General features: G+C 68.4%; 48 protein-coding genes and 1 pseudogene (2 of these 49 cut by a window edge). 31 read left to right on the top strand and 18 right to left on the bottom strand.

From position 1 onward, the window contains the following. The 3 genes from GEM_RS02545 to GEM_RS02535 form a co-directional block, all read left to right on the top strand. Window positions 1-5, top strand: the 3' end of a protein-coding gene (locus GEM_RS02545; RefSeq protein WP_014895891.1) for an SDR family oxidoreductase. It extends 769 nt beyond the left edge of the window; 5 of the gene's 774 nt are visible here — the last part of the coding sequence; its start codon lies beyond the left edge, outside the window; its stop codon occupies window positions 3-5. A gap of 428 nt (window positions 6-433) precedes the next feature. Next, window positions 434-2,029, top strand: a complete 1,596-nt coding sequence (locus GEM_RS02540) for an ABC transporter substrate-binding protein (protein ID WP_014895890.1) — start codon at window positions 434-436, stop codon at window positions 2,027-2,029. A gap of 190 nt (window positions 2,030-2,219) precedes the next feature. Next, on the top strand, window positions 2,220-3,860 hold the full coding sequence (locus GEM_RS02535; RefSeq protein ID WP_014895889.1) for an ABC-F family ATP-binding cassette domain-containing protein: 1,641 nt from the start codon (window positions 2,220-2,222) through the stop codon (window positions 3,858-3,860). Between the two features lie 16 nt (window positions 3,861-3,876). Here the strand turns inward: GEM_RS02535 and GEM_RS02530 are convergent, their stop codons facing one another. Continuing rightward, a complete protein-coding gene (locus tag GEM_RS02530) occupies window positions 3,877-4,956 on the bottom strand; it encodes an MBL fold metallo-hydrolase (RefSeq protein WP_014895888.1) in 1,080 nt (359 codons plus the stop codon). A 329-nt stretch (window positions 4,957-5,285) separates the two neighbouring features. Between GEM_RS02530 and aceK the strand changes: the two genes are divergently transcribed. From aceK to bioB, 9 genes are all read left to right on the top strand, one after another. Further along, complete coding sequence (gene aceK, locus GEM_RS02525; RefSeq protein WP_014895887.1) at window positions 5,286-7,103, top strand: bifunctional isocitrate dehydrogenase kinase/phosphatase; 1,818 nt, start codon at window positions 5,286-5,288, stop codon at window positions 7,101-7,103. 55 nt (window positions 7,104-7,158) lie between these two features. Beyond that, a complete protein-coding gene (gene can / locus GEM_RS02520) occupies window positions 7,159-7,926 on the top strand; it encodes a carbonate dehydratase (protein ID WP_014895886.1) in 768 nt (255 codons plus the stop codon). Window positions 7,927-8,015: 89 nt separating this feature from the next. Beyond that, window positions 8,016-8,693: an SDR family oxidoreductase gene (locus GEM_RS02515; RefSeq protein WP_014895885.1), complete on the top strand. Its 678-nt coding sequence runs from the start codon at window positions 8,016-8,018 to the stop codon at window positions 8,691-8,693. Window positions 8,694-8,732: 39 nt separating this feature from the next. After that, a complete protein-coding gene (locus GEM_RS02510) occupies window positions 8,733-9,170 on the top strand; it encodes a YchJ family protein (RefSeq protein WP_014895884.1) in 438 nt (145 codons plus the stop codon). Between the two features lie 107 nt (window positions 9,171-9,277). Further along, the gene (locus GEM_RS02505; RefSeq protein ID WP_014895883.1) at window positions 9,278-10,555 is read left to right on the top strand and encodes a dienelactone hydrolase family protein; all 1,278 of its coding nucleotides are present in this window, start codon (window positions 9,278-9,280) and stop codon (window positions 10,553-10,555) included. A gap of 625 nt (window positions 10,556-11,180) precedes the next feature. Next, the gene (gene bioA, locus GEM_RS02500) at window positions 11,181-12,524 is read left to right on the top strand and encodes an adenosylmethionine--8-amino-7-oxononanoate transaminase (RefSeq protein ID WP_014895882.1); all 1,344 of its coding nucleotides are present in this window, start codon (window positions 11,181-11,183) and stop codon (window positions 12,522-12,524) included. Continuing rightward, window positions 12,524-13,735, top strand: coding sequence for an 8-amino-7-oxononanoate synthase (gene bioF / locus GEM_RS02495; RefSeq protein WP_014895881.1), 1,212 nt, complete (start codon window positions 12,524-12,526; stop codon window positions 13,733-13,735). Before bioA ends, bioF begins: the two co-directional genes overlap by 1 nt. A 133-nt stretch (window positions 13,736-13,868) precedes the next feature. Continuing rightward, a complete protein-coding gene (gene bioD / locus GEM_RS02490) occupies window positions 13,869-14,588 on the top strand; it encodes a dethiobiotin synthase (RefSeq protein ID WP_014895880.1) in 720 nt (239 codons plus the stop codon). Between the two features lie 36 nt (window positions 14,589-14,624). Beyond that, complete coding sequence (gene bioB / locus GEM_RS02485) at window positions 14,625-15,644, top strand: biotin synthase BioB (RefSeq protein WP_014895879.1); 1,020 nt, start codon at window positions 14,625-14,627, stop codon at window positions 15,642-15,644. 51 nt (window positions 15,645-15,695) lie between these two features. Here the strand turns inward: bioB and GEM_RS32105 are convergent, their stop codons facing one another. The 3 genes from GEM_RS32105 to GEM_RS02475 all read right to left on the bottom strand — a co-directional run bounded on the left by GEM_RS32105 (window position 15,696) and on the right by GEM_RS02475 (window position 17,906). Then, on the bottom strand, window positions 15,696-15,821 hold the full coding sequence (locus GEM_RS32105; protein ID WP_272148363.1) for a hypothetical protein: 126 nt from the start codon (window positions 15,819-15,821) through the stop codon (window positions 15,696-15,698). Continuing rightward, window positions 15,818-16,543: a copper homeostasis protein CutC gene (locus tag GEM_RS02480; protein WP_014895878.1), complete on the bottom strand. Its 726-nt coding sequence runs from the start codon at window positions 16,541-16,543 to the stop codon at window positions 15,818-15,820. Before GEM_RS02480 ends, GEM_RS32105 begins: the two co-directional genes overlap by 4 nt. Before the next feature lie 76 nt (window positions 16,544-16,619). Further along, window positions 16,620-17,906: an EAL domain-containing protein gene (locus tag GEM_RS02475; RefSeq protein WP_014895877.1), complete on the bottom strand. Its 1,287-nt coding sequence runs from the start codon at window positions 17,904-17,906 to the stop codon at window positions 16,620-16,622. A 291-nt stretch (window positions 17,907-18,197) separates the two neighbouring features. Here GEM_RS02475 and GEM_RS02470 point away from each other — a divergent pair, with 291 nt between their 5' ends. Next, on the top strand, window positions 18,198-19,865 hold the full coding sequence (locus tag GEM_RS02470; protein WP_014895876.1) for a Na+/H+ antiporter: 1,668 nt from the start codon (window positions 18,198-18,200) through the stop codon (window positions 19,863-19,865). A gap of 97 nt (window positions 19,866-19,962) precedes the next feature. Here GEM_RS02470 and GEM_RS02465 read toward each other — a convergent pair whose 3' ends face one another. Next, window positions 19,963-23,535 carry an indolepyruvate ferredoxin oxidoreductase family protein gene (locus tag GEM_RS02465; protein ID WP_014895875.1) on the bottom strand — a complete coding sequence of 1,191 codons (3,573 nt, stop codon included), beginning with the start codon at window positions 23,533-23,535 and terminating at the stop codon, window positions 19,963-19,965. A gap of 2,270 nt (window positions 23,536-25,805) precedes the next feature. After that, window positions 25,806-26,363 (bottom strand): sugar O-acetyltransferase, encoded by a 558-nt coding sequence (locus GEM_RS02460; protein ID WP_014895873.1) that lies wholly within the window; start codon window positions 26,361-26,363, stop codon window positions 25,806-25,808. A gap of 473 nt (window positions 26,364-26,836) precedes the next feature. Here GEM_RS02460 and GEM_RS02455 point away from each other — a divergent pair, with 473 nt between their 5' ends. Then, window positions 26,837-27,451 carry a glutathione S-transferase family protein gene (locus GEM_RS02455; protein ID WP_014895872.1) on the top strand — a complete coding sequence of 205 codons (615 nt, stop codon included), beginning with the start codon at window positions 26,837-26,839 and terminating at the stop codon, window positions 27,449-27,451. Window positions 27,452-27,525: 74 nt separating this feature from the next. Here the strand turns inward: GEM_RS02455 and GEM_RS02450 are convergent, their stop codons facing one another. Beyond that, on the bottom strand, window positions 27,526-28,494 hold the full coding sequence (locus tag GEM_RS02450; protein WP_014895871.1) for an ion channel: 969 nt from the start codon (window positions 28,492-28,494) through the stop codon (window positions 27,526-27,528). Between the two features lie 178 nt (window positions 28,495-28,672). Beyond that, window positions 28,673-29,692, bottom strand: coding sequence for a sulfate ABC transporter substrate-binding protein (locus tag GEM_RS02445; RefSeq protein WP_014895870.1), 1,020 nt, complete (start codon window positions 29,690-29,692; stop codon window positions 28,673-28,675). 452 nt (window positions 29,693-30,144) lie between these two features. Between GEM_RS02445 and dapA the strand changes: the two genes are divergently transcribed. Further along, a complete protein-coding gene (dapA, locus tag GEM_RS02440; protein ID WP_014895869.1) occupies window positions 30,145-31,038 on the top strand; it encodes a 4-hydroxy-tetrahydrodipicolinate synthase in 894 nt (297 codons plus the stop codon). Between the two features lie 21 nt (window positions 31,039-31,059). On the opposite strand, the gene GEM_RS02435 is transcribed toward dapA, so the two are convergent. The 3 genes from GEM_RS02435 to GEM_RS02425 all read right to left on the bottom strand — a co-directional run bounded on the left by GEM_RS02435 (window position 31,060) and on the right by GEM_RS02425 (window position 32,810). Beyond that, complete coding sequence (locus tag GEM_RS02435; RefSeq protein WP_014895868.1) at window positions 31,060-31,440, bottom strand: type II toxin-antitoxin system VapC family toxin; 381 nt, start codon at window positions 31,438-31,440, stop codon at window positions 31,060-31,062. Continuing rightward, window positions 31,440-31,667, bottom strand: coding sequence for a type II toxin-antitoxin system Phd/YefM family antitoxin (locus GEM_RS02430; protein ID WP_014895867.1), 228 nt, complete (start codon window positions 31,665-31,667; stop codon window positions 31,440-31,442). Before GEM_RS02430 ends, GEM_RS02435 begins: the two co-directional genes overlap by 1 nt. Window positions 31,668-31,763: 96 nt before the next feature. Further along, complete coding sequence (locus GEM_RS02425; RefSeq protein ID WP_014895866.1) at window positions 31,764-32,810, bottom strand: LysR substrate-binding domain-containing protein; 1,047 nt, start codon at window positions 32,808-32,810, stop codon at window positions 31,764-31,766. 107 nt (window positions 32,811-32,917) lie between these two features. Here GEM_RS02425 and GEM_RS02420 point away from each other — a divergent pair, with 107 nt between their 5' ends. Next, window positions 32,918-34,186, top strand: a complete 1,269-nt coding sequence (locus tag GEM_RS02420) for an MFS transporter (RefSeq protein WP_014895865.1) — start codon at window positions 32,918-32,920, stop codon at window positions 34,184-34,186. Between the two features lie 56 nt (window positions 34,187-34,242). On the opposite strand, the gene GEM_RS02415 is transcribed toward GEM_RS02420, so the two are convergent. Continuing rightward, entirely contained in the window at window positions 34,243-36,444 is a 2,202-nt protein-coding gene (locus tag GEM_RS02415; RefSeq protein ID WP_014895864.1) for a TonB-dependent receptor, read from the bottom strand. Window positions 36,445-36,584: 140 nt separating this feature from the next. Here GEM_RS02415 and GEM_RS02410 point away from each other — a divergent pair. The 3 genes and pseudogenes from GEM_RS02410 to GEM_RS02400 all read left to right on the top strand — a co-directional run. Continuing rightward, window positions 36,585-37,094 (top strand): annotated as a pseudogene (locus GEM_RS02410) (LysR substrate-binding domain-containing protein); the annotation flags it as partial. A gap of 160 nt (window positions 37,095-37,254) precedes the next feature. Next, window positions 37,255-37,539: a hypothetical protein gene (locus GEM_RS02405; protein WP_014895862.1), complete on the top strand. Its 285-nt coding sequence runs from the start codon at window positions 37,255-37,257 to the stop codon at window positions 37,537-37,539. Window positions 37,540-37,596: 57 nt separating this feature from the next. After that, window positions 37,597-39,717 carry a phosphocholine-specific phospholipase C gene (locus tag GEM_RS02400; RefSeq protein WP_014895861.1) on the top strand — a complete coding sequence of 707 codons (2,121 nt, stop codon included), beginning with the start codon at window positions 37,597-37,599 and terminating at the stop codon, window positions 39,715-39,717. 40 nt (window positions 39,718-39,757) lie between these two features. Here the strand turns inward: GEM_RS02400 and GEM_RS02395 are convergent, their stop codons facing one another. Beyond that, entirely contained in the window at window positions 39,758-40,381 is a 624-nt protein-coding gene (locus GEM_RS02395) for an RBBP9/YdeN family alpha/beta hydrolase (protein ID WP_014895860.1), read from the bottom strand. Between the two features lie 254 nt (window positions 40,382-40,635). Here GEM_RS02395 and GEM_RS02390 point away from each other — a divergent pair, with 254 nt between their 5' ends. Genes GEM_RS02390 through GEM_RS02370 form a run of 5 tightly spaced genes read left to right on the top strand, consistent with a single transcriptional unit; the run spans window position 40,636 to window position 43,714 of the window. Further along, complete coding sequence (locus GEM_RS02390) at window positions 40,636-41,073, top strand: VOC family protein (RefSeq protein WP_014895859.1); 438 nt, start codon at window positions 40,636-40,638, stop codon at window positions 41,071-41,073. 4 nt (window positions 41,074-41,077) lie between these two features. Then, the gene (locus GEM_RS02385; RefSeq protein WP_014895858.1) at window positions 41,078-42,019 is read left to right on the top strand and encodes a 2-hydroxyacid dehydrogenase; all 942 of its coding nucleotides are present in this window, start codon (window positions 41,078-41,080) and stop codon (window positions 42,017-42,019) included. Window positions 42,020-42,049: 30 nt separating this feature from the next. Further along, window positions 42,050-42,982, top strand: a complete 933-nt coding sequence (locus tag GEM_RS02380; protein ID WP_014895857.1) for a hydroxymethylglutaryl-CoA lyase — start codon at window positions 42,050-42,052, stop codon at window positions 42,980-42,982. A 22-nt stretch (window positions 42,983-43,004) separates the two neighbouring features. Continuing rightward, window positions 43,005-43,511 (top strand): YbaK/EbsC family protein, encoded by a 507-nt coding sequence (locus tag GEM_RS02375; protein ID WP_014895856.1) that lies wholly within the window; start codon window positions 43,005-43,007, stop codon window positions 43,509-43,511. After that, the gene (locus GEM_RS02370) at window positions 43,508-43,714 is read left to right on the top strand and encodes a DUF1289 domain-containing protein (RefSeq protein ID WP_014895855.1); all 207 of its coding nucleotides are present in this window, start codon (window positions 43,508-43,510) and stop codon (window positions 43,712-43,714) included. The genes GEM_RS02375 and GEM_RS02370 overlap by 4 nt, the downstream gene beginning before the upstream one ends. Window positions 43,715-43,934: 220 nt before the next feature. Here the strand turns inward: GEM_RS02370 and GEM_RS02365 are convergent, their stop codons facing one another. After that, on the bottom strand, window positions 43,935-44,837 hold the full coding sequence (locus GEM_RS02365; protein WP_014895854.1) for a DMT family transporter: 903 nt from the start codon (window positions 44,835-44,837) through the stop codon (window positions 43,935-43,937). 113 nt (window positions 44,838-44,950) lie between these two features. On the opposite strand from GEM_RS02365, the gene GEM_RS02360 reads away from it, so the two are divergent. Continuing rightward, the gene (locus tag GEM_RS02360; RefSeq protein ID WP_014895853.1) at window positions 44,951-45,442 is read left to right on the top strand and encodes an Lrp/AsnC family transcriptional regulator; all 492 of its coding nucleotides are present in this window, start codon (window positions 44,951-44,953) and stop codon (window positions 45,440-45,442) included. 69 nt (window positions 45,443-45,511) lie between these two features. Here the strand turns inward: GEM_RS02360 and GEM_RS02355 are convergent, their stop codons facing one another. Next, window positions 45,512-46,408 carry an alpha/beta fold hydrolase gene (locus tag GEM_RS02355; RefSeq protein ID WP_014895852.1) on the bottom strand — a complete coding sequence of 299 codons (897 nt, stop codon included), beginning with the start codon at window positions 46,406-46,408 and terminating at the stop codon, window positions 45,512-45,514. 278 nt (window positions 46,409-46,686) lie between these two features. Between GEM_RS02355 and GEM_RS02350 the strand changes: the two genes are divergently transcribed. Next, window positions 46,687-47,646: an NAD(P)H-dependent flavin oxidoreductase gene (locus GEM_RS02350; RefSeq protein ID WP_014895851.1), complete on the top strand. Its 960-nt coding sequence runs from the start codon at window positions 46,687-46,689 to the stop codon at window positions 47,644-47,646. A 115-nt stretch (window positions 47,647-47,761) separates the two neighbouring features. Here GEM_RS02350 and GEM_RS02345 read toward each other — a convergent pair whose 3' ends face one another. The 3 genes from GEM_RS02345 to GEM_RS02335 form a co-directional block, all read right to left on the bottom strand. Next, window positions 47,762-48,724, bottom strand: a complete 963-nt coding sequence (locus GEM_RS02345; protein ID WP_014895850.1) for a LysR family transcriptional regulator — start codon at window positions 48,722-48,724, stop codon at window positions 47,762-47,764. Between the two features lie 172 nt (window positions 48,725-48,896). Continuing rightward, entirely contained in the window at window positions 48,897-49,973 is a 1,077-nt protein-coding gene (locus GEM_RS02340) for a porin (protein ID WP_014895849.1), read from the bottom strand. A gap of 344 nt (window positions 49,974-50,317) precedes the next feature. Further along, complete coding sequence (locus GEM_RS02335; protein WP_014895848.1) at window positions 50,318-50,800, bottom strand: hypothetical protein; 483 nt, start codon at window positions 50,798-50,800, stop codon at window positions 50,318-50,320. Window positions 50,801-51,169: 369 nt separating this feature from the next. Here GEM_RS02335 and GEM_RS02330 point away from each other — a divergent pair, with 369 nt between their 5' ends. From GEM_RS02330 to GEM_RS02310, 5 genes are all read left to right on the top strand, one after another. Continuing rightward, entirely contained in the window at window positions 51,170-52,213 is a 1,044-nt protein-coding gene (locus GEM_RS02330) for a bile acid:sodium symporter family protein (RefSeq protein ID WP_039317735.1), read from the top strand. Window positions 52,214-52,534: 321 nt separating this feature from the next. Then, window positions 52,535-54,373, top strand: a complete 1,839-nt coding sequence (locus GEM_RS02325; protein WP_014895846.1) for an EAL domain-containing protein — start codon at window positions 52,535-52,537, stop codon at window positions 54,371-54,373. Between the two features lie 348 nt (window positions 54,374-54,721). Further along, a complete protein-coding gene (locus GEM_RS02320) occupies window positions 54,722-55,741 on the top strand; it encodes a LacI family DNA-binding transcriptional regulator (protein ID WP_014895845.1) in 1,020 nt (339 codons plus the stop codon). Beyond that, window positions 55,738-57,018, top strand: coding sequence for an AGE family epimerase/isomerase (locus tag GEM_RS02315; protein WP_014895844.1), 1,281 nt, complete (start codon window positions 55,738-55,740; stop codon window positions 57,016-57,018). The genes GEM_RS02320 and GEM_RS02315 overlap by 4 nt, the downstream gene beginning before the upstream one ends. Further along, window positions 57,015-57,149, top strand: the 5' end (the start) of a protein-coding gene (locus GEM_RS02310) for a carbohydrate kinase family protein (RefSeq protein ID WP_014895843.1). It continues 774 nt past the right edge of the window; 135 of the gene's 909 nt are visible here — the first part of the coding sequence; the start codon lies at window positions 57,015-57,017; its stop codon lies off the right edge, out of view. The genes GEM_RS02315 and GEM_RS02310 overlap by 4 nt, the downstream gene beginning before the upstream one ends.

Below are 57,149 nucleotides of genomic sequence, written 5' to 3'. Positions count from 1 at the left end.
ACTGAGCGCATCGGACATCCGGCGCGCTCAGTACGCGCCGGACCGGTGCTGCATCGGCATCGCAGTCCCGCGCCAACGCGGCGCGCGCCGCCGCCTCCTTACGGCCGTCCCACTCGTCCCACTCGTCGCCCGATGATGCCGCGATCCTGCAGATTCCGTCGATCCCGCTGATTCAAGCCGTCCCCACCGCCTACTCGGCCGCCCGTCGTTCACCGTCGCACCCGCTTCCGCTCCCGCGCCGCACCGCCGCCCGAACACGCATTCCGTCGTGAACGCAGCCGTTTTTCGGTCAATCCACCGCGATCCGACGCCTTTTTTCACGCCCTGCGCGCTTTGACGGTATGCTATCCGCCAGCCGCGCCGGCCCGCCTGTTCCCGGGCCGCGCCCGCATCCCGTCACCCAGCAAAAAACACAAGTCACGTGGGAGAACCTATGCAGGTCAAGCTGTTCGCCGCGGCCGCACTCGCCGCCGCCCTCGCCGCCCCCGGCCTCGTCGCCGCCAAGCCGCTCACCGTCTGCACGGAATCGAGCCCGGACGGTTTCGACGTCGTGCAGTACAACTCGCTCGTCACGACCAACGCGTCAGCCGACGTGATCTTCAACACGCTGGTGTCGTACGACGAAGCCGCGAAGAAGGTCGTGCCCGCGCTCGCCGACAAATGGGAGGCAAGCGCCGACGGCCTCACGTACACGTTCCACCTGCGCCCGAACGTCGCGTTCCAGACCACCGACTACTTCAAGCCGGGCCGCCCGCTGAACGCGGACGACGTCGTGTTCTCGTTCTCACGGATGCTCGACGATGCAAACCCGTGGCACAAGGTCGCCGGCGCGAGCGGCTTCCCGCACGCGCAGTCGATGGGCCTCGTGAAGCTCGTGAAGTCGGTCACGAAGGTCGACGACACCACGGTGAAGTTCGTGCTGAACGAGCCGAACGCGACGTTCGTGCCGATCCTGACGATGGGCTTCGCATCGATCTACTCGGCCGAATACGCGGACCAGCTGCTGAAGGCCGGCAAGCAGGCCGACCTGAACGCGAAGCCGGTCGGCACCGGCCCGTTCACGCTGAAGAGCTACACGAAGGACGCGCTGATCCGCTACGACGTGAACCCGACCTACTGGGGCGCGAAGCCGAAGGTCGACCGGCTGATCTACGCGATCACGCCCGACCCGTCGGTGCGCATGCAGAAGGTGAAGGCCGGTGAATGCCAGATCGCGCTGTCGCCGAAGCCGCAGGACGTGCTCGCCGCGAAGGGCGAAAGCGCACTGAAGGTCGTGCAGACGCCCGCGTTCATGACCGCGTTCGTCGCGCTGAACACGCAGAAGAAGCCGCTCGACAACGACAAGGTGCGCGAGGCGCTGAACCTCGCGTTCGATCGTGCGACCTACCTGAAGGTCGTGTTCGACAACACGGCGACCGCCGCGAACAACCCGTATCCGCCGAACACGTGGAGCTATGCGAAGGACATCGCGCCGTATGCGTACGATCCCGCGAAAGCAAAGCAGCTGCTCGCATCGGCCGGGTACCCGAACGGCTTCTCGACGACGATCTGGACGCGCCCGACCGGCAGCGTGCTGAACCCGAACCCGAAAGCTGGCGCCGAGCTGCTGCAGGCCGACCTCGCGAAGATCGGCGTGAAAGCCGAGGTGAAGGTGATCGAATGGGGCGAGCTGATCAAGCAGGCAAAGCTCGGCCAGCACGACATGCTGTTCATGGGCTGGGCCGGCGACAACGGTGATCCGGACAACTACCTGTCGCCGCTGTTCAGCTGCAACGCGGTGAAGTCGGGCATCAACTTCGCGCGCTTCTGCGACGCGCAGCTCGACAAGCTGATCGCCGACGGCAAGTCGACTGCCGACCAGGGCAAGCGCGCGAAGCTGTATGAATCCGCGCAGAAGATCATCCACGACCAGGCGCTGTGGATTCCGCTCGGCTACCCGACCGCGGCGGCGCTCACGCGCACGAACGTGAGCGGCTATCACGTCAGCCCGTTCGGCCGCCAGAACTTCACGGCGGTCGCCGTGCAGTAACCGCGCGTGGCGCGCAAGCGACGGCGTGCTCGCCGGTCGCTTGCGGCCCGTGCGCTGCGCTTGCTACACTGCGCGCCTATTCCTCATACCGGACGCCAGCCAAAGTGAACAACTAAGCCTTCCCAAAAATGTTTTCGCCGCCGTGCCACGCACGCCGCGCGAAAGGTTTCACGCATTTTCGGAGGTGCTTATGGCTGCTGCCACGCCGACCGGCGCGCTCGTCGCGCTTCATCACGTTTCTTTCCGCTTCGACGACGGCGTCACGCTGTTCGATTCGCTCGACCTTTCCATCGACCGTACGCCGACCGGCATCGTCGGCCGCAACGGTGTCGGCAAGAGCCTGCTCGCGCAACTGATCGCGGGCCGGCGCACGCCGAACGCGGGCACGATCGACCGGCACACGCCGGTCGTCTACGTCGCGCAACAGCACGACGACGCGCCGGCCGGCACGCGAACCGTCGCGGCGATCGCCGCGCTCGAGGCACCGCTCGCGGCCCTCGCGCGCCTCGCGGACGGCCGCGCGCACGCACACGACTTCGACCTGATCGGCGATCGCTGGGACCTGGCCGAGCGGCTGCGCAGCGCGCTCGACGCAGCGGGCCTGCACGACGTTCGCGCCGATACGCCGGCGCACGCGCTGAGCGGCGGCCAGCTCGCGCGCGTCGCGCTGATCGGTGCACTGTTGTCGGACGCCGGGCTGCTGGTGCTCGACGAACCGACCAACCATCTCGATGCGCCGGGCCGTGCCTGGCTGCGCGCGGCGCTCGACGGCTGGCGCAGCGGCGTCGTCATCGTCAGCCACGACCGCGCATTGCTCGCGCAGGTGCAGCGCATCGTCGAACTGACGCCGCACGGCGTACGCGCGTACGGCGGCAACTACGCGCGCTATCGTGCGCAGCGCGACGCGGAACAGGATGCCGCGCAGGCCGCGCTCGAGCATGCGCGCACCGAGCGCGGGCGCGTGAGACGACGGCTCGAACAGGAACACGACGCGATCCAGCGCCACGCGGCCGGCTCGCTGCGCGACGCGAAGACGGCAAACCTGTCGTCGATGGCGCGTCAGAGCCGCAAGGGCGCGGCGCGCAGCATCATGGGGACGGTCCGGCGCCAGCAGAGCGAATTCAAGGCGACGCTCGACGAACGCGTGCAGGACGCGGCCGCGCGCGTCGAAGCCGACGCGCCGGTGCTCGTGTCGTTGCCGGGTACCGAGGTCAGCGCGCGCCGCCAGCTGTTCACGCTCGAGCACGCGCAATTGCCGTGGCGCGTCGCCGGCCGCGCGGACGCGATCACGTGGTCGGCCAGCGGCCCGGTGCGCATCGCGCTGACGGGCCCGAACGGCTGCGGAAAATCGACGCTGCTGCGCATGCTCGCCGGCGAACTCGCGCCTCGCTCGGGCGCGTGCACGACGCATGTGAGCGCCGCCTACCTCGACCAGCGGCTCGCGCTGCTCGATCCCGATCGTTCGATCGTCGAGCAGTTGGGACTCCTCGATACGCCGCTTGCCGAAGGCGACCTGCGCAGCCGGCTCGCGCTGCTGCAGCTCGATGCGGCACGCGCGACGCAGCCGGTGCACCGCTTGAGCGGCGGCGAACGGCTGAAGGCCGCGCTCGCGTGCGCACTGTGGCGCGGCACGCCCGCCCAGCTGCTGCTGCTCGACGAGCCGACCAATCACCTGGATCTCGAATCGGTGCGCGCGATCGAAGCCGCGCTGGCCGGCTTCCCCGGCGCGCTCGTGGTCGCGTCGCACGACGCCGCGTTTCTCGCGGCGCTCGAACCGACGCACACGATGCAATGGCAGCGCGACGGCTGGCGTTACGAACCCGTCGCGTAAGGGTGATGACGCGCGTTCAGCGTGCGGTACGGAAACGCAGCACGCCGTCGTCGCCCTGCTCACGCACGAGTTCGCCGGCGAGCCACAGCAGGTTCAGGTGGGCGATCGCCTCGCCGAGCGCGAACGTCATCTGGTGGATGTCGAGCTCGCGGCGGCGGAACATGATCGGCACGATGTCGGCCGCGCTGGCCGGCTGCTCCGCGCACGCGACGCGCACTTCGTCGAGCCGCGCGTCGTGGTGCGCGCGCAGTTGCGCGATACGGGTGCGCACGCCGCGGAACGGCTTGCCGTGCGACGGCAGCACGAGCGTGTCGGGCGCCATCGTCTCGTAGCGGCCGAGCGATTCCAGATACAGCGCAAGCGGGTTCGCTTCCGGCTCGAGATCGAACACGGATACGTTCGTCGAGATGCGCGGCAGCACCATGTCGCCGGAGATCAGCACACCGTCCGCGTCGCTGTGCAGCGCGCAATGTTCAGGCGAATGACCGTAGCCGGTGACGACGCGCCACGTGCGCGCGCCGATCTTCACCGCGTCGCCTTCGCGCAGGCGCCGGTAGCGCGGCGGCACGGCCGGCACGAGATCCGAGTAGTAGCTGCGGCGGTTGCGCAGCTTCTCGAGCGCGGCCGGATCGGTCAGCCCGTGGCGCGCGAAGTGATCGGCCGCAGCCGCGCCGCCGGCGTTCGAGCCGTTGCCGGCCGCCATCAGGCAGCCGAACATGTATTCGCCGAGCGTCATCCACAGCCGCACCTTCCAGCGGCCCTGGTCGCCGCCTTCGCACAGCCAGTTCGCGAGGCCGAAGTGATCGGGGTGACAGTGCGTGACGATCACGCGCAGCACCGGCAGCCCGTCGAGATGCCGAGCGAAAATCTGTTCCCAGTGCGTACGGATCGCGTCCGACGAGATCCCGCAGTCGACGATCGTCCAGCCGGCCTGCCCGTCGATCTCGTCGCGCAGCAGCCACAGGTTGATGTGATCGAGCGAGAACGGCAGCGGCATGCGCAGCCAGCGCACGCCGGGCGCGACCTCGAACGTGTCGCCCGCGGCGGGCAGCGTGTCGGCGAAGGGATACTCGAGTTGGTGTTCCAGTGCGTTCATCAGTGGGGTGTCTCGTCGTTATCGGTACAAATGCGGGGGCCAATGCAGGTGCCGGCGCGCGCGGCCGGCAGGCCACGGCGGGCATCGCGTCGATTCTATCGCCGTCGCGCGCAACGCGTGCCCGGCGGGCGTCGGCCGGTCAAAAAAAGTTCGTGTCAGAATCGGTTCCGTACCCGTATCTTTACGCGAAGATGCACCGAACGGCCTTCAACGGCGAATAACCTGCCCATTGACGGCGCTTGGCGCCGGACCCCGAAAGTCAATGAAACGCCGACTTGGGCGCTAAAATGGCGAGTGCTTACAGCCCCTCTCGAACGAGCCTGCACGCGATGAATCACTTCCCCAAACTGCTGTCGTCGCAGATCGGTTTCGACGTCGCGCAGACGATGCTCGAATACTTCGACCGCCACTACCGGATCTTCCGGGAAGCCGCCGTCGAGGCGAAGACGCTATACGAGCGCACCGACTGGCACGGGCTGCAGCGGCTGGCGCGCGAGCGCATCACGTCGTACGACGATCGCGTGCAGGAATGCGTCGAGGTGCTGGAGGACGAATACGACGCGGAGAACATCGACGACGAGGTGTGGCAGCAGATCAAGCTGCACTACATCGGCCTGCTCACGTCGCACCGCCAGCCCGAGTGCGCGGAAACGTTCTTCAATTCGGTGTGCTGCAAGATCCTGCACCGCTCGTATTTCAGCAATGATTTCATCTTCGTGCGGCCCGCGATCTCGACCGAATACCTCGAGAACGACGAGCCGGCCGCGAAGCCGACCTATCGCGCGTACTACCCCGGCACCGACGGGCTCGCGGCCACGCTCGAGCGCATCGTCACGAACTTCCAGCTCGAACCGCCGTTCGAGGATCTCACGCGCGACATCGGCTGCGTGATGCAGGCGATCAGCGACGAATTCGGCCAGTTCGACGAAGCGCCGAATTTCCAGATCCACGTGCTGTCGTCGCTGTTCTTCCGCAACAAGAGCGCGTACATCGTCGGCCGCATCATCAACGCCGATCGCGTGCTGCCGTTCGCGGTGCCGATCCGCCACGTGCGGCCGGGCCTGCTCGCGCTCGACACCGTGCTGCTGCGCCGCGACCTGCTGCAGATCATCTTCAGCTTCTCGCACTCGTATTTCCTGGTCGACATGGGCGTGCCGTCCGCGTACGTGGACTTCCTGTGCACGATCATGCCGGGCAAGCCGAAGGCCGAGATCTACACGTCGGTCGGACTGCAGAAGCAGGGCAAGAACCTGTTCTACCGCGACCTGCTGCACCATCTGTCGCATTCGAGCGACCGCTTCATCATCGCGCCCGGGATCAAGGGCCTCGTGATGCTCGTGTTCACGCTGCCGTCGTTCCCGTACGTGTTCAAGATCATCAAGGATCAGTTCCCGCCGCCGAAGGAAACGACACGCGCGCAGATCATGGAGAAGTACCAGCTGGTGAAGCGCCACGACCGTCTCGGGCGGATGGCCGACACGCTCGAGTATTCGAGTGTCGCGCTGCCGATCTCGCGGCTCGACCATGCGCTCGTGCGCGAACTGGAGAAGGAAGTGCCGTCGCTGCTCGAATACGAGGACGGCAACCTCGTGATCAAGCACCTGTACATCGAGCGCCGCATGACGCCGCTCAACCTGTACCTGCAGAACGGCACCGACGCGGACGTCGAGCACGGCGTGAAGGAGTACGGCAACGCGGTGAAGGAGTTGATGAAGGCCAACATCTTCCCGGGCGACATGCTGTACAAGAACTTCGGCGTCACGCGCCACGGCCGCGTCGTGTTCTACGACTACGACGAGATCGAGTACCTGACCGACTGCAACGTGCGGCGCGTGCCGCCGCCGCGCAACGAGGAAGACGAACTGTCCGGCGAACCGTGGTATACCGTCGGCCCGCACGACATCTTTCCGGAAACCTACGGACCGTTCCTGCTCGGCGACCCGCGCGTGCGGACGGTCTTCATGAAGCATCACGCGGACTTTTTCGAACCCGCGTTGTGGCAGGCCAGCAAGGACAAGCTGCTGCAGGGCGAGCTGCCCGATTTTTACCCGTACGACGTGTCGCTGCGCTTCACCGTGCGCTACCCCGCGCGCTTCGCTGCGACGGACGCGAGCGACAGCGCAGGCGACGCGCAGCGCGCCGCCTGACGCGCACGTGCACCGAACCCGATCGACCCGATTTCCGCAAACGGAATCCTCACCGATGAATACCCAAGACAACCCGCTTTCACACCTGTTCGACAACAACGACGCCTGGGTCAAGCGCCAGCTCGCCGACGATCCCGACTTCTTCGCGCGACTCGCCGACCAGCAGGCACCGGAATATCTGTGGATCGGCTGCTCGGATTCGCGCGTGCCTGCGAACCAGATCATCGGCCTGCCGCCGGGCGAAGTGTTCGTGCACCGCAACATCGCGAACGTCGTCGTGCACAGCGACCTGAACTGCCTGTCGGTGATCCAGTTCGCGGTCGACATCCTGCGCGTGAAGCACATCATGGTCGTCGGCCACTACGGCTGCTCGGGCGTGAACGCGGCGCTGCACAACCGGCGCGTGGGCCTCGCGGACAACTGGCTGCATCACGTGCAGGACGTGCGCGAACGTCACGCGGCGCTGCTCGACGAATGGCCGGTCGGCGAAGCGCGCTATCGCCGCCTGATCGAACTGAATTCGATCGAGCAGGTCGTCAACGTGTGCCGCACGACGATCGTCAACGACGCGTGGGCGCGCGGCCAGTCGCTCACCGTGCACGGGCTCGTGTACGGCGTGCACGACGGGCGGATGCGCAACCTCGGGATGGCCGTGTCGAGCTTCGACGCGCTCGACGAAACCTATAAGCGTTGCGTCGCGGCGCTCACCGCGCGCGGCCAGCATGCGCCCGACAACGACATGGTCGCGGCGGACGCCGCGCGGCTTGAAGGCGTCGCGCAGGCAGTCGCCGACACGCTGAAGCCGTGCGGCGACGCGAAGTAACCGACGCCGGCGTGGCGAGCGCGACGGACCCCGAACTGATCTGACACCGGCACCGCCGCGACGGCGGTGCCACGAAAGGAGCGGCGAACATGAAAACCGTACTGATCGTCGGCGCATCGCGCGGCCTCGGCCGCGAATTCGTCCGGCAATACCGGCGCGACGGCTGGAACGTGATCGCCACCGCGCGCGACGACGCATCGCTCGCCGCGCTGCGCGAACTCGGCGCGCATGCGCATGCGCTCGACATCGCGCAGCCGGAACAGATCGCGGCGCTCGGCTGGAAGCTCGACGGCGAACGGCTCGACGCGGCCGTGCTGGTGTCGGGCGTCTACGGGCCGCGCACCGAAGGGGTCGAGACGATCGGCGCCGAGGATTTCGACGCGGTGATGCATACGAACGTGCGCGGGCCGATGCAGCTGCTGCCGATCCTGCTCCCGCTCGTCGAGGACGCGCGCGGCGTGCTGGCGGTCGTATCGAGCCGGATGGGCAGCATCGCCGAGGCGACCGGCACGACCGGCTGGCTGTATCGTGCGAGCAAGGCCGCGCTGAACGACGTGCTGCGCATCGCGTCGCTGCAGACGCGCCACGCCGCGTGCATCTCGCTTCACCCCGGCTGGGTGCGCACCGACATGGGCGGCGCGCAGGCCGCGATCGATCCGGAAACCAGCGTGACCGGCATGCGCCGCGTGATCGCCGAAGCCGGGGCGGACATGTCGCAGGCCAACGGCCGTTTCTTCCAGTACGACGGTGTCGAGCTCAGCTGGTAAGCCGGCATCACAACCTGGCGTCGTTAATTCACGATTCGCATGATTTTGAACCGACCTGACGCGTGCCCGTGCGGCGGCGCGTCCCCCACCCCTGCCGGCAAAGCGCCGGCCCCGCGCTACGCGGCCTGCTGCGGCCGCTTCATCGACGGCGGCGAAGCCGCACCGACCGCGCTCGAATTGATGCGCTCGCGGTATAGCGCGTACGTGCTCGGCGCGACCGACTACCTGCGCGCGACCTGGGATCCGCGCACCTGCCCGGCCGATCTCGATGCGGACCCGAATGCACCCGACGCACCTCGTTGGCTCGGTCTCGCGGTCAAACGCCATGCGCCGCGCGACGAACGGCACGCCGAGGTCGAATTCGTGGCCCGCTACAAGGTCGGCGGGCGCGCGTACCGGCTCCACGAGACGAGCCGCTTCGTGCGCGACGAGCACGGTTTCTGGCGCTATGTCGACGGCGAAGTAAGTGAACGCTGACAAATAGTTGCTGTGTCAGACGCCGGGTAATTCCCGCATTGCACAACCTGAATTTGTCGGGCTACGATGGCCCTCAGATTGGTCAAGTTGCATGGCAGGGCTTACGAATGGCGTTCAGCAAGGTATTGGTGGGATGGATGGCGGCGTGTGCGCTGTCGGCCGCTCAGGCCGGTACGCAGCCGAATGCACACGCCGGCGCGGCCACAGCGGCAAGCGGCTCGCTCGCCCATGCCGAGCACTTCGATTACGGCGATTCGGGCCTCCCGCAGGTCGCCGCCAACCTCAACGAACAAATCGTCAGCATCCCGGCCGATGCTTCGGGCACCGTGATGCTCGAGGCGACGCTGTTCAAGCCGAACGGCCCCGGGCCGTTCCCGCTCGTCGTCTTCAACCACGGCAAGAACACCGGCGATCTCCATCTGCAGCCGCGCAGCCGGCCGCTCGCGTTCGCGCGTGAATTCGTGCGTCGCGGCTATGCGGTGATCGCGCCGAACCGCCAGGGCTTCTCCGGGTCGGGCGGCACGTACCAGCAGGAAGGCTGCAACGTCGGGAAGAACGGCCTCGCGCAGGCCGCCGACGTCGACGCGACGGTCCGCTACATGTCGCGTCAGTCGTACATCGATGCGTCGCGCATCGTCGTCGCCGGCACGTCGCACGGCGGCCTCGCCTCGGTCGCGTACGGCACCGAAGCCGCGCCCGGCGTGCGCGGCATCATCAACTTCTCCGGCGGGCTGCGCCAGGATCTCTGCGACGGCTGGCAGCGCAACCTGGTCGACGCGTTCGACCAGTACGGCGCGCATACGGCCGTGCGCTCGCTGTGGCTGTACGGCGACAACGATTCGGTGTGGACGCCCGCGCTCGTCGCGCAGATGCACGACGCGTACGTGTCGCACGGCACGCAGGCACATTTCATCGACTTCGGCCGCTACAAGGACGACGCGCACCGGCTGATCGTCGATCGCGACGGCGTGCCCGTGTGGTGGCCGGCCGTGCATGCGTTCCTCGCGGAACTGAACCTGCCGACCTCGGTGCGCTATGCGGTCGCCAACCCGCACGAACCGAATGCGACCGGCTATGCGTCGATCGACGCGGTCGATGCGGTGCCGTTCGTCGACGCGGCCGGCCGCGAAGGCTATCGCCGCTTCCTGAACCAGCATCCGAGCCGCGCGTTCGCGGTGTCTTCCGAAGGCGCATGGTCGTGGGCCGAAGGCGGCGACGACCCGATGGCGCTCGCGCTCGACAACTGCGCGAAGCAGGGTGCGGGCGCGTGCCGGCTGTATGCGGTCAACGACCGCGTCGTGTGGAACGCGAACGCGACGCAGACGGCCGACAACGGCGACGGCAACACGCACGACGCCGATACGCGCGCGCTGGCTTCGCGCTGACGCGGGACTCGCGACGCCCGGCGTCGCCCCGCGGTCTCCCCCCTCTCTTTCTCCTTCTCGGCTTTTGCGAACGCCTGGTGCGTGCAGCGGCGTTCGCGCGCTCGTGCAGTGCGTCTCATGCCGGGCCGACCGGCAGTTCCACCCGTCACTCGCGCCGGCTGCCCTTGCTGGTCCTTGCTGGTCCTTGCTGGTCCTTGCTGGTCCTTGCTGGTCCTTGCTGGTCCTTGCTGGTCCTTGCTGGTCCTTGCTGGCCTTTCCTGCCTCCTCTCGCGCCTGATTCGGCCCCCCAATTCACCGGCCGCCGCGCGCGCCTTGCGTCACGCTTCGCTCCCTCTTTTCTCTTCCAGCCCCGATTCCTCACCGTCGGTCGTGCGCCTTCCCCACGATTTTTTTCTGTCGGGGGGTGTCACTCGAACGTCGTCATCTGCGGTCATTTCTGGACATCTGGCGCGTACCGTTCCGAGCCCCCGCGATCTGCGTCGAACTCCCGTCCGGCAAGGCTTTGCGGCGTTTGTAACCGGTAGTGCAACGTGCGCCGGAACACGCTAATCTCAGCGCGTTTTCCGTCAGTCGCCGCGCGGCATCCCGTTCGATGCCCGCCGCCGTTTTACCCCCCGGAGCCGCCTTGAGTACGCCAGCCACCGACGACTGGGTCGCGCGCAGCCTGCGCGCGGTCTGGCATCCCTGCACCCAGATGAAGCACCACGAGCGCCTGCCGCTCATTCCCGTCGCGCGCGGCGCAGGCGTATGGCTGTACGACCGCGACGGCCGCCGCTACTTCGACGCAATCAGCTCGTGGTGGGTGAACCTGTTCGGCCATGCGAACCCGGACATCAACGCGGCGCTGAAGGACCAGCTCGACACGCTCGAGCACGCGATGCTCGCCGGCTGCACGCACGAGCCGGCGATCGAGCTCGCCGAGCGGCTGCATGTGCTCACCGATCGCACGCTCGGCCATGCGTTCTTCGCGTCGGACGGCGCGTCCGCGGTCGAGATCGCGCTGAAGATGAGCTTCCACGCGTGGCGCAACCGCGGCCGCGCGGACAAGCACGAATTCGTGTGCGTCGCGAACAGCTATCACGGCGAGACCATCGGCGCGCTCGGCGTGACCGACGTCGCGCTGTTCAAGGATGCCTATGACCCGCTGATCCGCCACGCGCACGTGGTCGCGTCGCCCGACGCGCGCGGTGCGCTGCCGGGCGAGACGGCCGCCGACGTCGCGGGCCGCGCGCTCGACGACGTGCGGCGCCTGTTCGCCGAACGTGCCGACCGGATCGCCGCGCTGATCGTCGAGCCGCTGGTGCAATGCGCAGCCGGGATGGCGATGCACGATCCGTCGTACGTGCGCGGGCTGCGCGCGCTGTGCGACGAATTCGGCGTGCACCTGATCGCCGACGAGATCGCGGTCGGCTGCGGCCGCACCGGCACCTTCTTCGCATGCGAGCAGGCCGGCGTCTGGCCCGATTTCCTGTGCCTGTCGAAGGGCATCAGCGGCGGCTACCTGCCGCTGTCGCTCGTGCTCACGCGCGACGACGTGTTCGCGGCGTTCTACGACGACGATACGACGCGCGGCTTCCTGCATTCGCATTCGTACACCGGCAACCCGCTCGCATGCCGCGCGGCGGTCGCGACGCTCGACCTGTTCGCGCGCGACGACGTGCTCGCCGGCAACGCGCGCAAATCGGCGGCGATGCGCGCCGCACTCGCGCCGCTCGACGCGCACCCGCAGGTGCGTCACCTGCGCGAACGCGGCACGCTGTTCGCCTTCGACGTCGCGCTCGACGGCGACGCGGCGCGCGGCTTCTCGCGGCGCTTCTTCGAGCGCGCGCTCGAACGCGAACTGCTGCTGCGCCCGATCGGCACGACCGTGTACCTGATGCCGCCGTACGTGATGAGCGACGACGACATCGCGTGGCTCGCGCAACGCACGCGCGACACGCTCGACGCGACGCTCGCGGAGGTGGCGTAATGAAACAATCCTCACAGGAAACGACCGCGCCCCTGCTCGACACGCTGCAGCGCGGCCTCGCCGAGCTCGATGCGCAGGGCCTGCGCCGCGTGCGCCGCACCGCCGACACCGCATGCGACGCGCACATGCGTGTCGACGGCCGCGACATCATCGGCTTCGCGAGCAACGACTACCTCGGCCTCGCCGCGCATCCGGCACTCGTCGCCGCGTTCGCCGAAGGCGCGCAGCGCTACGGCTCCGGCAGCGGCGGCTCGCATCTGCTCGGCGGCCATTCGCGTGCACACGCGACGCTCGAGGACGAGCTCGCCGGCTTCGCGGGCGGCTTCTCCGACGCGCCGCGCGCGCTGTACTTCAGCACCGGCTACATGGCGAACCTCGCCGCGATGACGGCGCTCACCGGCAAGCACGCGACGATCTTCTCCGACGCGCTGAACCACGCATCGCTGATCGACGGCATCCGGCTGTCGCGCGCGAACGTGCAGGTCTACCCGCATGCGGACACGGCCGCGCTCGCCGCGCTGCTCGACGCGTCGGATGCCGAAACGAAGCTGATCGTCAGCGATACCGTGTTCAGCATGGACGGCGACATCGCGCCGCTCGCCGAACTCGTCGCGCTGGCGGAGCGCCACGGCGCGTGGCTCGTCGTCGACGACGCGCACGGCTTCGGCGTGCTCGGCCCGCAGGGCCGCGGCGCGCTCGCGGCCGCCGCGCTGCGCTCGCCGAACCTCCTGTACGTCGGCACGCTCGGCAAGGCCGCCGGTGTGGCGGGCGCGTTCGTCATCGCGCACGAGACCGTGATCGAATGGATGATCCAGCGCGCGCGCAGCTACATCTTCACGACGGCCGCGCCGCCGGCCGTCGCACACGCGGTATCGGCGAGCCTGAAGGTGATCGGTGGCGAAGAAGGCGACGCGCGACGCGCGCACCTCGCCGCGCTGATCGAGCGCACGCGCGCGCTGCTGCGCATGACGCGCTGGCAGCCGGTCGATTCGCACACCGCCGTCCAGCCGCTCGTGATCGGCAGCAACGACGCGACGCTCGCGGCGATGCGTTCGCTCGACGCGCACGGCCTGTGGGTGCCCGCGATCCGGCCGCCGACGGTGCCGGCCGGCACGTCGCGGCTGCGCATCTCGCTGTCGGCCGCCCATTCGTTCGACGATCTCGCGCGGCTCGAAACCGCGCTACTCGAAGCCAGCAAGGAAGCAAGATGAACCGCCCCCACGCTCACATTCGTTCGCTGCCCCCCGAGGGGGCGGCCGGTGCCCACGGCCGGCTATGCGGGCACGGAGCGATGCTCCGCGAATGCCCCGCTACGCCCGGTGGGGCGGCCCGGCGGGAAGCAGCATGACGGTCCCCCTTTCCCTCTTCGTCACCGGTACCGACACCGAGATCGGCAAGACCTTCGTGTCGGCCGCGATGCTGCACGGCTTCGCGCGGCACGGCCTGCGCGCGGCCGCGCTGAAGCCCGTCGCCGCCGGCGCGTATGAACGCGACGGCGTCTGGCGCAACGAGGACGCGGACCAGCTCGACGCAGCCGCAAACGTCGTGCTGCCGCCCGAGCTGCGCACGCCGTTCCTGCTGAAGGCGCCCGCGGCACCGCACATCGTCGCCGCGCAGGAAGGCGTGACGCTCGACCTCGACACGATCGTCGCGAGCCACCGCGAAGCGCTGACGCGCGCGGACGTCGTCGTCGTCGAAGGCGTCGGCGGCTTCCGCGTACCGCTGAACGATACGCAGGACACGGCCGATCTCGCGGTCGCGCTCGGCCTGCCCGTCGTGCTCGTCGTCGGCGTGCGGCTCGGCTGCATCAGCCACGCGCTGCTGACGGCCGACGCGATTCGCCAGCGCGGCCTCACGCTCGCCGGCTGGGTCGCGAACCACGTCGACCCGGCCATGTCGTACGCCGACGAGAACGTCGCGACGATCCGCGACTGGCTCGCGCGGGAACATCGCGCACCGCTGCTGGGCCGCATCGCGCACATGAGCCCGGCTGCCCCCGAATCCGCCGCGGCGATGCTCGACATCGCCGCGCTCGTCGACACGCTGCGCGCCGCGCAGCATTGACGCCCCGATCCCCGCATTCACGACAGGAAAACCACCATGACCCAAGCCCAGACCGCCGCCGTGCAACCCGACGCGATCCCCGTGGCCGCCCCGACGTCGCAGCGCTGGCGCGTCGCCGATGTCGTCGCGCTGTTCGAGCTGCCGTTCAACGACCTGATGTTCCGCGCGCAGCAGGTGCATCGCGAGCACTTCGACGCGAACGCGGTGCAGCTGTCGACGCTGCTGTCGATCAAGACGGGCGGCTGCGAGGAAGATTGCGGCTACTGTTCGCAATCGTCGCACCACGACACGGGCCTGAAGGCCGAGAAGCTGATGGACGTCGACACGGTGCTCGACGCCGCCCGCGCGGCGAAGGCGAACGGCGCGAGCCGCTTCTGCATGGGCGCCGCCTGGCGCAACCCGAAGGAGCGCCACATGCCGGCGCTGACCGAGATGGTGCGCGGCGTGAAGGAACTGGGCCTCGAGACCTGCATGACGCTCGGCATGCTCGAGGACGAGCAGGCGCACGCGCTCGCCGACGCGGGCCTCGACTACTACAACCACAACCTCGACACGTCGCCGGAGTTCTACGGCCAGGTGATCTCGACGCGCACGTACCAGGACCGTCTGGACACGCTCGACCGCGTGCGCGATGCGGGCATCAACGTGTGCTGCGGCGGCATCATCGGGATGGGCGAATCGCGCCGTGAACGCGCGGGCCTGATCTCGCAGCTCGCGAACCTGAACCCGTATCCGGATTCGGTGCCGATCAACAACCTCGTCGCGATCGAAGGCACGCCGCTCGAAGGCACCGCGCCGCTCGATCCGTTCGAGTTCGTGCGCACGATCGCGGTCGCGCGCATCACGATGCCAAAGGCCGTCGTGCGCCTGTCGGCCGGCCGCGAGCAGCTCGACGACGCGATGCAGGCGATGTGCTTCCTCGCGGGCGCGAACTCGATGTTCTACGGCGACCAGCTGCTGACGACGAGCAACCCGCAGACGCAGCGCGACCGCGCGCTGTTCGAGCGCCTCGGCATCCGTGCGAGCCAGGCCGACGCGCTGGCGGAAAACGCGTAAGCGCCTGCATCGCGTGCAAACGAACAAGCCGGGGCATGCCCCGGCTTTTTTTCATCCGATCGGCTGCGCCGGATCGTCCTGCGCGTCGCGCATCGCGGCCCTCTCGACGCACCAGCACACGCCGTCGGGCCCGTCGATCGCCTGCTTGCCGGCGCGCGGCTTCAGCAGGCGCGTCACACGTGCGCCGCCGCGCCGTCGAGCGCCGCGCGCACGCGCTCGACCTGCTGTTCGTCGACGGGGGCCAGCACCGCGCCGCGCGGCCGCACGCCCGAGCCGAAATGCACCGCGCGCACGCCGGTGGCGCGGACGAAATCACCGACCGCATCGACCGTGAGCCCCGAGCCGGCCAGCACCGTGCAGGTCGAGCCGGCCGCCTGCCGCACCATCCGCGTGATCGTCGCGACTGCGTCGAGTACCGACGGATGGCCGCCCGACGTCAGCACGGACGTGACGGCCGGCACGCGCAGCAGTGCGTCGAACGCGGCGTTGAGATCGCGCGCGACGTCGAACGCGCGGTGGAACGTGAGCGCACGGCCGTCCGCGGCGGCCGCGATGCGGGCGAGCGCGTCGAGATCGAGATCGCCGCGCGCATCGAGCGCGCCGAACACGACGCCGTTCGCGCCGGCCGCGACGGCCGCGCGCACGTCGCGTTCGATCACGCGCAGGTCGTCGGCGTCGTAGACGAACGAGCGGCTGTGCGGGCGCACGATCACGTTCACCGGAATCGGCACGGCAGCCACGACGGCCTCGATCAGGCCGACACTCGGCGTGAGCCCGCCTTCGGTGATCGCGGTCACGAGTTCGAGGCGATTGGCACCCGCGCGGGCGGCGGCCTTCGCATCGCCGACGGTCGTGGCGATCACTTCGAGGAGGACGGAGGAAGCGGCGGGTCGGTTCATCGGCGGCTCGCGAATCGTCAGGATAATTCGCGCATCCTAGCCGAGCGGCGTGAACCGCACCAGCGCGACGCCGGCGCTATGCGCCGTCGGCCGCTTCGTCGCGCCAGTCGATATCGCCGCACAGCACGTGCTGCGCATCGCCGATGCGCACCGCCATCGACAGCGTCACGCACGGCTGCGCCTCGTTGATCGACAGGTACGGGCGCGTCACCTGCACGCGTCCGGGCTCGGCGATCGCCGTACGGAAATACGGCCGGCGCAGCCAGTTCGCCCCCTGCGCATCCGCCAGCGGCGAGAAGCGCGCCTCGGCCAGCGCGCGGTCCGCGCGCAGCACGACGTTGCGGCCCGCCTGGCGGCCCCGTGCGTCGAGCAGGAAGCAGCGCGCCGCATCGTCGAGCGCGAGGAAGTTCCAGCACACCTCGTCGAGCGGCTCGCCGGCCGCCACCCGCTCGGCCGCGCGCTCGAACGCGCGCAGGTACGGCGCGAGCCGCTGCGCGTCGCGCCGCTCGCGCGCTTCGGTCTGCTGACGAAAGCGCTCGGTCAGCTCGCCGATGCAGCCGGTCGCCGCTGCGCTGTCGGGCAAGCCGGGCGCCGGGCGGCCGAAGTAATAGCCCTGCACGAAATCGGCCTCGCACGAGAGCGCGATCTGCGCGTCGTGTTCGGTCTCGATCCCTTCGACGAGCACGAGCTTGCCGGCCTCGTGCAGCAGCGTGACGAGCCCGTGCAGGATCGCGGTGAGCCCGGTACGGTGCGCCGCGTGGGACAGCATGATCCGGTCGAGCTTCACGATGTCGGGGTTCAGCTGCCAGATCCGCTCGAGGTTCGAATGACCGGCGCCGAAATCGTCGAGTGCGATCAGGAAGCCCTGCGCACGGAATTCGCGCACGGCGTCGGCGAGCCGCTCGACGTCTTCCGCGCGCTGTTCGAGCACTTCGAGCACGACGCGGCGCGGCGGCATGCCGAGCCGCTTCAGGTTCGCGAGCAGCGCGGCGGCCTGGAACGGATCGGTAAGCACGCCCGGATGCACGTTGAGGAACAGCCACTCGCGCTCGGCGCCGAGCAACGCGAAGTTCTCGAGATGCAGCGCCTGCGCGAGCCGGTCGAGCTGCAGCAGCTCGCCCTGGCGCGCGGCCTCGCCGAACACGTCGAGCGGCGACACGGCGCGGTCGAGCGCGTCATGCGCGCGCAACAGCGCCTCGTAGCCCACCGCGCGCTGGTGCGACAGGCTGAATATCGGCTGGAACACGGTCGTGAGCGTCAGGTCGCGATGCTGGGTCGCCAGGCGTTCGAGGCCGGAACTCATCTCCCGCTGGAAACGATACGGCGATGCGGTAGCCGGACGCTCCTGTTGCACGATCGTCATGGCTTCCTCCTGATGATGCGGTCGAACGCGGCTGGCGAACGGGACGGCGCGCGCAATGTCATGGTCGAATCCTCGGTTGTCCGGCCGGTGCCGGACGGTACGCAAGCATCAAGCAAGCTCCGTGCAAGGGCTTAACACGGCCGCCGCGCCTGCGTTCGGGGGCGTCGCACCACCGTGGCGCAGGCCGGCTGCACCGTTTGCGTGCATGCGCACCGGGGCACGCGAGCGCACCCGTCACGCCGTCACGCTAAACTCCGTACGGTCGTTTCATTCTCCACAATTGCCGTATCGATGGAAATCGTCTTCACAGTCCTGATCCTGCTGCTCACCGTCGCGCTGTCCGGCGCGGTCACGCGCGTGCTGCCGTTGCGGCTTCCGCTGCCGCTGATGCAGATCGCGTTCGGTGCGATCCTCGCGTGGCCGAAGCTGAACCTGCACGTCACGTTCGATCCCGAAATCTTCATGCTGCTGTTCATTCCGCCGCTGCTGTTCGCGGACGGCTGGCGGATTCCGAAACGCGAGCTGTACCTGCAGCGCCGCGCGATCCTGATGCTCGCGTTCGGGCTCGTATTCATGACGGTACTCGCGGTGGGCTACTTCGCGCACTGGCTGATACCCGAGTTGCCGCTGCCGATCGCGTTCGCCCTCGCGGCCGTGCTGTCGCCGACCGACGCGGTCGCGCTGTCGGGCATCGCCGGCAAGGGGCGCATTCCGCCGCAACTGATGCACATCCTCGAAGGCGAGGCGCTGATGAACGACGCGTCGGGCCTCGTCGCGCTGAAGTTCGCGGTCGCGGCCGCGCTCACCGGCATGTTCTCGCTGCGCGAAGCGTCGGTCACGTTCGTGATCGTCGCCGCCGGCGGGCTCGCGACGGGCGCGATCGTGTCGTGGGTGTTCAGCGCGCTGTCGACGCGCTTCCTGAACGCCGAGCAGGAAGGCGATCCGGCCCCCGGCATCGTGATGACGCTGCTCGTGCCCTTCGCCGCGTATCTGTTCGCCGAGCACCTCGACCTGTCGGGCGTGCTCGCGGCCGTGTCGGCCGGGATGATGATGAACTACACGAGCTTCTCGCGCAAAAGCACGGTCGCGTCGCGCGTGCGTGCCGAAAGCACCTGGGCGATGATCGAGTTCGTGTTCAACGGCATGGTGTTCATCATGCTCGGGCTGCAGCTGCCGCACATCATCGGCCGCGCGCTGGTCGACGCGCACCACACGAGCGACGTGCTCGTCGGCCGGATGATCTTCAACGTGTGCGCGATGATGGTCGCGCTGTATGCGATCCGCTTCCTGTGGGTCTGGCTGCTGCGCTGGATCGCGAGCCGCCGTGCCGCGCGCCAGGGCCTCGCGGGCACGATGGCCGGCGTGCGCACGATCGCAGTAATGACGGTCGGCGGCGTGCGCGGCGCGGTCACGCTCGCGGGCGTGCTGTCGATCCCCGTCGCGCTGTCCGACGGTGCGCCGCTGCCCGGACGCGACACCGCGATCTTCGTCGCGTCGGCCGTGATTCTCGGCTCGCTGATCGTCGCGGTGATCGGCCTGCCGCTGCTGCTGCGCGGCGTGCGCTCGACGCGCAACCCGCTGGCCGACGAGGAACGCACCGCGCGCGCGGCCGCCGCGCAGGCCGCGATCCGTGCGATCGACTCGTCGCACGATGCGATCTCGACCAATCTCGACGAATCGGGCGCCGCGCGCTGCGCCGACATCTCCGCGCGCGTGATGGACCAGTACCGCCGCCGCCTCGCCGCACTCGCCGAGGACGGCCCGACGCCGCGCGCGGAAGCGAAGCAGACCGAGACGATGGAGCTGCAGATGCGGATCGCGGCCGTGCGCGCGGAGCGATCGGTGCTGTACCGGCTGCGCAGCGAGAGCAAGATCTCGGACGAGACGCTGACCAAGCTGATCCGCGAGATCGACCTGTCGGAAACGGCACTGTCGACGCGCAAGAAAGGCATCATCTGACTGCACGGCGCACGGCGCGCGGTGCGCTGGCACCGCCGTCCATGAAAAAAACGGCGACGCGCGGGCGTCGCCGTTTTCATATCCGCGCGCGTTCGCGTTACTTCGCGACGACGACCGGAATCCCCTTCAGCATCCCCGCGCCCTTCATCTCGTCGAGCGCGTGCTGCACGGCCGCACTCGTCGCCGCATCGATGCCGAGCTGCAGCGCGAGCTCGCGCTCGGCGCGCTTCACGCCGGCGAGGTTGCGCACCTTCACGTGACCGAAGCCGCGCACGCGGGCGTGAAGATCCGCCAGCTGCGCGACCTGCGCCGCATTGCCGGCCGTCGTCGCGGCGAGCGCGCGCGTGAGCGTCGTCTCGTAGTCGTCCGCGAGCGCGCGTTCCATCCTGCGCTCGGCGGTGCGGCCGAACGGATCGAGCCACGTGCCGCGCAGGCTGCGCACGCGCGCGAGCGTGCCGAGCACCGGCCACATCCACTGGCCGAACACGCGCTTCTTCGGCGCGCTGCCGTCGCTGCCGGCCTTCGCGACCGTCGGCGGCGCAAGGTTGAACTTCACGCGATAGTCCTGCCCCGGCACGCCTTCGAACTGCGCTTCGAGCGCCGTGCGGAACGTGCCGTCCGCGTACAGCCGCGCGACCTCGTATTCGTCCTTCACCGCGAGCAGCCGATAGAACGTCGTCGCGACCGCGCGCGTCAGCGCATCGTCGCCCTTCGCACGCGCCGCGTTCACCAGTGCGCGGTAGCGCTCGACGTAATGCGCGCCGCCGTATGCGTCGAGGCGCGCTTCACGATCGGCGATCAGCTCGGCGAGCGTCGCCGGTGCGACCTCCGCGACCACCTTGTGACGCGCATTCCACAATGCCTCGAGACCCACCGCGTCGCCGGCCGCCATCCGGCCGATCGCGAATGCGAGCTTGTTCATCGGCACCGCGACGTTGTTCAGCTCGATCGCGCGCATCATCGCGGCGAGCGACACCGGCACGAGGCCGAGCTGCCACGCGTAGCCGAGCATCAGGATGTTCGCGCCGATCGAGTCGCCGAGGAATTTCGCGGCGAGCGCCTGCGCGTCGCAGCTCGACAGGTAGCCGTCACCCGCCGCATGGTGCATCTTTTCGAGCAGCGCATCCGCGTGCAGGTTCGCGTCGGGGTTCTGCACGAACGACGCGTTCGGAATCCGGTGCGTGTTGACCACGATCCGCGAACGCTCGTGACGCACCGTCTGCAGTGCCTCGGCACTCGCGCCGACCACCATGTCGCACGCGAGCAGCACGTCCGCCTGCTGCGTGTCGATGCGCACCTGGTTCAACCATTGGTCGCTCGACGCAATCCGCACGAACGACAGCACCGAACCGCCCTTCTGCGCGAAGCCCATGAAGTCGAGCACCGAAGCGCTCTTGCCTTCGAGGTGCGCGGCCATGCTGATCAGCGCGCCGACCGTCACAACACCCGTGCCGCCGACGCCCGTCACGAGCATGTCGTACGGCGCCGCGTCGAGATGCGTCGCGGGCACCGGCAACGCGTCGACGCGCACGGCTAGCGCCGCCTCGTCGAACGCCGCGCCCGCGGCCTTCTTCAGCGCCGCGCCTTCGACCGTCACGAAGCTCGGGCAAAAGCCGTTCACGCACGAGTAGTCCTTGTTGCACGACGACTGGTCGATGCGGCGCTTGCGGCCGAGCGGCGTCTCGAGCGGCTCGACCGACAGGCAGTTCGACTGCACGCCGCAGTCGCCGCAGCCTTCGCACACCGCGTCGTTGATGAACAGGCGCTTGTCCGGGTCGGGGAATTCGCCCTTCTTGCGGCGCCGACGCTTCTCGGCCGCGCAGGTCTGGTCGTAGATCAGCACGGTGACGCCCGGCGTCTCGCGCAGCTCGCGCTGCACCGTGTCGAGTTCGCTGCGGTGATGGAACGTCGTGCCCGGCGGGAACTGCCCGTGATGGCCGTCGTACTTCTCCGGTTCGTCGGACACCACGACGAAGCGCGACACGCCTTCCGCCTCGACCTGCCGCGCGATCTGCGGCACCGAGATGCTGCCGTCGACCGGCTGGCCGCCCGTCATCGCGACCGCGTCGTTGTAGAGGATCTTGTACGTGATGTTCGTCTTCGCGGCGACCGCCTGGCGGATCGCGAGAATGCCCGAGTGGAAGTAGGTGCCGTCGCCGAGGTTCTGGAACACGTGCTTCGTGTTGGTGAACATCGCGTGCGCGGCCCAGTCGACGCCCTCCCCGCCCATCTGGATCAAGCCCGTGGTGTCGCGCTCCATCCACGACGCCATGAAGTGGCAGCCGATCCCGGCCTGCGCGATCGAGCCTTCCGGCACCTTGGTCGACGTGTTGTGCGGGCAGCCCGAGCAGAAGTACGGCGTGCGCTTCACCGCGTCCGCCTCGTTCGAGAGGATCTGCGGCGCGACGAGATCGACGACGCGTTCGCGGCGATCCAGCGCCGGCTTGTGCCGCGCGAGCCACGCGGCGAACACCGGCAGGATCCGCGACGGCCGCAGCTCGCCGAGCTCGGACAGCAGGCTTGCGCCCTGCGCATCGTGCTTGCCGAGTACGCGCGGGCGCGCGCCGTCCGTGCGGTTGTACAGGTAGTCCTTGATCTGCTGCTCGATGACCGGCCCCTTCTCCTCGATCACGAGCACTTCGGCGAGCCCGTCGACGAAGGTCTCGATGCGCGTCATCTCGAGCGGATACGACAGGCCGACCTTGTAGATCCGCACGCCGGCCGCGTCGAGATCGGCGACCGTCAGGTCGAGACGGCGCAGCGCTTCCATCAGGTCGAGGTGCGCCTTGCCGCAGGTGACGATGCCGACGTTCGCCTGCGCGCTCGGCGCGATCCATTTGTCGATGCTGTTGCTGCGCGCGAAATGGCGCACCGCGTCGAGCTTCGCGGCGAGGCGCGCCTCGATCGTGAGGCTCGGCAGATCGGGCCACCGGTTGTGCAGGCCGCCCGCCGGCGGCGTGAAGCCCGGCGGCGCCGGCCATTGCGTCTGCAGCGCATCGAGATCGACGGTCGAGCCCGACTCGACCGTTTCCGAGATCGCCTTGAAGCCGACCCATGCGCCGGAGTAGCGCGACAGCGCCCAGCCGTACAGGCCGAACTCGAGCATGTCGGCGATGTTCGACGGATTCACGACCGGCATGTGCCACGCGATCATCGCGAAGTCGCTCTGGTGCGGCATCGACGACGACACGCAGCCGTGGTCGTCGCCCGCGACCACCAGCACGCCGCCGTGCGGCGACGAACCATAGGCATTACCGTGCTTCAGCGCGTCGCCGGCGCGGTCGACGCCGGGGCCCTTGCCGTACCACATCGCGTACACGCCATCGACGGTGCGCTCCGGGTCGGCCTCGACGCGCTGCGTGCCGAGCACCGCGGTGCCGCCGAGTTCCTCGTTGATGGCCGGAAGGAAGCGCACGCCGCTGCCGTCGAGCAGTTTCTTCGCCTTCCACAGTTGCTGGTCGACCATCCCGAGCGGCGAGCCGCGATAGCCGCTGACGAAGCCGGCCGTGTTGAGTCCCTGCGCGGTGTCGGACGCGCGCTGCATCAGCATCAGGCGGACCAGCGCCTGCGTGCCGGTCAGGAAGATCCGGCCGCGCGTGGCGGTCAGGTTGTCGGTCAGACGGTAGTCGGATAGAGCGGGCGGGCCGTCGACTGGCAGGCGGGCGGTCATGGGGATGTCTCCTGATTGTGCTGTTCTGGGCCGCGCGCCGGGGCGTCGGGGCGACGCCGGCCGGGAGCGGCTGGATAGCTATATTTTTTCGCGGAGAGACGAGAAAGTTTTTTCTCATCTTGCTCGGGCGGCGTCGGAGTGAGAAAAACTGCGCAGGTTTTGGTCGTGATTTGAGAGAGTTTTCGCGCAGGGTGGCAGGCGACGGTTGAGGGCGCATCGGCGTGGGCGCGTGGGTCGTCCGGAAAAGCCGCGAATGAACGGAAGGCGGCCCGCGGGCGCGGCGGCGGACGCTCGCGGCCCGTGTGACAAGGGTTTGGGCGGTGGAGGTCGAACGTCCTCACCGATGCCATGCACAGCGTTCGGACTGGTCGCGGGTGCGGGATGTCCACAATGCGGCGGCTGTCAGGCGGATCGCATGCGCATGCTCACCCTGCGATTTCACAGGGTTTCGAGTGGTGCTGGGGCCGGGATGTCCACACCGAAGTCGGTCCGCAGTTCGTCCGGATTCCGACGCTCACCGCCGAATTCCACAGCGCGACGAGTGGATGCCGGCGAGAGATATCCACACGGCCGCATCCGCATCCCGACGCTACGGCGCGCGCCCGCACCTTTCGGTTGCACAGGATTGCGAGTCGGTTCGGTGGCTCGATATCCACACCGCCATCCGCCCGCCCAACGTGCCGATGCGCCTGTCCGGTCGCGGAAGAGACGCGGGATGTCGGCGTTCCATCGCGGCGTGCTGGACGCCCGGATGCCGGTTTCAGTGTGGATGACCGGCTCGGCGAGATGTCGGGGGGCCGTGGAGTTGATTGATGAGTGCAGCCGCGAGGTCGAACGAGGGCGTGCGGATCGGGTGTGGATAGCTCGACCAACGACAACTCAAAACGCTGTGAAATTCAACGGTGAGCACCAGCACGCGATCGAACGCGGGTGCCAATTCGGGTGTGGATAGCTCGACCAACGACAACTCAAAACGCTGTGAAATTCAACGGTGAGCACCAGCACGCGATCGAACGCGGGTGCCAATTCGGGTGTGGATAGCTCGACCCACGACCACTCAAAACACTGTGAAATTCAACGGTGAGCGTCGGCATGCTATCGAACGAAGGTGCGGACTCGGGTGTGAATAGCGACACAATCAGCCGCTCGGAGCACCGTGTAACGCAATGCACGCATACGCAGCCGAGCAGCATGCACCCTCCCGCGCCGCTGAATTAAACAGCACGCCGACAGGTCTGGGCGACAGGATATCCACACGCGCTCGAGTACCAACACCGAGCACGAACTCGTTCATCGCGTCGGAATCGGGAGTATTGCGACCGGGGTCGACGGCCGGATATTCAGACAAAGTGCGGCGCTCCGCAGGATCGAGCACCAACGGCGACCGCTGGAATGAACAGCGCTGCACATGAATCGCAAAGACCGGGAGAGCACATTGGAGCCGGCAGTTCGATTCGACGACCTGGCCGGTGCTCGCGCGAAGAACACGCCGCACGCCGGATCCCGCTACGGGCCGGCTAGTCGCACGGAAGCAGGCTGCCGACCGATCGCCCACGCATGCTCAACATGGAAATACACAGCGCGTCGAGTCGCTTCGGATGCCGCATATCCACATCGAGCCACGCACTCGAACGAAACGCGCATGCGCGAGTGCGGTTAGAATGCGCGACCCTTCGAGCCGCGCCGGAGAGCGGGAACGGGCGCACAAGCGAGCGCCTCGCTCGATCGGGCGGCGACGCTCACCATTGAAATACACTGCGCTTCGAGTGGGTCCGGCGGCAGGATATCCACACCGCACTACGCGTCCGGACCTATCACCGATCCGCGCGTGCCGTTAGAATGCGCGGCGCTGCGCATCTCGCTGGACGTCCGGAGAACCGCACCAGACAAGCCTCACGCGCATTGGGACGGCGACGCTCACCCCTCAAAAGCACAGCATTTTTCGTCGTTGCGGACCCTGGTTGTCCACACCCTGCGACGAGCATCCGGCCGCAGGCGGACACCCTCACCGGTGAAATGCACAGCATGTCGAGTGGTTTCGCGGCCGGGATATCCACAACCGATACTGCGCCGATATTCACCGCCAGCCCATCGTCAGAGCCGGTTCATGCGTCCGCTCGCGGCCATCGCCGAATGCCGGGAAGCCCCGTAGATTCGACCTCCGGGCGCACACTCACCATTCGAATCCACAGCATTTCGAGTGGGTGGGGAGGCGGGTTGTCCACACGCTCCGCACCCACCGCCAGGCGAGCCCACGCTTGCGAGCGCGCTCACTCGGCAATCGAACGGATGATCCGCGCCGGGTTTCCGCCGACCAGCGTATCCGGCGGAACGTCCCGCGTCACGACGGAACCCGCGCCAACAACCGAGTTCTCGCCGACCGTCACGCCGCCGATGATCGTCGCCCCCGCGCCGATCCACACGTTTTTCCCGATCACGATCGGCCGGGCGACCACGAAGTCGCGCCGGCGCGACGGCTCGACGGGATGGCCCGACGTGATGAGGCTCACGTTCGGCCCGATCATCACGTCTTCGCCGAGGTCGAGGCCGCCGAGATCATGGAACGTGCAGTTCTGGTTTACGAAGACGTTGCGGCCGATCCGGGTATCGGCGCCGCCGGTCGCGTAGAACGGCGGGATCAGCAGGAAGCCGTCATCCATCGGCTGGCCGATCAGTTCGCCGAACAAGCTCCGGACTTCGTCCGCATCGTCGAACGTCAGACGGTTCAGCCGCGCGATGATTTCCATCGTCCGCTTGAGCTCGGCGCGCATCGCTGCCGATTCCGGCGTTCGCCGGGGAATGATCGTGATGCGATCGTCGTTCGCCATCCGTTGCGGTTCTCCGTGCGCGATCGAACCGGCATTCGGCGCACGACGACAGCGCCTGATTCGCCGCATGCGATCGCATGGACCTGAATTCAATCATGCGGACGACCTGCGCGTGGCGGCCCGGGTTTAGCGTTTCGCGGCACATCGGCGGTCATCGTCCGGTGCGCGCACCACCGCCCGCGATGCTGCCGCAAGATCGGCGGGCCATTGTAGTCGCACCGGCTTCGTACCGGGCATTCTCGAAATTATTCATAACTAGTTTATTTATAACTAGTTAGATCACGAATTCCGACCACACCTGGCTTTGCGCGAATTTCGACGCCGATCCGCATCCGACCGACCACGCACAACCGCCGGCCTGGCGCAATCCCACGACCCGTCGCTGCCGTCGGCCGCCCCTGTCCGAACCTCGCCGGCTCGGGTACGCTTGAGCATCCACCGAACCGACACGCACACCAATACGCGGAGGCGCGATGAAGCTCTACTACTGGCCGAAAACCAGGGCATTCCGGGCGCTGTGGATGCTGGAAGAAATCGGCGTTGTCTACGAGCTCGTGCCGATCGACCTGCGTTCGCACGAACAGGGCAGCGAGGCGTTCATCCAGGTCAATCCGATGGCCAAGCTGCCCGCGCTCGACGATGGCAGCGAACCGTTCGCCGAATCCGGTGCGGTGCTGCTCTATCTCGCCGATCGCTGTCCGGGTGCCGGGCTCGGCATCGCGCCCGACGATCCGCTGCGCGGCCGCTTCCTGCAGTGGATGTTCTTCACACCCACCTGCGTCGAGCCCGCGATGGCCGAAAAATTCACCGGCGCGTCGGGCAATCCGGTCGCGTTCGGCTGGGGCAACATCACGCGCGTGCAGCGCGCGCTTGCGCAAACGCTCGCCCACAGCCAGTGGCTCGTCGGCGACCATTTCACCGCAGCCGACCTGCTGCTTGCCAGCACGCTGAAGATCGCGTTCGACGCGCACCTGCTGCCGCACGAAGGGGTGCTCGGCGACTACGTCGCGCGTGCCGAGGACCGCGACGGCTACCGCCGCGCGGTTGCGGTCGAACAGCGCGAAGCGGCGCGACTGCTGCATGCGTGACGCGTGAACGGCGCGGCTTTCGGTGGCGGCGATCACCCCCGGATGCCGGTGCCTGTTGCCGCCGACAGCCGGCCCTATGCGGCCGGCCCGGGTGTCTGCGCCGCGCCGCCCGCATCGATCACGGCCCCCGGCGAGCCGCGCTCGTCCGTATCGACCTCGACCGGCACCACCTCGTGAAAATGCGTGTAGTCGATGTGCGTGACACCGCCTTCCTCGTGCATCAGGTCGACATAGCGGTAACGCCAGCGAAGCTCCGCATGGGTCCACGAGTAGCGCGCCTGCATGACCTGCGCGGTCGTCTCGTCGGAGCCCTCGATCGTGATCAGCAGCGACGCGTCGCGCGCGGCGAGCGATTCGGCCGTCTCGCCGAACAGCGGGCTCGCTTCGTCGATCACGTGCATCAGGTTCCAGCCGAGCAGGAAGATCGGATGCTCGCTGCGCACGAGCGGCAGGTCGTGGATCTTGCGCAGCGTGTAGCCCTCGTGCGTGCCCTCGACGCGCATCAGCCGCAGTTTCGCCTGCGCTTCGGCGATCACGTTCTGGCGCGCATTCGCGGCGCGCACCATCAGCGTCATCCGGCCGTTCAGCGGCCGCACGATCGCGTAGCGCGCGAACAGGATCTTCGCCTGCGGCCGCGAAAACCGCGCGAACACCAGCCCGGTGGCCAGCGCGATGCCCGACATCCCGATGAAGATCTCGAAGGTCGCGACGAGGTGCGCGTAGACGGTCTGCGGATGCATGTCGCCATAGCCGACCGTCGCGAGCGTCTCGACGCTGAAGAAGAACGCACCGCCGAACCCGGCCGGCGACTGGTTCGCGATCGACGCGTTGCCGAGCAGGTAGAGCGTCGCGAAGCCGCCGTTGAGCAGCAGGAACAGCATCGCGAGCGACAGGAAGAACACGGGCCAGCTCACCGTCAGCGCACGGTGATAGAGGTCGCGCCAGCCGAGCGGCGGCATCCCGTACGCGATCACGGGGCGGGTGCCCGACCAGATCTTGCGGCCACGGCCGCGGGAGGCTGGGGAGGACGAATCGACGTTCATCGCGCGATGCCAGAAGCAGGAAGGCGATGAGCGTAGCACGCGGGGCGACGGCGGGGAATGCGCACCGCTGCGGAGCGGACCTGCGCCGCGCGGCAGGCGCCCGCCGCCGCGCGACGGCGAAAAAAACCGGCCGCATGAGCGGCCGGCTGCGCGGTCATCCTGCCGGGAGGCGCCGTGCTTACTTGCGGTCGACGATCACGCGGTCGAACGTGCCGCCGTCGGCGAAGTGGGTCTTCTGCGCGTTCGCCCAGCTGCCAAAAACCTGCTCGACGCTGAACGTCTTCAGCGGCTTGAACTCGGCCGCATGCTTCTTCAGCACGTTCGCATCGCGCGGGCGCAGATGGTGCTGCGCGATGATCTCCTGCGCCTGCGGCGTGTACAGGTAGTCGAGATACGCCTGCGCGGCCTTGCGCGTGCCCTTCTTGTCGACGACCCTGTCGACGACGGCGACCGGCGGCTCCGCGAGGATGCTCGCCGACGGATACACCGCGTCGAATTCCGCACCGGACGCCCCTGTATCCATCAGCGCGACCTCGTTCTCGAACGTGACGAGCACGTCGCCGATGCCGCGCTGCGTGAACGTCGTCGTCGCGCCGCGACCGCCCGAATCGAGCACCGGCACGTTGCGGAACACCGCCTTCTCGAACTCGAGCGCCTGCTGGTCAGTCGCGCCCTTCTGCTTCTGGTAGCCCCATGCGGCGAGATACGCGTAGCGGCCGTTGCCCGACGTCTTCGGGTTCGCGATGATCACCTGCACGCCCTGCTTCGCGAGATCGCCCCAGTCCTTGATCGCCTTCGGGTTGCCCTTGCGCACGAGAAACACCATCGTCGTCGAGTACGGCGAGCTGTTGTCGGGGAAGCGCGCGCGCCAGTCCTTCGGCAGCAGCTGGCCGCGCTCGGCGAGCAGGTCGATGTCGTTCGGCTGGTTCATCGTCACGACGTCGGCCTGCAGCCCCTGCAGCACCGACAGCGCCTGCGCGCTCGACGCGCCGTGCGACTGCTTGATCGTCACCGTCTCGCCGGTCTGCTGCTTGTACGCGGCGGCAAAGCTCGTGTTGATGTCCTTGTACAGCTCGCGCGTCACGTCGTACGACACGTTCAGGATCGACGTGTCCGCGTGAGCGGCCGTCGCCGCCACGACCAGCGCCGCCGCCGTACCCGTGTGCAGCCAGCGGCCGATCCCCTTGATGCTTGCCATCGCGATATGCCCCGTTTCCAGTGGTGGTGAATGTGCGTGACGGCGCGCGTACGCGCTGTCATCGAAACGTAAGCGGGCATTCTAGCGGCCGGGCGCCGCGCGCTTTCCAATCTGTCATGCAAAGCAAATCTCGAATCCTGCTAACCGGCGCGCGCCGCTCGCGTGCCCGCCCGATCCGATGTTAAGATCGCCGTTCAGCCCCTTTCCCGGTTCATCCATGTCCGCTGCCCTGCGCTCGCCCTCGATCCTCGCCGCCGTCGCGGCAGGTGCGCGCGCGGCCGGGCTGAAACTGAAAAAACGACTCCTCGACTGACGGGGACGTCGCGTCCCGTCAGGCGAATGCCGGACGGGATGCCCGCAGGTCGTTTCTTTCTCCTCGCTCGCACGCCTCGTTCCGGCACACCGCCGGCGGAACGGTTCCTTCCCACTCCGTTTCCACCATGAGGCTTTGCATGCACACACGTTTCGAAGGTATCTGGCTGCCGCTCATCACGCCGTTCCACGACGGCGAAATCGACCACGGCGCGCTCGCGCGACTCGCCCGCCACTATGCGGCGGCGGGCATCGCGGGTTTCGTCGCGGGTGCGACGACCGGTGAGGGCGTGCTGCTCGACGCGCGCGAACAGGACGCCGTGTTCGCGACGCTGCGCGATGCGGTGCCCGACCTGCCGATCGTCGTCGGGCTCACCGCGAGCGCGACGCACTTCGCGGCCGCCCGCGCGCGCGCGCTCGCCACGCTGCGGCCCGACGGGCTGCTCGTCACGCCGCCGGTCTACGTTCGGCCGACGCAGGACGGCATCCGCCGCCACGTCGAGGCGATCGTCGACGCGGCCGACCTGCCGGTCCTCGTCTACAACATCCCGTACCGCACCGGCGTGAATGTCGAACTGGACACGCTGCAGGCGCTCGCGCGCGACCCGCGCGTTGCGGGCATCAAGGAGTGCGGCGGCACGCTCGACCGGATGAGTCGGCTCGTGCACGACACGCCGCTCGCGATCCTCTCGGGCGACGACAACCAGAACTTCGCCGCGCTGTGCGCCGGTGCGCATGGCGCGATCGCGAGCAGCGCGCATGTGCTGCCCGAATGGCATGTGCGCATCCACGCGCTGCTGCGCGACGGCCGGCTCGCTGACGCGCGGCGGCTGTCGGTCGCGCTGCAGCCGCTCATTGCGGCGCTGTTCGCGGAGCCGAATCCGGCGCCGGTGAAGGCGCTGCTGGCCGCGCAGGGGTGGTGCGAGGACGGGTTGCGGTTGCCGTTCGTGCCGGCGAGCGAGGGGTTGCGGGAGCGGCTGGGCAAGCTCTGTGAGGAACTGGAGGCGTCGGCGCAGGTTGTCGCGGCAGCGTAGGATTTCGCTCCCGAAACTGTTTCAGACCGTCAGAATCCGCGACGCGCCATACTGCGCAAGATGGCCGTCGGCGGTGATGAGCAGCATCGGTTCGGACCAGGCCTGTGCGACCAGCAAGCGGTCGAACGGATCGCGATGATAGTGGGGCAAATAGCGCACGGCTGCGCCGTGCGCGGCCCGAACCGGCAGCTCACGATATCGGCTCATCGCAATCGCTTCGACCATCCGGTCCACATCCACGTCCAGCTTCCCCGTCCCGGCCTTGATCGCGACTTCCCAGATGCTCGCGCTGCTGATGAACACCTCATCGGCTTCAGCAATCAGATTGCGCGCGCGAGCGCTCAATTTCGGATCATTGGCCCACATCCAGAGAAAGATGTGCGTATCGAATAGCAGCCGCATCACTTTCCTTCGAACGCATCCAGCACATCATCGGGAAGCGGTGAGTCAAAGTCGTCCGCGATCCATATCTGCCCCTTGAGGAGCCCGTAATGATGAATCGGCTTGAGCGGTACGAGCCGGACGGACTGCTTGCCGTCCTGCATGATCACGACGCGTTCGCCGGCGATCGCGGCATCGAGAAGCCGCTGAAGATCGAGCGCGGCTTCCGGGACAGTGGCAACTTGCATGATGGCCTCCATTGAGTGATCCACCATTGTCACGACATTAGCCCCGTCCCTCCAATAGGCCGAACGCCCAGCCGAGCGCATGCGTGTCGATCGCCATCACGCCGCCAGCGCCCCCGCCTCCCCTCGCGTCGCGTCCCGCACCGCCTGTGTGACGATCCGCGCCAGCCGCTCGACGGTCGGCGTCGCCGACGACGTGCGCCGCAGCAGCATCAACGGCAGGCTCGGCAGTTCCGGCAGCCCGGACGACGCCGCGTCGAGCACCCGCACCGACGCGGGCAGCCCGTAGTGCGAGCGCACCGTCAGCCCGAGGCCGGCCGCCGCCGCGGCCCATAGCCCGGCCAGGCTCGGCGTCGTGAACGCGACGCGCCACGGCAGGCCCGCGCGGTCGAGCGCATCGGTCGCCGCGCCGAAGAAGCGGCACGGCCGGTCGAATACGACGAGCGGCAACGGCTCGCCTGACGCGCGAACGGCTCGATTGCCCGCCTCGCCGTCGCCTGCCTCATCCGCCTGCCCGCCGCCCTCCGGCACACCGAAACCGCCCGCGCCCACCGCCGCGATCCAGCGCATCGGCACCTGCGCGATCGCGTCGCTGTCGATGCCCGCGCGCGACACCAGCGCCGCCGACGCCGGGTCGCCCCACACGAGCGCGAGATCGAGCTGGTTCGCGTCGAGCCGCTCGAGCAACTCGGCATTGCGCGCGACGCGCGCCTCGATCCTCACCTTCGGATGCGCACGCGCGAAACGCCCGAGCACGTCGGGCAGGATCGCTTCGCCGAAGTCCTCCTGCAGGCCGACCCGCACCCAGCCGTCGAGATTCACGCCGCGCACGGCCGCGGCCGCCTCGTCGTTCAGCTCGATCATCCGCCGCGCATAGCGCAGCATCGCGTCGCCGGCGTCGGTCAGCGCAAGCCCGCGCCCGGCCTTCACGAACAGCGGCGTGCCGGCCTGCTCCTCGAGCTTGCGGATCTGCGCGCTCACCGCCGACGACGAACGCGCGACGCGATCGGCAGCCTTCGCGAAGCTGCCGAGATCCACGCCCGCGACGAGGCTGCGCAACGCCGCGACGTCGAAGTTCGGCCGGGCCAGCGCGGCGTCCGCCGCCGCGAGCGACGCGTCGCCGTGGGGATTGTCTTGTCCGGACATTTCAACCATCCCGTTTTATCGAACGATTCATCAAAAACTTTCCGATTTTCAGGATGAATGTAGGTCGCCACACTGGCGATGTCAATTTCCAAACGGGCTCTGTCGTCATGGATACTTCCTGCCTCGCCTCCCCGTCCTCGCCCGCACACGACACACGCGGCGCGGCCCATCGCTGGCGCGTGCTCGCGGCCGGCGTCGCCGCCAACATGAGCTTTTCCGCCGCCGCGAGCGGCATTCCAACCACCGCCGTATGGATGCGCTCGGCCTATCACCTCGACAACGGTGCGCTGGGCCTCGTGCTCGGCGCGCTCGGCTTCGGCGTCGCACTGTCCGAACTGCCATGGGGGATCGCCGCCGACCGCTTCGGCGATCGCCGCGTGCTGCTCACCGGCCTCGTCGCGACGGCCGCGATGCTCGCGCTGATGGTGGTCACGATCGTGCCGACCGCGCATGCGGTGCCGCCGCTCATGCGCGTCGTCGCGGCGATGTGCTGCGTCGGCCTGCTCGGCGGCAGCGTGAACGGATCGAGCGGCCGCGCGGTGATGCGCTGGTTCGGCGAGCGCGAGCGCGGGCTCGCGATGAGCATCCGCCAGACGGCCGTACCGCTGGGCGGCGGCGTCGGCGCGGCGCTGCTGCCGTCGCTCGCTTCGCATGCGGGCTTCGCCGCGGTGTACGGCGCGCTGATGCTGCTGTGTGCCGGATCGGCCGCGCTCACGTGGCGCTGGCTGCACGAACCGCCCGACACGGCGGCCACCGCGCCCGTCGCCGCGAACCGCGCCGTCGGGCAGCAACCGCCGGCCGCGCCCGCGCGCAGTCCGCTCGCGAGCGGCCGCGTCTGGCGCATCGTGCTCGGCATCGGCGCGCTGTGTGCGCCACAGTTCGCGGTACTCACGTTCGCGACCGTGTTCCTGCACGATTTCGGCCGGCTCGGCCTCGCCGGCATCAGCGCGGCGATGGTCGCGCTGCAGTTGGGCGCGATGGTGATGCGCGTGTGGAGCGGCCGCCATACCGACCGGCACGGCAACCGGCGTGCGTACCTGCGCGGGTCGGTCTGCGTCGCGGCCGGATCGTTCGCGCTGCTCGCGGCCGCGACCGCCGGCAGCCCGCATGTGCCACTCGCCGCGATCGTCGCGATCCTCGTGTTCGCCGGCATCTGCGTGTCGGCCTGGCACGGCGTCGCGTACACCGAACTCGCGACGCTCGCGGGCGCGAACCACGCGGGTACCGCGCTCGGGATGGCGAACACGATCGTCTATCTCGGGCTGTTCGCGACGCCGCTCGCGATTCCGCCGCTGCTCGCCGTCAGCTCGTGGAGCGTGGTGTGGCTCGCGACCGCGCTGATCGCGGCGGCAACGTACCCGTTGTTTGCCCGCTAGCCAGCAAGCGGGCGCCAGCGGCGACGCCCGTCCTGCCCGACCGCATGGCGCGGCATTCAGAACTTGTACACGGCCGACAGCATCGCCGAGCGGCCGTCGCCGAACTCGACGGCCGACGATTGCGATGCGTTTCCCGCCACCTGCCGCACGCGTTCGACGTAGGCGCGATCGAACAGGTTGTCGACGTTCAGCTGGAAGCGCAGCCTGCGGCTCACGTCGTACGACGCCATCAGGTTGTGCACCCAGTACGCACCGAGCTTGCCGTCGCCTTGCGACGTCACGTTGCGCCGGCCGACGAAGTGCGAACCGTAGCCCACCGTCCAGCCCGCCGGCAACCGATAGGTCGTCCACAGGTTGAACGCGTGCCGCGGCGTGTTGCCGAGCGCCTGCCCATCGCGGCGCGGCGTGGCCGGTGAACTGAGCGTGACGCTCGCGAGATACGTGTAGTTGGCGAACACGTCCCACTGCGGCGTCACCTTGCCCGCAGCCCCGAGCTCGATGCCGCGAACGCGCTGCCGGCCCACGAGCGCGTAGCTGCCGTCGGCCATGCGTTCGCGCGCGTTGTTCTTTTCGGTCTGGAACAGCGCGCCGTTCAGCGCGACGCCCGCGAGCCCCTCCCATTTCGCGCCGAGCTCGAAGCTCTCGTTCTTCTCGGGCGCGAGCGCGCCAGTTGCCGCGCTCACGCCGGAGCCGGAAGTCGCGAGAAATTCGGCGGACGGGTTGAACGACGTGCCATACGCGAAATACACGCGACCGTTGTCGGTTGGCTTGAACACGAGCCCCGCGCGCGTGCTCAGGTGACGATCGGAACTGTCCGCGCGCTCGGCGGGCTTGCCGGCCGCGGCCCCTTCCGCCCAGCCGTCGATCCAGTCGTGCCGCAGCCCGACGTCGATGTCCCAGTAGCGGCCGACCGAGATCGTGTCGAACGCGTACAGCGCCTTCACGACCAGCGCGGTGTCCTGGCGGGCACTGTCCTCGCGCTGTGCCGGGCCGCGCCACACGCCGGGTGGCGCCGCGAGCGCGAAGCCGTCGGCCGGGTAGAACCGGTTGAGCCCGTACGAATAGGTCGTGCGGCCGTATGTTTCGCGCGAGATCTCGAAGCCCGTCACGAGCGTGTGCCCGACGCCGAACGTCGTGAACGTGCTCGTCACGTTCGTCTGGTTCGCCCACATCGCGGTCGACGCGTCGCGGCCGTAGCCTTGCGGCCCGGCCGGCTTGTAACGCCCGGGCGGCAGCCCTTCCAGGCTCACGCGCGCTCCCGAAATCACCGTATCGCGATTCAGGTGCGCGTAGCGGCTCAGGTTCTGCACCTTCAGGCCGGACGACACGTCGTGTTCGGCCTTCACGGTGAACGTGTCGGACGTGATCCGTTCGCGATCCAGATTGCGCCAGCCGAAATAGCGGTCGCGCGACATGCCGGCCAGCACCTGGCCGTTGTGCGCCGGCAGCCCGTAGTCGGGCAGGTTGTTGTCGTACTGGTGAAAATAGCCGAGCGTGACGCGCGTCGGCGTGCCGAGGCCAAACGCGAGCGACGGCGCGACGCCCCAGCGGCGCTTGCGGATGTCGTTGCGGCCCGGCACATCGTTGACATGCGCCATCGCGTTCAGGCGGAACGCGGCCCGGCCTTCGGTGCCGGGCACCGGCCGGTTCGCATCGAGCGTCACGCGGCGGTAGCCGGACGTACCGAGCATCGTGCCGGCCTCCGTGAGCGCCGCGGCTTTCGGTGTCTTGCTCACCAGATTCACCGAACCGCCCGTTGTGCCCGCGCCGCCGAATACCGAGTTCGGCCCCTTGATCACCTCGACGGCCTCGATGTTGAACAGGTCGCTGCGATTGTTCTGCGCACTGTCGCGCAACCCGTCGAGCTGCAGGTTCGCGTTCGCGCCGAAGCCGCGGATATTGAACATGTCGCCCGACCCGCCGCCGCCCTCTCCCGCGTTGAACGTGATGCCCGCGACGTTCGACAGCGCGTCGCGCAGGCTCAGCGCCTGCTGTTCGTCGAGCACCGCGCGCGGCACGACGGTGATCGTCTGCGGCACGTCGAGCAGCGGCTTCGCATATTTCGCGGAACCCGACCGGTCGACAAGCGAACCGGCGTCGCGATTGCCGTGGACGAAGATCGGAGTCAGATGCGGCACATGCCGCAGCTCGCCCTCGTCTGCGCATGCCGGTGCGGCCACACAGGTCATCATCGCGAATGCCACGGACGCGGACGCGCCACGCGGTGGCAGCGCGTTCGACTGAATGCAAAGGCTCATGTTCACTCCACTCCATCGATGATAATGATTCTCATTCAAATGGATTGGAGCCGGCATGGCAATTGGACACGTCCGAACTTCGTCATCCGAACGAACTGTCGAACGAAACGGCTATGCCGCCGGACGGCCGCAGCCCGCCTTCCTTGGCCACACTCGCGAAGCGCGCGACCGACCGCTCGGCCTCGCGCTACGGGCCCGGCACCTCGCCGGGCGTAGCCGCCGAGAAGCTGATGAACGAGACGGTGTTCCCGGTCGCGAGCCCCGCGTACCGCAATCGCGACGGCATCGCGCCGCGCGCGCCAGCCGATCTCGTGCGCGCGACGCTGCTGCGCCATCCCGCGCAGCCGTGGGAACCGTGGTTCCAGGCCGCGCGGCTCGACCTGACCGAATCCGCGCGCGCGCCGCGCTTCACCGACGCGAACGCATTGATCGACGCGACGCTGGAAGGACGCGGCGTCGCGCTCGCGCGCCGCTCGCTGATCGAACCCGAACTCGCGGCTGGCACGCTCGTGCGCGTGTCGACGGTGCGCGTGACCGACGTGTATGCGCACTACGTGGTGTGGCGCCCCGATCATCCGCGCGAAGCGGCGATCCGCACGTGGCTCGACTGGCTGCGCAGCGAAGTGCGGCGCCGGACGCCGCGCCGCTGACACGCGGCGCCCGGCTGCGCGGCGAAGCGCGCGAAAGCATTTAGTCGGCTCGACGAAAGCCGTTCGCGATCACGCGCCGGTCGCAAACGATTCACCGAATCGTCGCATCGCACCGGCATACTCGAAAACGTTTCCCGATCCGCCTGCCAGGAGAGAAGTGATGCGTCGTGTTGCCCTCGTCGTCGTTCTATGTGCCACCGCCTTCGTCGCCGCCTGCAGCGACGACGCGCCGCACGACGCGCACGCGACCGACGCCTCGCAACAGGCCGGCGCATCGTCCGGCGCCGCGAGCGCGTTCAACAGTGCTGCCGGTGCGAACGCCGCCGCGTCCGATGCCGCGCCGCTCGCGCCGCCCGTCGTTCACTACCCGCCCGACGATGACGACGACGCGAAGCCCGCGCCGAACGCGGGCACGTCCGGCGTCGCCGCATCGTCGCCGCACTGATCCCGCCGTTCCTGTTGGTGTCCCCGTTCCCCGATCGCAGAACCGAGGTGAAATAACATGACGTCATCCAGCCGCCGCCGTTTCCTGCAGACCGTCGCACAATCCGCCGGCGCGGCCGTCGCGCTCAACGCGTTTCCCGAATCGATCCGCCGTGCGCTCGCGATTCCGGCCGCGCGCGGCACCGGCACGATCCGCGATGTCCAGCACATCGTCGTGTTCATGCAGGAGAACCGCTCGTTCGATCATTACTTCGGACACCTGCGCGGCGTGCGCGGCTACAACGACCGCTTCCCGATCCCGCTGCCGAACGGCAAGCCGGTGTGGTACCAGCCGTCGAAGGAAGACCCGACGAAGCCCGTGCTGCCGTTCCGGCTCGACACCAAGACGACCAGCGCGCAGTGCCTCGGCGCGCTCGACCACTCGTGGGCGAAGACCCACGCAGCGATCGACGCAGGCCGCTACGACCAGTGGCCCGCGAACAAGACCGACATGACGATGGGCTATCACGTGCGCGAGGACATCCCGTTCCACTACGCGCTCGCCGATGCGTTCACCGTGTGCGACAACTACTTCTGCTCGCTGCCGGGGCCGACGCACCCGAACCGTTCGTACCTGATGACGGGTACGGTCGACCCGACCGGCAAGTTCGGCGGCCCGCTGCTCGACAACGCCGACTACGTCGACGGCGACCTGCCGCCCGCGTACCAGCTGCTGTCGTGGACGACCTTCCCGGAACGGCTCGAGGCGCGCGGCGTGTCGTGGCAGATCTACCAGCAGGGGCTCACCTGGGCCGACCCGTACAACGGCAACTACGGCACGAACATCCTGCAGAACTTCACGAACTTCATCAACGCGCAGCCGGGCTCGTCGCTGTACCAGCGTGCGCAGACGGTCCGCACGCTCGACAACCTGAAGGACGACGTGCTCAACGACCGGCTGCCGCAGGTATCGTGGCTGCTGCCGCCCGCCGCGTTCTCCGAGCATCCGAAATACACGCCCGCGTACGGCGCGAACTACACGTCGCAGATCCTCGACGCGCTCACGTCGAATCCGGACGTGTGGGCGAAGACCGTGCTGTTCATCATGTACGACGAGAACGACGGTTTCTTCGATCACATCGTGCCGCCGCAGCCGCCGACATCGGCTGCGCAGGGCGTATCGACCGTGACGACCGACGGCGAGCTGCATACGGTCGTGAACCCCGGCCGCGGCGGCAGCTACACCGCCGACGGACTGCCTTACGGCCTCGGGCCGCGCGTGCCGATGACGGTCGTGTCGCCGTGGTCGAAGGGCGGCTTCGTGTGCTCGCAGGTGTTCGACCACACGTCGGTGATCCGTTTCATCGGCGAGCGCTTCGGCGTCGACGAACCGAACATCACGCCGTGGCGCCGCACGGTGTGCGGCGACCTCACCGCCGCGTTCGACTTCCGCTCGTCCGACGCGACGTTCCCGTCGCTGCCCGATACGAGCCAGTACCGCTCGGTCGCGGACCAGCAATGCACGTCGCAGCCCGCGCCGACCGTGCCCGCGACGCCGTCGCCGATCGATCCGCAGGAGCCCGGCGTGCGGCCCGCGCGCGCACTGCCGTACGAACTGCACGTGAACGCGAGCATCCACGGCGGCAACACCCTGCGCATCGAGTTCGCGAACCGCGGCAACCAGGGCGCGCACTTCCACGTGTACGCGGTGAACCGCACCGACGGCCCGTGGCGCTACACGGTCGGCGCGCGCCGCGTGCTGCACGCGGACTTCGACCTGACGCAAACGAATGGCGTCTACGCGTTCTCGGTGTACGGGCCGAACGGTTTCGTGCGGATGTTCTCCGGCAACGTGTCGGCCGAGACGGCGCGCCGCCGCAACCACGCGCAGCCCGAGGTGAAGGCCGGCTACGACATCGCGAACGGCAACCTGTACCTGAAGCTGCGCAACCCTGGCGCGGGCCACGTCACGCTGACGCTGACCGACAACGCGTACGGCGCGCCCGCGCGCCAGGTGACGCTGCACGGCGGCGACGAGCACGTCGAGCAGTGGGCGCTCGCGGCGAGCCACCACTGGTATGACGTAACGGTGAGCGACGGCGCGAACGGCACGTTCTCGCGCCGCTTCGCGGGCCACGTCGAGAACGGCCGGCCGAGCTACTCGGACCCGGCCGCGGTGCAGCCGGTCGCCGCGTCGTAAGCGCCACGGCACGACGTTGCGCGGCACCCGCCGCGCAATTTCAGACCGCGTGCGCGAGCGCGCGGTCGACGAGCGCGGCGTCGAAGCCGTCGTCGGCGTCGCGAAAACGCAGCGGCGCCGCGCAATGAACCAGCGTGTCGATGAAATACTTCGCGCGCGGCCACGGCCCGAAGCCGGCCGCAGTGTTGATGTGCCCCGCGTCGCCGAGGTTCACGAACGCGCTGCCGAGCCGCTGCGCGAGCGTGCGCGCATCGGCGAGCGGCATCCACGGGTCGGTTTCGCTGCCGATCACGATCGACGGCACCGCGAGCCGGCGCGCGTCGAACGGCCCGGCGAACGTGAATTTCTGCGGACTGGCGGGCGCGACGAGCAGCACGCCCGCGACCTCGGCCGCCTGCGGCCATTGCGCGAGCGCATGCGCGGCCGCGAGGCAGCCGAAGCTGTGCGCGGCGAGCACGAACGGACCGCGCTCGCGGTCGAGCAACGCGCGTACCGACTGCGCCCAGCGCGCGAGGTCGGGCGCATCCCAGTCGGCCTGTTCAACCCGCAGCGAACGCGGGAACTGCCGCTCCAGCCAGGTCTGCCAGTGAGCGCCTTCGCTGCCGTGCAGGCCCGGAACGGTCACGAGCCGCGGCGGCCACGCCGATTTGCTGCATGCGCGCATGATTGCCCTCGCTTGCTTTGCTTGGAGACGAGGTTCGATTGTGGCGCGCCGCGCCCGGCGGCCGAACCAATATTTTGTGCTTTGCTTTTGCGCGGGACGGTCACCGGGTCGGCCGGTGCGGGCCGCACGGCGCCGGCCGGCAGCCTCATGGCGGCGCAACCCGCCGCGAAACCGTAGAATGTGGGCTTCCCGCTTGCCTTGCATCGGATCGAACCGGGCGCCCCGCGCCGGTTCCGATCGACAGGAGACGCCCGATGTCCGCTACGCCCGCCGGCGCGCTGCGCCCGTTCCATCTCGCCTTCCCCGTGTCGAGCCTCGCCGGCGCGCGCGCGTTCTACGGCGGTCTGCTCGGCTGCCCGGAGGGGCGCAGCTCGGCGCACTGGGTCGACTTCGACTTCTTCGGCCACCAGCTCGTCGCACACCTCGCGCCGGACGAGACCGGCGCGAGCGCGGTGAACCCGGTCGACGGCGACAACGTACCCGTGCGCCATTTCGGCGTCGTGCTGTCGATGGACGAATGGCATGCGCTCGCCGACAAACTGAAGGCCGCAAACACGCGCTTCGTGATCGAGCCGCATATCCGCTTCAAGGGCGAGGTCGGCGAACAGGCGACGATGTTCTTCCTCGATCCGTGCGGCAACGCGCTCGAATTCAAGGCATTCGCCGACATCGGCCAGCTGTTCGCGAAGTAACCGCATGAAGATCCTGTTCTACTCGCCGCAGCAGGACGCCGGCGCTTGGCGAGACGCGATCGCGCAGGCATTGCCCGAGGCCGAGCTGCGCGCGTGGCAGCCGGGCGACACGGCCGCCGCCGATTACGCGCTCGTGTGGCGCGCGCCGCGCGAGCTGTTCGCGCCGCGCGACGGCCTGCGCGCGATCTTCAACCTCGGCGCCGGCGTCGACGCGCTGCTCGCGCTCGACCGTGCGCATCCCGGCACGCTGCCGCGCGACGTGCCGCTGGTGCGCCTCGAGGATTCGGGCATGGCGCAGCAGATGATCGAATACGTGACGCACGCGGTGCTGCGCTACCTGCGTCGCTTCGACGAATACGAAGCGCTGCAGCGCGAACGCCGCTGGCAGGTGCTCGAGCCGCATGCGCGCGCGCGCTTCACCGTCGCCGTGCTCGGCCTCGGCGTGCTCGGCGCGCAGGTCGCGCAGGCGCTGGCCGCACTCGGCCTGCCGGTGCGCGGCTACAGCCGCAGCCCGAAGCAGCTCGACGGTATCGAGACCTTCGCCGGCGACGACGCGTTCGACGCATGCGTCGACGGCGCGAAGGTGCTCGTGAACCTGCTGCCGAGCACGCGCGATACCGACGGCATCCTGTCGGCGCGCACCTTTGCCAGGCTCGCACCGGGCGCGTACCTGGTCAACGTCGCACGCGGCGCGCATCTCGTCGAAGCCGACCTGCTCGACGCGCTCGCGAGCGGGCAGGTCGCCGCCGCGACGCTCGACGTGTTCCAGCACGAGCCGCTGCCGGTCGATCACCCGTTCTGGCACGCGCCGCGCATCACGATCACGCCGCACAGCTCGGCCGAGACCCTGCGCGACGAAGCCGTCGAACAGATCGCCGGCAAGATCCGCGCGTTCGAGCGCGGCGAGCGCGTCGGCGGCATCGTCGACTACGCGCGCGGCTACTGAATTCCGCCCTACATAAACCTGGAGACAACCATGACGTTCCCCACCGCCGTCAAGATCGTTGAAGTCGGCCCGCGCGACGGGTTGCAGAACGAAAAGACCTTCGTGCCCACCGACGTGAAGATCGCGCTCGTCGACCGGCTGTCGCGTGCCGGCTTCCGCAATGTCGAGGCCGCGTCGTTCGTGTCGCCGAAATGGGTGCCGCAGATGGCCGACGGCGCCGAGGTGATGGCCGGCATCGAACGTCGCGCGGGCACCGTGTACTCGGTGCTCACGCCGAACCTGAAGGGCTTCGAGAACGCGCTCGCCGCCCGCGCGGACGAAGTCGTGATCTTCGGCGCGGCGAGCGAGGCGTTCTCGCAGCGCAACATCAACTGCAGCATCGCCGAGAGCATCGCGCGCTTCGAGCCGGTCGCGAAGGCCGCGAAGGACGCCGGCCTGCGGCTGCGCGGCAGCGTGTCGTGCACGCTCGGCTGCCCGTACCAGGGCGATGTGCCGGTCGCATCGGTCGTCGACGTCGTCGAACGCTTCGCCGCGCTCGGCTGCGACGAGATCGACATCGCCGACACGATCGGCGTCGGCACGCCGAAGCGCACGCGCGAAGTGCTCGCGGCCGTCACGCGCGTGTTCCCGCGCGAACGCCTGTCGGGCCATTTCCACGACACCTACGGCCAGGCGCTCGCGAACATCTACGCGGCGCTGTTCGAAGGGATCGAGATCTTTCACGCATCGGTGGCCGGCCTCGGCGGCTGCCCGTACGCGAAGGGCGCGACCGGCAACGTCGCGACCGAGGACGTGCTGTACCTGCTGCAGGGCCTCGGCATCGACACCGGCATCGATCTCGCGCAGGTGGTCGCTGCCGGCGACTTCATCTCGAACGCGATCGGCCGCGCGAACGTGTCGCGCGCCGGTCGCGCGCTGCTCGCCAAGGCACAGAGCGCAGCCGACGCCCCGAGCTGCGTCTGACCCCGACATTCACGGATCAACGATGACGACACCCGCTTCATTCGACGCCCTCCCCGATTCCGCGCGACGCGTCGCGCTGCTGCTGCGCGAACGCGGCCATGCGAAAGGGATCGTGATGCTTGCCGAAACCGGCAAGACCTCTGCGGAAGCCGCGGCCGGCCTCGGCTGCTCGGTCGCGCAGATCGCGAAGTCGATCCTGTTTCGCCGTGAATCGGACGGGCTGCCGGTGCTCGTCGTCGCGAGCGGCGTGAACCGCGTCGACGAGCAGAAGGTCGCCGCTCAAGTCGGTGCGGTCGGCCGCGCGGATGCGAAGTTCGTGCGCGACAACACCGGCTACGCGATCGGCGGGGTCTGCCCGATCGGCCATCTGGTCGACCCGGTCACGCTGATCGACGCCGACCTGCTCGAGCTCGACAGCCTGTGGGCGGCCGCCGGCCATCCGCACGCGGTGTTCAACCTGACGCCGCAGGAGCTCGTCACGCTGACGGGCGCGCCGATCGCCGACGTCGCATTGCGCCACGACGCATGAGCGACGTACCGGTAGTGGTCGGCACGGTCGCATCGCCGTGCACGGACGTCTGCAGGATCGACCCGCGTACCGACTGGTGCGCAGGTTGCCTGCGCACGCGCGGCGAGATCAAGGGGTGGCGGGCGTCGGACGACGACGCGAGGCGCGCGCTGCTCGCGCGGCTCGACGCGCGGCGGCGCCTGCTCGCCAGGAGCGGCGCATAAAAAAATGCCGTTCGGCCTGTCTGGCGAACGGCATGAGATCGGAATCCTGTGAACGTGATCAACGTCACAGCCCGCATCATACGAGCGACGCTGCAGCGTCGCATCGGGTGTTTCCCTACAACTTCTTACAGCATCTTTCCTGCGCAATCGTCATGCCCGGACGCGGCACCGGCTGACGCTGGCGGCAAGCCGTAGCGGCAAGCCAAATCGCACGATCGTTTCAGTTGCCGACCGCCTCGCGACGCGCGGGCACGATGCGCCAGCCGAGATTCACGCCGGCCGCCGCGAGCAGGATCAGGAGCGCGCCGAGCACCTGGGTCCACGCGAGCGTCTGCCCGAACGCAACGCGATCGACGATGATCGCGACCACCGGATACACGAACGACAGCGCGCCCGTCATCGCAACCGGCAGCTTCTGGATCGCGCCGTACAGCAGCACATACATCAGACCCGTGTTCACGACGCCGAGCACGACGAGATCGAGCCATTGCGCAGCGGTCGCGGGCAACGTGCCGAACTGCGCGAACGGCGCGAGCAGCACGATGCCGAGGCCGGCCTGCAGCAGCGCGAGCAGGTGCGGCGGCGTGCCCTTCAGGTGTTTCGTGACGATCGACGACACCGCGTACAGGAACGCCGCGCCGAGCGACAGCGCGACGCCTTCCAGATATTCCCCCGGCACCGCGAGCACGGCCGGTTCGACGCGCACCACGCACACCAGCCCGATGAACGCGAGCGCGAGCCACGCGATCGTCGATGCGCTGATCCGTTCGCGGAACACGATCGCGCCGAGCGCGACGAGCATGAACGGCTGCGTGTTGTACACGGCGGTCGCCATCGAGATCGACGCACGCGAATACGCGGCGAACAGCAGCAGCCAGTTCGCGACGATCGCGACGCTGCCGAGCGTCGCAAGCGCGAGCATGCGCGGCGAGAACAGCGAGCGGCGCAGGAAGCCGAGCGCCGCGCAGACGATCGCGAGCGTCGCGGCACCGAACAGGCAGCGGAAGAACACGACGTTGGTGAGCGGTTGCTGCGACGACATCACGAGCCAGCCGATCGTGCCGGACATCAGCATCGCGACGACCATCTCGGCGGCACCGCGGCGGATTTCGTTCGAGGCCATCATGGACTCCGTTTGACGAGAGAGGATGACTTCGATTCTAGGAACTTGCTTTCCGTGCATCCACGGCTAAACTGAAGCGAAAGCGCCGATTCACCTTCGAAAGCAAAGCGATCATGTCGAAACGCCTTACCCCGCCCGCCGTCACGTCACTCGACGCGACCGACCGCGCGATCCTCGCAGCGCTCGCCGAGGACGCACGCATCGCCACCAGCGAACTGGCGCGGCAGATCGGGCTGTCGGCGCCCGCGACCGCCGACCGCGTGCGGCGCCTCGAAGCGCAAGGCGTGATCGCGGGCTTCACCGTCGAGCTCGACCCGCGCGCGCTCGGCTATACGCTGCAGGCGATCGTCCGCGTGAAGCCGCTGCCAGGACAGCTGCATCTCGTCGAGGAGGTGTTGCGGCGGATCCCGGAATTCGTCGAATGCGACAAGGTGACCGGCGAGGACTGCTTCATCTGCCGCCTCTACCTGCGCACGATCGAGCACCTCGACGACATCCTGTCGAAGGTGACGGAGCGCGCGGAAACGAGTACGGCGATCGTGAAATCGACGCCCGTGCCGCGTCGCCTGCCGCCGCTCGTCGAAGACGACGCCGCGCGCCGCTGACCGTCGACGCACCACGCGCGACGCTCGCCGCGCTACCCGCTAGCCCCTACCCGCTGCGCGTAGCGCCGCTCACGCGGCCGCGTCGCGCGCCTCGAAAAACGCGAGCAACTCGTCGATCAGCGCGACGGGCGCCTCCTCCGGAATGTAGTGCCCGCACTCGAGTGCGCGGCCGCTGACGTCGCGTGCAACGCGCCGCCATTCGTCTAACGGATCGAAGCAGCGGCCGACGATCCCGTTCGCGCCCCACAGCACCCGCAGCGGGCACGCGACCTTGTTGCCGCGCTCGAGATCCGCGCGGTCGTGCTCGAGATCGATCGTCGCCGACGCACGGTAGTCCTCGCACATCGCATGCACGGCGCCCGGCTGCGCGAGCGCAGCGCGATACGCGGCGAGCGCCGCCGGCGCGAACGGCGCGAGCCCGGCGGAACGGTTGCCCATCACGCGCTCGATGTACGCATCGGTGCGACCTTCGATCAGCGTCTCGGGCAGCGGCTCCGGCTGGATCAGGAAGAACCAGTGGAAATACGCGGTCGCAAACGCACGATCGGTTTGCTCGTACATCGCGAGCGTCGGCGCGATGTCGAGCAGCATCATCCGCTCGACGGCCGCCGCGTGATCGAGCGCGAGCCGGTGCGCGACGCGCGCGCCGCGATCGTGCGCGCAGACGTGGAATTGCGCGAAGCCGAAATGCCGCATCACGGCGACCTGGTCGGCCGCCATCGCGCGTTTCGAATACGGCGCATGCCGCGCGTCGCTCGGCGGCTTGCCCGACGCGCCATAGCCGCGCAGGTCGGTCGCGATCACCGTGAAGTGATTCGCGAGCGTCGCCGCGACGCGATGCCAGATCATGTGGGTCTGCGGGTGGCCGTGCAGCAGCAGAAGCGGCGGGCCCGCGCCTCCTTTGACACCGAAGATATCGGTGTCCTGCACCGTCACGCGAAACGGTGCAAACGCCTCAAACGACATGGTTTGTTTCTCGTTGGTTTGTTATGGCGGTTATTGTAGGAGCGCGCGGCGAACTTCAGCGCGCAGCACATACCCGAATACCTAGAAAGAGAACACTCACTCGATTGTCGCGCCGCCGCGCATTTTGTTAAGCTCGCGTAGAATCGCACGACCGTTCGTATTAATATGAACGCTCCGCCGCACTACTACACTCAAAGTACCGTTCGACCGCCAAGCATGATGCCGGCGTCGGCGCGACTGCGCCGGTTCCGGCCGCCCCTCGAGACTGGAGACATCACATGGCATTGCCCGCCGTCCTGCAGAACCTGACGCTGCCCGTCATCGCGTCGCCGATGTTCATCGTCAGCTACCCCGAACTCGTGCTCGCGCAATGCAAGGCGGGCATCGTCGGATCATTCCCCGCGCTCAACGCCCGTCCGGCCGAACTGCTCGACGAGTGGCTCACGCAGATCCAGTCGGAGCTCGCCGACCACAAGGCCAAACACCCGGACGCGGTGATCGGCCCGATTGCGGTCAACCAGATCGTCCACCAGTCGAACGTACGGCTCGAGCATGACGTGCGCGTGTGCGTCGACCACAAGGTGCCGGTCTTCATCACGAGCCTGCGCGCGCCGGCGCGCGAGATCGTCGACGCGGTGCACAGCTACGGCGGCATCGTGCTGCACGACGTGATCAACCTGCGCCATGCGCAGAAGGCGCTCGAAGCCGGCGTCGACGGGCTGATCCTCGTCGCGGCCGGCGCCGGTGGCCACGCGGGCACGACGTCGCCGTTCGCGCTCGTCGGCGAAGTACGCAAGATGTTCGACGGCCCGATCGTGCTGTCAGGCTCGATCGCGAACGGCGGCTCGATCCTCGCCGCGCAGGCGATGGGCGCCGACCTCGCGTACATGGGCACGCGCTTCATCGCGACGCAGGAAGCGCACGCGGTCGAGGACTACAAGCGCGCGATCGTCAACGCGAAATCGTCAGACATCATCTATACGAACCTCTTCACCGGCGTGCACGGCAACTACATCCGCGAGAGCATCGAGAAGGCCGGCCTCGATCCGGAGGCGCTGCCGGAATCGGACAAGTCGAAGATGAATTTCGGCGGCGACAAGGCGAAGGCGTGGAAGGACATCTGGGGTGCCGGTCAGGGCGTCGGCCTGATGGACGACCTGCCGAGCGTCGGCGCGCTCGTCGAGCGCCTGAAGCGCGAGTACGACGACGCGAAGGCACGGCTCGGCATCGCACGCTGACGCACGCAGCAGCGGGATGGCCCCGCCGCTGCGCATGACGTCCGACCAAACGAAAAAGCGCGAACCGCAACGGCTCGCGCTTTTTTCATGTCCGCCTGCGGGCGGCCGACGCCGGTCAGCCGGCGCGCTTGATCCGCGTGATCGGCAGCACGCGCAGGCGCGACTCGATCGACGGGCACAGCGACTGCCCTTCGAAGCGCGCGGCGAGGAAGTCGACGAACGAACGGACCTTCGCGGACACGTGACGACGGCTCGCGTACACCGCATAGATCGGCGCCTCGTGCGGCGGCACCGAATCGAGCAGCACCGGCACGAGCCGGCCGGATTCGATGTCGTCGCCGACCACCTCGGTGCCGAGCAACGCGATGCCCGCGCCCGCGAGCACGGCCGCACGCAGCCCCTCGAGATGGTTCACGATCAGGTTGCCGTGCAGGTTCACGCGCGACGCGGCGGCCGCGTCGATCACCAGCGAATCGAGCATCGTCGAATTCGAATCGCGGCGCAGGTAGTTGTGGTGCGCGAGATCGGCAATCGTCTGTGGCGTGCCGTGCTTCTCGAGATACTCAGGCGATGCCACCAGCAAAATGTGCGCAGTCGCGATCTGCCGCGCGACCAGCGACGACGATTTCAACCCGTTCGGCGCCGCGCGCACCGCGACGTCGTAGCCCTCCTCGATGAGGTCGACCACGCGATCGGACAGCGTCATGTCGACGGTCACGTCCGGGAAACGGCCCGCGTAATCGGTGACGGCCTGCATCACGTGTCGCAGTCCGAACGCGGATAGCGACGTCACGCGCAAACGGCCCTGCGGCACGACGCTCGCGGCGCCGACCGCCTGTCCGGCTTCGTCGAGTTCCGACAGCGCCTGCACGAGGCGCTCATAGTATTCGCGCCCCGCCTCGGTCGGCGCGACACGTCGAGTCGTACGATGCAGCAGCCGCGCGCCGAGCTGCTGCTCGAGATGCATCACGTGCTTGCTCGCCATCGCGGCCGACATCTGCATGCGCTCGGCCGCGCCGACGAAGCTGCCCACTTCGACGACGTAGCGAAACACATTCATGCTGACGAGGGTATCCATCGAACTAGCTCGCAATTCCTGGGAATCATGCAATTACGAGATAGGGTAACAAAGGTGAGGAAACAAGAAGGTCAACAAAGGCAAAACGGCGCCGCGGATGGCGGCGCCGTTTCGGGGCGGGAACCGGCAGGCCGGTCGCGCAGCGCGGTGTACGCGTTCGGCGAACGAATCGTCAGAACTTCGCGCGGATGCCTGCGCCGAACGTGTTGCCGCTCGACAGGCCGCTGATGTGGTCGTTCATGTACGCAGCGTAGACATCGGTACGCTTGGACAGCGGATAGTCGTAGCCGACGGCCCAGGTCTGGCGCGTCTGGTCGAGGCCGCCCCCGTCGCGCGAGTACGCGTACGACGCCATCGCGTTGCCGACGCCGAGCGGCACCGACACGCCGCCCTGCGCGGTATTCACGTGCCAGCTGCCCGCGACCTGGTCATTCTTCGTATACATATACTGGCCGAACAGCTTCACGTACTTCAGGTCGTAGGTCGCGCCGACCAGCCCGATGCCCTGGCTCTTCATGCCGGTCACCAGCGAACTCAGGTCCTGCGGGCCGCTGTTGAAGTTCACGTACTGGTAGACGGCGGTCGCCGCGAACGGGCCGTTCGCGTAGTTGAACTGCGCGCTCCACTTCTTCGAGCGGTTGTCGCCGGCCTGGTTGCCGAGCGCGTACATCGCCGCGAAATTCAGGCCGCCGAACGAAGGCGACGTGTACGACAGCGCGTTGTTCCAGCCCGAATCGCCGACCGCGCCCTGGTCACTCGGATAGGTCGGGAACGTGCCGAGGCCGAGGAACACGTGGTACACCATCGGCGAGAAGGTGTACGAGTCGTAGAACGGGTTGAACAGGATCGTCGACAGGAACAGGTGCGTCGTCAGACGGCCCGCCGTCACCGTGCCGTACGGCGAGCTGACGCCGACATACGCGTTGCGCGCGAAGAACGTATCGCCCTGGAAGCGGCCGAACTGGCCGTTCTGTGCACGGAAGAAGCTCTCCATCGTGAAGATCGCCTTGTAGCCGCCGCCGAGATCCTCGGCGCCGTGCAGGCCCCAGTACGACGTCGACATCCCGCCGCCCGACACGTTCCATGCGCGATTGCCGCCCGGGAACTTGGTTGCGCCGACCCATTCGTCGACCTGACCGTAGAGCGATACGCTCGACTGTGCGTGGACGGGTACGGTTGCCGCGACGCAGGCGGTCGCGGCGATCAGCTTGACGGACGTGCGCGACGCACGGCGAGCGAATGCTTTCATGGGATCTCCAGGTATTGTCGAATAGTCGATAAGTGGCGCGAGCGTTGTTTTTTGGAGCCGATTGCTTGCGTCGTATGGGGCGCAGCCATCTTTACGGATCATTCGTCCGGTCAAAATTGCGCACACTTATTGCGGGTATAGCGGCGGCATTAACTTTGCGGAATCGACACGTGACCGGGCACGCCACAGCCGCCCCGCGCGGGGCGGGCACGCGGCGGGACGGCCGCGCGGCACGCGCGTGCCGGGCGCGAAAGATAGCGCAATGCGGCGGGAAAATCAGCGGAAATCTGCGCGCGACTGTGGCGAATTCGCATCAGCCGGCGAGGGACGAACGCGCGGGGCGCTCAGTTTCGGTAGAACGGGGAGAAATACGGCGAGTGCGCAGGCTCTTCCTGCGAGCGGGGCGGCGGCATCGGACGGCCACCGCGCTCCTCGTTGTAGCGCGCGACATCGGCGCGGATCGAGCCGGTGCGCAGCGGCACGTTGCCACCGCCCGGCGGGCGCGGCATCTGCCGCGAGTCGGCACTGATCGGACGATACGGGCTTTGCGCGGCGTAGTGGCCGTAGGACGGCGTCGGCCGCAGCCCCCAGCGCGAGCCGTAGCCGCTCACGCCGCCGGCACGTGCGCCGCCGGGCGGCATGGCATGGCGCCAGACCGGCGCGCCGCCGGCCGGCTGGCCGTACCCGCGCATGTCGCCGCCGCCGAAACCGTGGCCGCCGAACGCATGACCGCCGTGCGGCGGCTGCGCGAGCGCGACCGGCACCAGCAACGCGCAGAGCGCGCCTGCCACCCATCGTCCGACCTTCAGTTTCACCCGTTCCGTCATCTTTCAGAGCCTGTTACCGCTCGCCGCCGGCTGTTTCCGGCCGACGCAAGCCTTTCAGCAGTAATTTATGAGCGGTCCGAAACGGTGTCGAGCCAAAAAGTGTTAGGTCGCGGGCATCGGTGTAACACCATGTTACTGCTAGGTTTTTTCACTTCGGCGGGCGAGCCGGACAGAACATTCTTCTGCCGTTTTGCGCATCGGCGGGCCTCGTCGGCAGGCCGCTGTTGTGCCGCCGTTACGGCGCAGCTGCATGCAAATGAATCATCAATCGATTCACACAATGAATTTGTGTATTGAATGACCAACCGGGACAATATCGGGATTCGCGCGCGCGAGGTGCGCGCCCGCCGTTTCCGAATCGAGTTCCCGATGGCCCGTCCCCGTTTCCTTCCCGACAACTTCACGCTCGCGCTCGTCGGCACCGTCGTGCTCGCGAGCCTGCTGCCGTGCCGCGGCGCGGCCGCCCACGCGTTCAACTGGGCGACCAACATCGCCGTCGGCCTGCTGTTCTTCCTGCACGGCGCGAAGCTGTCGCGCGAAGCCGTCGTCGCGGGGGCGACCCACTGGCGGCTGCACGCGGTCGTGCTGCTCAGCACGTTCGCGCTGTTCCCGCTGCTCGGCCTCGCGCTGAAGCCCGTGCTGCAGCCGCTCGTCACGCCGACGCTGTATGCCGGCGTGCTCTTTCTGTGCACGCTGCCGTCGACGGTCCAGTCGTCGATCGCGTTCACGTCGATCGCGAAGGGCAACGTGCCGGCCGCCGTGTGCGCGGCGTCCGCGTCGAGCCTGCTCGGCATTTTCGTGACGCCGGCGCTCGTCGGGCTGATGATCACGTCGCAGTCGGCCGCGGCCGCGTCGCCGTGGAGCACCGTCGGCAGCATCGTGATGCAGCTGCTGGTGCCGTTCATCGCCGGCCAGCTGCTGCGGCCCGTGATCGGCGGCTGGATCGAGCGCAATCGCGGCGTGCTGCGCTTCGTCGACCAGGGCTCGATCCTGCTGGTCGTCTACGTCGCGTTCAGCGAGGCCGTGAACCAGGGGCTCTGGCACCAGATTCCGGCGCGCGCGCTCGGCGGCCTGCTGGTCGTGAACGTCGTGCTGCTCGTGATCGCGCTACTGCTGACCACGTTCGTCAGCAAACGGCTCGGCTTCAACCGGGCCGACCAGATCACGATCATCTTCTGCGGCTCGAAGAAGAGCCTCGCGGCCGGCGTGCCGATGGCGAAGGTGATCTTCTCGGCGCAGGCCGTCGGCGCGATCGTGCTGCCGCTGATGCTGTTCCACCAGATCCAGCTGATGGCGTGCGCGGCGCTCGCGCAGCGCTGGGGCGCGCGCGACATGAGCGGCGAGCGCGACGGTCAGGATGGTGTGGCCGGCGCCGCACGCGGGCGCGGCGCGCTGAACGCGGGCAAGCGCTGACGCGGGAAAGCGCGGCGGGTGGGGCCTGCCGCGCCGGTTTATCTACCCCGCACTCCGCCCTCCGCCCTTCGCCCTTCGCTTTCCGCTTTCCGCTTTCCGCTTTCCGCTTTCCGCTTTCCGCTTCCCGCTTTCCGCTTTCCGCTTTCCGCTTTCCGCTTCCCGCTTCCCGCTTCCCGCTTCCCCCTCCACCGTAACCCCACGCCACCACGCGATGCATGCACCATCGACGCGCATCGCGTCACGAAATCTTCATTCAATTCCTCACGCGCGCTGCCGTTAAAGTCGGGCGTCCCGTCGCTTCGGCCGCCCTCGCCCTCACCCATGCCCGCGCCTCACCCCGACTCCGCTGCTGCCCCCACGACGCGCCTGATCGCGCAGCGCGCGCTCGCCGCCGTGTTCCAGCCGATCGTCGACCTCGGGTCGGGCACGGTCGTCGGCTACGAAGGGCTGATCCGCGGCCCGCGCGGCACCGAGCTCGAGCCGCCCGCCGCGCTGTTCGCGCAGGCTGCCCGCGACGGCACGACCGTCGCGCTCGAACAGGCGGCCGCGCTCACCTGCCTCGACGCGTTCGCGGCGCTCGGCTGCGCCGGCAAGCTGTTCCTCAACTTCAGCGCCGGCACGATCCTGCAACTCGCGCGCGAACGCGAGCGCGCGCGGCAGCTGCTCTGCCGTGCGCGGATCGGCGCCGAGCGCATCGTGATCGAGCTGACCGAGCAGACCGCGCTGCCGGACGTCGCGCGCATCGGGCCGGCGGTCGCGTCGCTGCGTGACGCAGGCATCCAGTTCGCGCTCGACGACTACGGCACCGCGAACGCGAGCATGAACCTGTGGCTGCGCCTGCATCCCGACGTCGTGAAGATCGATCGCTTCTTCATTCACGACATCGCGCGCGATCCGCTCAAGTTCGAGGCCGTCAGGGCGATGCAGCATTTCGCGCACGCGAGCGGCGCGCAGCTGATCGCGGAAGGGATCGAGAACGAATGCGACCTGATCGTCGTGCGCGACATGGGCATCTGCTGCGTACAGGGCTTCCTGCTCGGCCGGCCGAACGCGCGACCGTCGCCGGTCGTCGCGCCGGCCGCGCGCGACGCGATCCGCACCCCGCACATCGCGGTGTTTCCCGGTGCGACGCGCACCGCGCGGCCGGCCGGCACGATCGCCGCGAAGATGCTGGTCGCCGCGCCGGCGCTGCCGCGCGATGCGACCAGCAACGACGTGCTCGACCTGTTCAACCGGATGCCCGACCTGCATGCGGTCGCGCTCGTCGAACGCGGGCGGCCGGTCGCGCTCGTGAATCGGCACGGCTTCATCGACCGTTTCGCGCTGCCGTACCACCGTGAGGTGTTCGGCAAGAAGCCGTGCCTGCAGTTCGCGAACGACGCGCCGCTGATGATCGACAATGCGACGCCGGTCGAGCAGCTGGCGATGCTGCTCGCGACCCACGACCAGCGCTATCTAGCAGACGGCTTCGTGATCACCGAACACGGCCGCTACGTCGGGCTCGGCACCGGCGAGAGCCTCGTGCGCGCGGTGACCGAGATGCGCATCGAGGCCGCGCGCTACGCGAATCCGCTGACGTTCCTGCCCGGCAACATCCCGATCAGCGCGCATATCGACCGCCTGCTGGCGCGCGACGCCGGCTTCCACGCGTGCTACGTCGACCTGAACCAGTTCAAGCCGTTCAACGACCAGTACGGCTACTGGCAGGGCGACGAGGTGCTGAAGTTCGCCGCGACGGTGCTGGCCGGCGTGTGCGATCCGCAGCGCGACTTTCTCGGGCACGTCGGCGGCGACGATTTCCTCGTGCTGTTCCAGCGCGACGACTGGCTCACGCGCGCGACCGACGCGATCGCACGCTTCAACGACGGCGCGCAGCGCTTCTACACGCAGGCCGACCGGCTGGCGGGCGGGCTGCACGGCGAGGACCGCCATGGCAACCCCGCGTTCTTCAGCTTCGTGACGATGGCGATCGGCGCGGTCGGCGTGCCGGCCGGCGCGCACCGCGCGATGCGCTACGGCAGCGACGAAATCGCGTCGGTCGCGGCGCTCGCGAAGCGGCGCGCGAAACAGCAGCCGGACGGGCTCGCGGTCGTCGATCTGGACGCGGGGCGAGCCGCGCTGCGCGATCGCGGCGAGCCGCCGCACGCGGCGGGCGGCTGAACGGCGGGCGGCCTGCCGGAGCGGGCAACCGGCGTGCCGGGACAAGGGCGCCGGTGCCGCGCCCGCTCGCCGGCCCCATTCCCGGCGACGGCCTGCCGACCGCCCCGCCCGCCCCGTTTCGCGCCGCACATCCGACCCCGCCCGACGCACCGCCTCCCGCCACCGGCGCATTCCACGCGATCACCTTGCCTTTTCCGCGTTTTGTTTAGTATTTTTAGTAACGGCGTTTTCGCAGATTAGCGCTCGAAAACCCGTTATTTTCGGGTATTCCCCGGCTATCCGGCCCGAATTACGTGTCAAGTTTTACTATACAATCGCCGTCACCCTAAACAAACCGGACCCCGAACGATGGGCACCACCATTCGCGACGTAGCGCGGGCGGCAGAGGTCTCGATCGGCACCGTCTCCCGCGCGCTGAAAAACCAGCCGGGCCTGTCCGAGGCCACGCGGGCGCGCATCGTCGAGATCGCGCAGCGGCTCGGCTACGACCCGGCCCAGTTGCGGCCGCGCATCCGCCGGCTCACCTTCCTGCTGCACCGGCAGCACAACCGCTTTCCCGCCAGCCCGTTCTTCTCGCACGTGCTGCACGGCGTCGAGGATGCGTGCCGCGAGCGCGGCATCGTGCCGACGCTGCTCACCGTCGGCCCGAACGACGACGTGCTGCGCCAGATGCGCCCGCACGCGCCCGACGCGATCGCGGTGGCCGGCTTCATCGAGCCCGAAACGATCGAGGCGCTCGCCGCGACCGGCCGCCCGCTCGTGCTGATCGACCTGTGGGCGCCCGGGCTGCGTTCGGTGAACATCGACAACGCGACGGGCGCAGCGCTCGCGATGCGCCACCTGCTCGCCATCGGCCGCTCGCGGATCGCGTTCATCGGCGGCTCGGCCGCGCACTACAGCATCGCGCAGCGCGCGATCGGCTACCGTCGCGCGTTCTTCGAAGCGGGGCGACTGTTCGATCCTGCGTACGAAGTGACGATCGACGCCGGGCTCGACCCCGACACCGGCGCCGCGCGCGCGATGCAGCAGCTGCTCGATGCGCCGGGGCCGCGCCCGGACGCCGTGTTCGCGTACAACGACGCCGCCGCGCTGGCCGCGCAGCGCGTGTGCATCGCGCGCGGCGTGCGGATTCCGGAAGACATCGCGATCGTCGGCTTCGACGACATCCCGGCCGCCGCGCATGCGAACCCGCCGCTCACGACGCTCGCTGTCGACAAGGAAGCGCTCGGCCGCCGCGGCGTCGAACTGCTGCTCGCGGAAGCGCCCGAACGCACCGAGATCTCCCTGCCCGTCGAGCTGATCGTGCGGGCCAGCAGCCAGCCCGCCGGCTCACCGGCGCTCGATACCGCCACGGTCACCGAATCATGAACATGCCCCCGGTCCAATCCCGCACGGCCACGCCGGCCAACCACGCGCAAGCGGCGCCGTTCGTCGCGAGCTTCCGCGACCCGTCGTTCCTGCTGTCGCACGTCGAAGACACGCTGCGCTTCTACGCGACGAACGCGTTCGACCCGACGGGCGGCTTCTACCACTACTTCCGCGACGACGGCAGCATCTACAACCGCACGTCGCGGCACCTGGTCAGCAGCTGCCGGTTCGTCTTCAACTACGCGATGGCGTACCGGCATTTCGGCGATCCGCGCCATCTCGACTACGCACGCCACGGGCTGCGCTTCCTGCGCGACGCGCACTGGGACGACGACCTGCAGGGCTACGACTGGGAGCTCGAATGGCGCGACGGCGCGAAGCGCGCGACGCTCGACGGCACGCGCCACTGCTACGGGCTCGCGTTCGTGCTGCTGGCCGCCGCGCACGCGACGATGGCCGGCATCGACGAAGCACGCGCGCTGATCGCGTCGACCTACGAGCTCGCCGAACACCGCTTCTGGGATGCGGCCGCGGGCCTCTACGCAGACGACGCGACGCCGAACTGGATGGTGTCGTCGTACCGCGGCCAGAACGCGAACATGCACATGACCGAAGCGCTGCTCGCGGCCTACGAGGCGACCGGCCACCTCACCTACCTCGACCGCGCGGAAAAGCTCGCGACCCACATCACGCAGCGCCAGGCCGCGCTGTCGGGCGGCCTCGTGTGGGAGCACTACCATGCGGACTGGTCGGTCGACTGGGACTACAACAAGGAAGACAGCTCGAACATCTTCCGTCCGTGGGGCTTCCAGCCGGGACACCAGACCGAATGGGCGAAGCTGCTGCTGCTCCTCGAACGGCACCGCCCGCTCGACTGGCTCGTGCCGCGCGCGGCCGAACTCTTCGACGCGGCGCTCACGCACGCGTGGGACGCCGATCACGGCGGCCTGTGCTACGGCTTCGGCCCCGACTTCACGATCTGCGACCACAACAAGTATTTCTGGGTGCAGGCGGAAACCTTCGCGGCGGCCGCGATGCTCGGCGCGCGCACCGGCAGCGAGCGCTTCTGGGACTGGTACGACGAGATCTGGCGCTATAGCTGGGCACATTTCGTCGATCACCGCTACGGCGCGTGGTTCCGGATCCTCACCTGCGACAACCGCAAGTACAGCGACGAAAAGAGCCCGGCCGGCAAGACCGACTATCACACGATGGGCGCGTGCTACGACGTGCTCGCGACCCTGGCACGCGCGGCGCGCAGCGAGCCGACCCAATGAGCGGCCGCACGTTTCCGGCTTTCGTGTCGGCGGGCGACATCCTGACCGACATGGTGCGCGCGGGCGACGCGCAGTGGACCTCGGTGCCGGGCGGCGCCGGCTGGAACGTCGCGCGCGCGGTCGCGCGGCTC

Origin of the sequence: Burkholderia cepacia GG4, assembly GCF_000292915.1 — a bacterium.
GTDB lineage: Bacteria > Pseudomonadota > Gammaproteobacteria > Burkholderiales > Burkholderiaceae > Burkholderia > Burkholderia cepacia_D.
This window is presented reverse-complemented; position numbering and strand designations above follow the sequence as displayed.

Excerpts from the sequence above, each read along its gene's own strand:
- GEM_RS02380 (WP_014895857.1), top strand. The coding sequence starts at position 42,050 with ATGACGTTCCCCACCGCCGTCAAGATCGTTGAAGTCGGCCCGCGCGAC.
- GEM_RS02335 (WP_014895848.1), bottom strand. The coding sequence starts at position 50,800 with ATGACGGAACGGGTGAAACTGAAGGTCGGACGATGGGTGGCAGGCGCG.
- bioF (WP_014895881.1), top strand. The coding sequence starts at position 12,524 with ATGAAACAATCCTCACAGGAAACGACCGCGCCCCTGCTCGACACGCTG.
- GEM_RS02360 (WP_014895853.1), top strand. The coding sequence starts at position 44,951 with ATGTCGAAACGCCTTACCCCGCCCGCCGTCACGTCACTCGACGCGACC.
- GEM_RS02510 (WP_014895884.1), top strand. The coding sequence starts at position 8,733 with ATGATTTTGAACCGACCTGACGCGTGCCCGTGCGGCGGCGCGTCCCCC.
- GEM_RS02480 (WP_014895878.1), bottom strand. The coding sequence starts at position 16,543 with ATGAACCGACCCGCCGCTTCCTCCGTCCTCCTCGAAGTGATCGCCACG.
- dapA (WP_014895869.1), top strand. The coding sequence starts at position 30,145 with ATGCACACACGTTTCGAAGGTATCTGGCTGCCGCTCATCACGCCGTTC.
- GEM_RS02415 (WP_014895864.1), bottom strand. The coding sequence starts at position 36,444 with ATGAGCCTTTGCATTCAGTCGAACGCGCTGCCACCGCGTGGCGCGTCC.
- GEM_RS02530 (WP_014895888.1), bottom strand. The coding sequence starts at position 4,956 with ATGAACGCACTGGAACACCAACTCGAGTATCCCTTCGCCGACACGCTG.
- GEM_RS02325 (WP_014895846.1), top strand. The coding sequence starts at position 52,535 with ATGCCCGCGCCTCACCCCGACTCCGCTGCTGCCCCCACGACGCGCCTG.
- GEM_RS02450 (WP_014895871.1), bottom strand. The coding sequence starts at position 28,494 with ATGAACGTCGATTCGTCCTCCCCAGCCTCCCGCGGCCGTGGCCGCAAG.
- GEM_RS02345 (WP_014895850.1), bottom strand. The coding sequence starts at position 48,724 with ATGGATACCCTCGTCAGCATGAATGTGTTTCGCTACGTCGTCGAAGTG.
- GEM_RS02395 (WP_014895860.1), bottom strand. The coding sequence starts at position 40,381 with ATGCGCGCATGCAGCAAATCGGCGTGGCCGCCGCGGCTCGTGACCGTT.
- GEM_RS02515 (WP_014895885.1), top strand. The coding sequence starts at position 8,016 with ATGAAAACCGTACTGATCGTCGGCGCATCGCGCGGCCTCGGCCGCGAA.
- GEM_RS02390 (WP_014895859.1), top strand. The coding sequence starts at position 40,636 with ATGTCCGCTACGCCCGCCGGCGCGCTGCGCCCGTTCCATCTCGCCTTC.
- GEM_RS02460 (WP_014895873.1), bottom strand. The coding sequence starts at position 26,363 with ATGGCGAACGACGATCGCATCACGATCATTCCCCGGCGAACGCCGGAA.
- GEM_RS02435 (WP_014895868.1), bottom strand. The coding sequence starts at position 31,440 with ATGCGGCTGCTATTCGATACGCACATCTTTCTCTGGATGTGGGCCAAT.
- GEM_RS02470 (WP_014895876.1), top strand. The coding sequence starts at position 18,198 with ATGGAAATCGTCTTCACAGTCCTGATCCTGCTGCTCACCGTCGCGCTG.
- GEM_RS02420 (WP_014895865.1), top strand. The coding sequence starts at position 32,918 with ATGGATACTTCCTGCCTCGCCTCCCCGTCCTCGCCCGCACACGACACA.
- GEM_RS02320 (WP_014895845.1), top strand. The coding sequence starts at position 54,722 with ATGGGCACCACCATTCGCGACGTAGCGCGGGCGGCAGAGGTCTCGATC.
- bioD (WP_014895880.1), top strand. The coding sequence starts at position 13,869 with ATGACGGTCCCCCTTTCCCTCTTCGTCACCGGTACCGACACCGAGATC.
- GEM_RS02475 (WP_014895877.1), bottom strand. The coding sequence starts at position 17,906 with ATGACGATCGTGCAACAGGAGCGTCCGGCTACCGCATCGCCGTATCGT.
- GEM_RS02535 (WP_014895889.1), top strand. The coding sequence starts at position 2,220 with ATGGCTGCTGCCACGCCGACCGGCGCGCTCGTCGCGCTTCATCACGTT.
- GEM_RS02365 (WP_014895854.1), bottom strand. The coding sequence starts at position 44,837 with ATGGCCTCGAACGAAATCCGCCGCGGTGCCGCCGAGATGGTCGTCGCG.
- GEM_RS02465 (WP_014895875.1), bottom strand. The coding sequence starts at position 23,535 with ATGACCGCCCGCCTGCCAGTCGACGGCCCGCCCGCTCTATCCGACTAC.
- GEM_RS02370 (WP_014895855.1), top strand. The coding sequence starts at position 43,508 with ATGAGCGACGTACCGGTAGTGGTCGGCACGGTCGCATCGCCGTGCACG.
- GEM_RS02350 (WP_014895851.1), top strand. The coding sequence starts at position 46,687 with ATGGCATTGCCCGCCGTCCTGCAGAACCTGACGCTGCCCGTCATCGCG.
- GEM_RS02315 (WP_014895844.1), top strand. The coding sequence starts at position 55,738 with ATGAACATGCCCCCGGTCCAATCCCGCACGGCCACGCCGGCCAACCAC.
- GEM_RS02355 (WP_014895852.1), bottom strand. The coding sequence starts at position 46,408 with ATGTCGTTTGAGGCGTTTGCACCGTTTCGCGTGACGGTGCAGGACACC.
- GEM_RS02385 (WP_014895858.1), top strand. The coding sequence starts at position 41,078 with ATGAAGATCCTGTTCTACTCGCCGCAGCAGGACGCCGGCGCTTGGCGA.
- GEM_RS02405 (WP_014895862.1), top strand. The coding sequence starts at position 37,255 with ATGCGTCGTGTTGCCCTCGTCGTCGTTCTATGTGCCACCGCCTTCGTC.
- GEM_RS02540 (WP_014895890.1), top strand. The coding sequence starts at position 434 with ATGCAGGTCAAGCTGTTCGCCGCGGCCGCACTCGCCGCCGCCCTCGCC.
- can (WP_014895886.1), top strand. The coding sequence starts at position 7,159 with ATGAATACCCAAGACAACCCGCTTTCACACCTGTTCGACAACAACGAC.
- GEM_RS02430 (WP_014895867.1), bottom strand. The coding sequence starts at position 31,667 with ATGCAAGTTGCCACTGTCCCGGAAGCCGCGCTCGATCTTCAGCGGCTT.
- bioB (WP_014895879.1), top strand. The coding sequence starts at position 14,625 with ATGACCCAAGCCCAGACCGCCGCCGTGCAACCCGACGCGATCCCCGTG.
- GEM_RS02330 (WP_039317735.1), top strand. The coding sequence starts at position 51,170 with ATGGCCCGTCCCCGTTTCCTTCCCGACAACTTCACGCTCGCGCTCGTC.
- GEM_RS02340 (WP_014895849.1), bottom strand. The coding sequence starts at position 49,973 with ATGAAAGCATTCGCTCGCCGTGCGTCGCGCACGTCCGTCAAGCTGATC.
- GEM_RS02505 (WP_014895883.1), top strand. The coding sequence starts at position 9,278 with ATGGCGTTCAGCAAGGTATTGGTGGGATGGATGGCGGCGTGTGCGCTG.
- GEM_RS02375 (WP_014895856.1), top strand. The coding sequence starts at position 43,005 with ATGACGACACCCGCTTCATTCGACGCCCTCCCCGATTCCGCGCGACGC.
- aceK (WP_014895887.1), top strand. The coding sequence starts at position 5,286 with ATGAATCACTTCCCCAAACTGCTGTCGTCGCAGATCGGTTTCGACGTC.
- GEM_RS02400 (WP_014895861.1), top strand. The coding sequence starts at position 37,597 with ATGACGTCATCCAGCCGCCGCCGTTTCCTGCAGACCGTCGCACAATCC.
- GEM_RS02425 (WP_014895866.1), bottom strand. The coding sequence starts at position 32,810 with ATGTCCGGACAAGACAATCCCCACGGCGACGCGTCGCTCGCGGCGGCG.
- GEM_RS02445 (WP_014895870.1), bottom strand. The coding sequence starts at position 29,692 with ATGGCAAGCATCAAGGGGATCGGCCGCTGGCTGCACACGGGTACGGCG.
- GEM_RS02455 (WP_014895872.1), top strand. The coding sequence starts at position 26,837 with ATGAAGCTCTACTACTGGCCGAAAACCAGGGCATTCCGGGCGCTGTGG.